At 56.2% G+C, this 57,671-nt stretch carries 52 protein-coding genes, 1 pseudogene and 1 riboswitch (1 of these 54 running past the window's edge); of the genes and pseudogenes, 28 read left to right on the top strand and 25 right to left on the bottom strand.

Annotation, left to right across the window (positions count from 1 at the left end):
* Window positions 1-591: the final stretch of a zinc/cadmium/mercury/lead-transporting ATPase gene (locus tag ABRZ28_RS20910; protein WP_330521412.1), read on the top strand. The gene continues 1,701 nt to the left of window position 1, outside the view; only the last 591 of its 2,292 coding nucleotides appear in the window; its start codon lies off the left edge, out of view; it ends in the stop codon at window positions 589-591.
* 72 nt (window positions 592-663) lie between these two features.
* Here ABRZ28_RS20910 and tusA read toward each other — a convergent pair whose 3' ends face one another.
* Entirely contained in the window at window positions 664-909 is a 246-nt protein-coding gene (gene tusA, locus ABRZ28_RS20905; protein ID WP_319606110.1) for a sulfurtransferase TusA, read from the bottom strand.
* Window positions 910-1,147: 238 nt separating this feature from the next.
* On the opposite strand from tusA, the gene ABRZ28_RS20900 reads away from it, so the two are divergent.
* From ABRZ28_RS20900 to ABRZ28_RS20875, 6 genes are all read left to right on the top strand, one after another.
* Window positions 1,148-1,825 (top strand): 7-cyano-7-deazaguanine/7-aminomethyl-7-deazaguanine transporter, encoded by a 678-nt coding sequence (locus ABRZ28_RS20900; protein WP_319606109.1) that lies wholly within the window; start codon window positions 1,148-1,150, stop codon window positions 1,823-1,825.
* Window positions 1,826-1,980: 155 nt separating this feature from the next.
* Complete coding sequence (locus ABRZ28_RS20895) at window positions 1,981-2,547, top strand: DcrB family lipoprotein (RefSeq protein ID WP_319606108.1); 567 nt, start codon at window positions 1,981-1,983, stop codon at window positions 2,545-2,547.
* Window positions 2,548-2,734: 187 nt separating this feature from the next.
* Entirely contained in the window at window positions 2,735-3,922 is a 1,188-nt protein-coding gene (locus ABRZ28_RS20890) for a sugar transporter (RefSeq protein ID WP_319606107.1), read from the top strand.
* 29 nt (window positions 3,923-3,951) lie between these two features.
* On the top strand, window positions 3,952-4,854 hold the full coding sequence (gene fieF / locus ABRZ28_RS20885) for a CDF family cation-efflux transporter FieF (protein ID WP_319606106.1): 903 nt from the start codon (window positions 3,952-3,954) through the stop codon (window positions 4,852-4,854).
* Window positions 4,855-5,110: 256 nt separating this feature from the next.
* A complete protein-coding gene (gene pfkA, locus ABRZ28_RS20880) occupies window positions 5,111-6,073 on the top strand; it encodes a 6-phosphofructokinase (protein ID WP_319606105.1) in 963 nt (320 codons plus the stop codon).
* A 219-nt stretch (window positions 6,074-6,292) separates the two neighbouring features.
* Window positions 6,293-7,213 carry a LysR family transcriptional regulator gene (locus ABRZ28_RS20875; protein ID WP_319606104.1) on the top strand — a complete coding sequence of 307 codons (921 nt, stop codon included), beginning with the start codon at window positions 6,293-6,295 and terminating at the stop codon, window positions 7,211-7,213.
* Here the strand turns inward: ABRZ28_RS20875 and ABRZ28_RS20870 are convergent.
* From ABRZ28_RS20870 to ABRZ28_RS20855, 4 genes are all read right to left on the bottom strand, one after another.
* A complete protein-coding gene (locus tag ABRZ28_RS20870; protein WP_319606103.1) occupies window positions 7,208-7,921 on the bottom strand; it encodes a DUF6250 domain-containing protein in 714 nt (237 codons plus the stop codon). The genes ABRZ28_RS20875 and ABRZ28_RS20870 overlap by 6 nt on opposite strands.
* Window positions 7,922-7,957: 36 nt before the next feature.
* Window positions 7,958-10,738, bottom strand: coding sequence for an exo-rhamnogalacturonan lyase family protein (locus ABRZ28_RS20865; protein ID WP_319606102.1), 2,781 nt, complete (start codon window positions 10,736-10,738; stop codon window positions 7,958-7,960).
* Between the two features lie 4 nt (window positions 10,739-10,742).
* Window positions 10,743-13,001, bottom strand: coding sequence for a TonB-dependent receptor (locus ABRZ28_RS20860; protein ID WP_442878735.1), 2,259 nt, complete (start codon window positions 12,999-13,001; stop codon window positions 10,743-10,745).
* Window positions 13,002-13,090: 89 nt separating this feature from the next.
* Window positions 13,091-14,098, bottom strand: coding sequence for an ABC transporter substrate-binding protein (locus tag ABRZ28_RS20855; RefSeq protein WP_319606101.1), 1,008 nt, complete (start codon window positions 14,096-14,098; stop codon window positions 13,091-13,093).
* 406 nt (window positions 14,099-14,504) lie between these two features.
* Here ABRZ28_RS20855 and ABRZ28_RS20850 point away from each other — a divergent pair, with 406 nt between their 5' ends.
* The 9 genes from ABRZ28_RS20850 (at window position 14,505) to aguA (ending at window position 22,664) form a co-directional block, all read left to right on the top strand.
* Complete coding sequence (locus ABRZ28_RS20850; protein WP_330521411.1) at window positions 14,505-15,308, top strand: energy transducer TonB; 804 nt, start codon at window positions 14,505-14,507, stop codon at window positions 15,306-15,308.
* A gap of 10 nt (window positions 15,309-15,318) precedes the next feature.
* On the top strand, window positions 15,319-16,017 hold the full coding sequence (locus ABRZ28_RS20845) for a MotA/TolQ/ExbB proton channel family protein (RefSeq protein ID WP_330521410.1): 699 nt from the start codon (window positions 15,319-15,321) through the stop codon (window positions 16,015-16,017).
* A gap of 1 nt (window position 16,018) precedes the next feature.
* Window positions 16,019-16,420: an ExbD/TolR family protein gene (locus tag ABRZ28_RS20840; RefSeq protein WP_319606098.1), complete on the top strand. Its 402-nt coding sequence runs from the start codon at window positions 16,019-16,021 to the stop codon at window positions 16,418-16,420.
* 23 nt (window positions 16,421-16,443) lie between these two features.
* Window positions 16,444-18,015: an ABC transporter permease gene (locus tag ABRZ28_RS20835; protein ID WP_330521409.1), complete on the top strand. Its 1,572-nt coding sequence runs from the start codon at window positions 16,444-16,446 to the stop codon at window positions 18,013-18,015.
* Between the two features lie 17 nt (window positions 18,016-18,032).
* Entirely contained in the window at window positions 18,033-18,800 is a 768-nt protein-coding gene (locus ABRZ28_RS20830) for an ABC transporter ATP-binding protein (protein WP_319606096.1), read from the top strand.
* A gap of 129 nt (window positions 18,801-18,929) precedes the next feature.
* Window positions 18,930-19,418, top strand: coding sequence for a CesT family type III secretion system chaperone (locus tag ABRZ28_RS20825; protein ID WP_319606095.1), 489 nt, complete (start codon window positions 18,930-18,932; stop codon window positions 19,416-19,418).
* A gap of 5 nt (window positions 19,419-19,423) precedes the next feature.
* Window positions 19,424-20,431: a YopT-type cysteine protease domain-containing protein gene (locus ABRZ28_RS20820; protein WP_330521408.1), complete on the top strand. Its 1,008-nt coding sequence runs from the start codon at window positions 19,424-19,426 to the stop codon at window positions 20,429-20,431.
* A gap of 256 nt (window positions 20,432-20,687) precedes the next feature.
* Window positions 20,688-21,572, top strand: coding sequence for an N-carbamoylputrescine amidase (aguB, locus tag ABRZ28_RS20815; protein WP_330521407.1), 885 nt, complete (start codon window positions 20,688-20,690; stop codon window positions 21,570-21,572).
* Window positions 21,573-22,664 carry an agmatine deiminase gene (gene aguA, locus ABRZ28_RS20810; protein WP_413556364.1) on the top strand — a complete coding sequence of 364 codons (1,092 nt, stop codon included), beginning with the start codon at window positions 21,573-21,575 and terminating at the stop codon, window positions 22,662-22,664.
* A gap of 118 nt (window positions 22,665-22,782) precedes the next feature.
* On the opposite strand, the gene tpiA is transcribed toward aguA, so the two are convergent.
* Window positions 22,783-23,550, bottom strand: a complete 768-nt coding sequence (gene tpiA / locus ABRZ28_RS20805) for a triose-phosphate isomerase (RefSeq protein WP_319606092.1) — start codon at window positions 23,548-23,550, stop codon at window positions 22,783-22,785.
* A 127-nt stretch (window positions 23,551-23,677) separates the two neighbouring features.
* Window positions 23,678-24,274: a DUF1454 family protein gene (locus ABRZ28_RS20800; RefSeq protein WP_319606091.1), complete on the bottom strand. Its 597-nt coding sequence runs from the start codon at window positions 24,272-24,274 to the stop codon at window positions 23,678-23,680.
* 174 nt (window positions 24,275-24,448) lie between these two features.
* Here ABRZ28_RS20800 and ABRZ28_RS20795 point away from each other — a divergent pair, with 174 nt between their 5' ends.
* Window positions 24,449-24,874, top strand: coding sequence for a DUF805 domain-containing protein (locus tag ABRZ28_RS20795; RefSeq protein ID WP_330521406.1), 426 nt, complete (start codon window positions 24,449-24,451; stop codon window positions 24,872-24,874).
* A 3-nt stretch (window positions 24,875-24,877) separates the two neighbouring features.
* Here the strand turns inward: ABRZ28_RS20795 and fpr are convergent, their stop codons facing one another.
* Together fpr and glpX are read right to left on the bottom strand one after the other, a co-directional pair.
* A complete protein-coding gene (gene fpr / locus ABRZ28_RS20790) occupies window positions 24,878-25,624 on the bottom strand; it encodes a ferredoxin--NADP(+) reductase (RefSeq protein WP_330521405.1) in 747 nt (248 codons plus the stop codon).
* A gap of 151 nt (window positions 25,625-25,775) precedes the next feature.
* The gene (gene glpX, locus ABRZ28_RS20785; RefSeq protein WP_330521404.1) at window positions 25,776-26,786 is read right to left on the bottom strand and encodes a class II fructose-bisphosphatase; all 1,011 of its coding nucleotides are present in this window, start codon (window positions 26,784-26,786) and stop codon (window positions 25,776-25,778) included.
* A 540-nt stretch (window positions 26,787-27,326) separates the two neighbouring features.
* Here glpX and ABRZ28_RS20780 point away from each other — a divergent pair.
* The gene (locus tag ABRZ28_RS20780) at window positions 27,327-28,637 is read left to right on the top strand and encodes an L-cysteine desulfidase family protein (protein ID WP_330521431.1); all 1,311 of its coding nucleotides are present in this window, start codon (window positions 27,327-27,329) and stop codon (window positions 28,635-28,637) included.
* Window positions 28,638-28,712: 75 nt separating this feature from the next.
* Here the strand turns inward: ABRZ28_RS20780 and glpK are convergent, their stop codons facing one another.
* Both glpK and ABRZ28_RS20770 read right to left on the bottom strand, forming a co-directional pair.
* Entirely contained in the window at window positions 28,713-30,224 is a 1,512-nt protein-coding gene (glpK, locus tag ABRZ28_RS20775) for a glycerol kinase GlpK (RefSeq protein ID WP_319606087.1), read from the bottom strand.
* Between the two features lie 54 nt (window positions 30,225-30,278).
* Window positions 30,279-31,118 (bottom strand): MIP/aquaporin family protein, encoded by an 840-nt coding sequence (locus ABRZ28_RS20770; RefSeq protein ID WP_330521403.1) that lies wholly within the window; start codon window positions 31,116-31,118, stop codon window positions 30,279-30,281.
* A 500-nt stretch (window positions 31,119-31,618) separates the two neighbouring features.
* Here ABRZ28_RS20770 and zapB point away from each other — a divergent pair, with 500 nt between their 5' ends.
* Window positions 31,619-31,858 (top strand): septal ring assembly protein ZapB, encoded by a 240-nt coding sequence (gene zapB, locus ABRZ28_RS20765; protein WP_319606085.1) that lies wholly within the window; start codon window positions 31,619-31,621, stop codon window positions 31,856-31,858.
* A gap of 65 nt (window positions 31,859-31,923) precedes the next feature.
* Here zapB and rraA read toward each other — a convergent pair whose 3' ends face one another.
* From rraA to priA, 7 genes are all read right to left on the bottom strand, one after another.
* Window positions 31,924-32,409: a ribonuclease E activity regulator RraA gene (rraA, locus tag ABRZ28_RS20760; RefSeq protein ID WP_319606084.1), complete on the bottom strand. Its 486-nt coding sequence runs from the start codon at window positions 32,407-32,409 to the stop codon at window positions 31,924-31,926.
* Between the two features lie 138 nt (window positions 32,410-32,547).
* Complete coding sequence (locus ABRZ28_RS20755; protein WP_319606083.1) at window positions 32,548-33,465, bottom strand: 1,4-dihydroxy-2-naphthoate polyprenyltransferase; 918 nt, start codon at window positions 33,463-33,465, stop codon at window positions 32,548-32,550.
* Window positions 33,466-33,608: 143 nt separating this feature from the next.
* Window positions 33,609-34,940 (bottom strand): ATP-dependent protease ATPase subunit HslU, encoded by a 1,332-nt coding sequence (gene hslU, locus ABRZ28_RS20750; protein ID WP_319606082.1) that lies wholly within the window; start codon window positions 34,938-34,940, stop codon window positions 33,609-33,611.
* Between the two features lie 9 nt (window positions 34,941-34,949).
* Window positions 34,950-35,480, bottom strand: a complete 531-nt coding sequence (hslV, locus tag ABRZ28_RS20745; RefSeq protein WP_319606081.1) for an ATP-dependent protease subunit HslV — start codon at window positions 35,478-35,480, stop codon at window positions 34,950-34,952.
* 85 nt (window positions 35,481-35,565) lie between these two features.
* A complete protein-coding gene (gene ftsN / locus ABRZ28_RS20740; RefSeq protein WP_319606080.1) occupies window positions 35,566-36,378 on the bottom strand; it encodes a cell division protein FtsN in 813 nt (270 codons plus the stop codon).
* A gap of 81 nt (window positions 36,379-36,459) precedes the next feature.
* Window positions 36,460-37,503: a DNA-binding transcriptional regulator CytR gene (cytR, locus tag ABRZ28_RS20735; protein ID WP_319606079.1), complete on the bottom strand. Its 1,044-nt coding sequence runs from the start codon at window positions 37,501-37,503 to the stop codon at window positions 36,460-36,462.
* 259 nt (window positions 37,504-37,762) lie between these two features.
* Window positions 37,763-39,958 carry a primosomal protein N' gene (gene priA, locus ABRZ28_RS20730; protein ID WP_330521402.1) on the bottom strand — a complete coding sequence of 732 codons (2,196 nt, stop codon included), beginning with the start codon at window positions 39,956-39,958 and terminating at the stop codon, window positions 37,763-37,765.
* Between the two features lie 257 nt (window positions 39,959-40,215).
* On the opposite strand from priA, the gene rpmE reads away from it, so the two are divergent.
* Window positions 40,216-40,431, top strand: coding sequence for a 50S ribosomal protein L31 (rpmE, locus tag ABRZ28_RS20725; RefSeq protein WP_048636604.1), 216 nt, complete (start codon window positions 40,216-40,218; stop codon window positions 40,429-40,431).
* Window positions 40,432-40,491: 60 nt separating this feature from the next.
* Here the strand turns inward: rpmE and ABRZ28_RS20720 are convergent, their stop codons facing one another.
* The 4 genes from ABRZ28_RS20720 to metJ form a co-directional block, all read right to left on the bottom strand.
* The gene (locus tag ABRZ28_RS20720) at window positions 40,492-41,496 is read right to left on the bottom strand and encodes a FecCD family ABC transporter permease (RefSeq protein WP_319606077.1); all 1,005 of its coding nucleotides are present in this window, start codon (window positions 41,494-41,496) and stop codon (window positions 40,492-40,494) included.
* Complete coding sequence (locus ABRZ28_RS20715; RefSeq protein ID WP_330521401.1) at window positions 41,493-42,449, bottom strand: ABC transporter substrate-binding protein; 957 nt, start codon at window positions 42,447-42,449, stop codon at window positions 41,493-41,495. Before ABRZ28_RS20715 ends, ABRZ28_RS20720 begins: the two co-directional genes overlap by 4 nt.
* Window positions 42,450-42,471: 22 nt before the next feature.
* Entirely contained in the window at window positions 42,472-43,269 is a 798-nt protein-coding gene (locus ABRZ28_RS20710) for an ABC transporter ATP-binding protein (RefSeq protein WP_330521399.1), read from the bottom strand.
* Between the two features lie 331 nt (window positions 43,270-43,600).
* Window positions 43,601-43,918, bottom strand: a complete 318-nt coding sequence (gene metJ, locus ABRZ28_RS20705; RefSeq protein WP_319606074.1) for a met regulon transcriptional regulator MetJ — start codon at window positions 43,916-43,918, stop codon at window positions 43,601-43,603.
* Between the two features lie 185 nt (window positions 43,919-44,103).
* Between metJ and metB the strand changes: the two genes are divergently transcribed.
* From metB to metF, 3 genes are all read left to right on the top strand, one after another.
* Window positions 44,104-45,264, top strand: coding sequence for a cystathionine gamma-synthase (gene metB, locus ABRZ28_RS20700; protein WP_330521398.1), 1,161 nt, complete (start codon window positions 44,104-44,106; stop codon window positions 45,262-45,264).
* Between the two features lie 2 nt (window positions 45,265-45,266).
* On the top strand, window positions 45,267-47,702 hold the full coding sequence (locus tag ABRZ28_RS20695; RefSeq protein WP_330521397.1) for a bifunctional aspartate kinase/homoserine dehydrogenase II: 2,436 nt from the start codon (window positions 45,267-45,269) through the stop codon (window positions 47,700-47,702).
* A 326-nt stretch (window positions 47,703-48,028) separates the two neighbouring features.
* On the top strand, window positions 48,029-48,922 hold the full coding sequence (gene metF / locus ABRZ28_RS20690; RefSeq protein ID WP_319606071.1) for a methylenetetrahydrofolate reductase: 894 nt from the start codon (window positions 48,029-48,031) through the stop codon (window positions 48,920-48,922).
* Between the two features lie 255 nt (window positions 48,923-49,177).
* Here metF and ABRZ28_RS20685 read toward each other — a convergent pair.
* Window positions 49,178-49,422: pseudogene (locus tag ABRZ28_RS20685) on the bottom strand (glutathione peroxidase); the annotation flags it as partial.
* Window positions 49,423-49,580: 158 nt separating this feature from the next.
* Between ABRZ28_RS20685 and oxyR the strand changes: the two are divergent.
* A complete protein-coding gene (gene oxyR, locus ABRZ28_RS20680) occupies window positions 49,581-50,498 on the top strand; it encodes a DNA-binding transcriptional regulator OxyR (protein WP_319606070.1) in 918 nt (305 codons plus the stop codon).
* Here oxyR and sthA read toward each other — a convergent pair.
* Window positions 50,481-51,881, bottom strand: coding sequence for a Si-specific NAD(P)(+) transhydrogenase (sthA, locus tag ABRZ28_RS20675; RefSeq protein ID WP_330521430.1), 1,401 nt, complete (start codon window positions 51,879-51,881; stop codon window positions 50,481-50,483). The genes oxyR and sthA overlap by 18 nt on opposite strands.
* 199 nt (window positions 51,882-52,080) lie before the next feature.
* On the opposite strand from sthA, the gene fabR reads away from it, so the two are divergent.
* Together fabR and ABRZ28_RS20665 are read left to right on the top strand one after the other, a co-directional pair.
* Complete coding sequence (fabR, locus tag ABRZ28_RS20670) at window positions 52,081-52,710, top strand: HTH-type transcriptional repressor FabR (protein WP_330521396.1); 630 nt, start codon at window positions 52,081-52,083, stop codon at window positions 52,708-52,710.
* A 26-nt stretch (window positions 52,711-52,736) separates the two neighbouring features.
* Entirely contained in the window at window positions 52,737-53,123 is a 387-nt protein-coding gene (locus ABRZ28_RS20665; protein WP_330521395.1) for a YijD family membrane protein, read from the top strand.
* Window positions 53,124-53,160: 37 nt separating this feature from the next.
* Here ABRZ28_RS20665 and trmA read toward each other — a convergent pair whose 3' ends face one another.
* Window positions 53,161-54,264 (bottom strand): tRNA (uridine(54)-C5)-methyltransferase TrmA, encoded by a 1,104-nt coding sequence (gene trmA, locus ABRZ28_RS20660; protein WP_330521394.1) that lies wholly within the window; start codon window positions 54,262-54,264, stop codon window positions 53,161-53,163.
* Window positions 54,265-54,394: 130 nt separating this feature from the next.
* Window positions 54,395-54,623: riboswitch (cobalamin riboswitch) on the top strand.
* A gap of 66 nt (window positions 54,624-54,689) precedes the next feature.
* On the opposite strand from trmA, the gene btuB reads away from it, so the two are divergent.
* Window positions 54,690-56,543, top strand: coding sequence for a TonB-dependent vitamin B12 receptor BtuB (btuB, locus tag ABRZ28_RS20655; RefSeq protein WP_330521393.1), 1,854 nt, complete (start codon window positions 54,690-54,692; stop codon window positions 56,541-56,543).
* Window positions 56,488-57,345 carry a glutamate racemase gene (gene murI / locus ABRZ28_RS20650; RefSeq protein ID WP_330521392.1) on the top strand — a complete coding sequence of 286 codons (858 nt, stop codon included), beginning with the start codon at window positions 56,488-56,490 and terminating at the stop codon, window positions 57,343-57,345. Before btuB ends, murI begins: the two co-directional genes overlap by 56 nt.
* Window positions 57,346-57,671 lie beyond the last annotated feature (326 nt).

Genomic DNA, 57,671 nt, shown 5'->3' with positions numbered 1-57,671 from the left:
GAAGGGAAAACGGTGGTGGTCGTGCATGAAGAACGCCTGGTGATTGGCGTGCTGGCGTTGCGCGATACATTACGTCACGACGCCGGCGCCGCGCTGAACGCATTACGGGCGCTGAATATACGCTGCATTATGCTGACCGGCGATAATCCCCGGGCGGCGGCGGCGATAGCGAACGATCTGGGCATCGATTATCGCGCCGGTCTGCTGCCGGCGGATAAAGTGGCGGCGGTCAGCGAGCTTAATCAGCGGCACCCCACGGCGATGGTGGGCGACGGCATTAACGACGCCCCGGCCATGAAAGCGGCCACGATAGGGATTGCGATGGGCAGCGGCACCGACGTCGCGCTGGAGACGGCGGACGCCGCGTTAACCCACAGCCGCCTGAATGGATTGGCCATGATGATCCGGCTATCGCGGGCCACCCATCGTAATATTCGTCAGAATATTACCATTGCGCTTGGGCTGAAGGCTCTGTTTCTGATCACCAGCGTGCTGGGGATCACCGGTCTGTGGTTGGCGGTGCTGGCGGATTCCGGCGCCACGGCATTGGTCACGGCCAACGCCCTGCGGTTGCTGAAAAAGCGGGATTAATCCTCGGGTTGACGCCCGGCTCCACGGGCGTCATGACGCGGGCCGCGTCTGCTGCATCGCGCGGCCAGGGAATCAACCCCCTTTGCGCAGTAAATAGCGATAGGGCAATTGCTCGATTGCCTGCGCCAGCAGGTGATGCTCCATATAACGGCAGAATCCGGGAATATCGCGGGTGGTCGCCGGATCGTCCGCCAGGATCAGCAGCGTTTGTCCGGTTTCCATTTGGCGTACCGCCTTGCGCACCATCATCACGGGCTCGGGGCAGCGCAGTCCCTGTGCGTCAAGGGTTTTATCGGGATTGGCGAAAGGATCGGTCATCAACGTTCTCTGTGATTAGCGGGTAATAAAAAAACCGCCATAGTTTACGCCGTGGATTTTCAGGCGCAAGCGACGACAACGTTTGCGCAAAAAACAACCATTGCATTGCCGGCGTAAATGCGTATCATGCGCCCGCGCCGTAATAAAAAACCGCCGCCCGCGGCGTTCCAGAAGGATGGCGGGCAAGGCAAGACGATTCTTGGGTTCCCTCACCCCAATAACCAAAAAGGTCACATATATGTATCGATTTACTCCCCAACAGCGGCTGACGGCGCTGGTATGGCTTTCGTTATTTCACATCCTGATCATTACTTCCAGTAATTATCTGGTTCAGCTCCCGGTATCGATTTTCGGTTTTCATACCACCTGGGGGGCTTTCACCTTTCCGTTTATTTTTCTGGCGACCGACCTGACCGTACGGATTTTCGGCGCGCCGCTGGCTCGTCGCATCATTCTGACCGTGATGTTGCCCGCGCTGCTGGTTTCGTATCTGGTCTCCGTGCTGTTCTATCAGGGATCATGGCAATCGTTCAGCGCGTTGGGGCAGGTAAACATTGTGGTTGCCCGCATCGCCAGCGCCAGTTTCATGGCGTACGTGCTGGGGCAAATTCTGGATGTACACGTTTTCAACCGGCTGCGGCAGCGCAACGCCTGGTGGGTGGCCCCGGCGGCATCCACCGTCTTCGGCAACTTCAGCGATACGCTGGCCTTTTTCTTTATCGCCTTTTATCGCAGCAGCGATCCTTTTATGGCTGCCAATTGGATTGAAATCGCCCTGGTGGACTACACTTTCAAACTGCTGATAAGCATGCTTTTCTTCCTGCCGATGTATGGCGTGATGCTGAATATGGTGCTCAAGCGTCTGAGTGAGCAACCGCTCGACATGCCAGGCTTATCCGTTGCGAACCGCCGCTAAACGCGGTTTTGCCTTTGCCGCCCGCAGACGGCGGCGAAACACGGCATCGCCAGAGGCCCGGATTTATGGTTTGTGACAACAAACCGCTTGTTTTTACATACAGAATAGCGTGCGATAATGTCTTAATCTGTTCCAACGAAAAGAAAGGGAACCCTATGCCGAATGTGGTGAAATATCTCGGAATGAGTCTGCTGGTCGTCATGCTTGCCGCCTGTGACGGCAAGACGGAAGATAGCGCGGCGGCGCCAGCGCAGGATAAACCGGCGGCGGAAGCCTCGGCGGGCGTGGCTGTCGAGCTGATGGCGGGCAAGATCGCCTTTACCCTGCCTGCGGATATGAGCGATCAAAGCGGTAAACTGGGTACTCAGGCAAACAATATGCACGTTTACGCCAACGAAAGCGGACAAAAAGCGGTGATCGTGATTTTGGGCGACAACACCACGGAAGCGCTGCCGGTGTTGACGAAACGTCTGGAAGATCAGCAACGTGAGCGCGATGCCAACCTTCAGGTGGTGACCAACAAATCCATTGCGGTGGATGGCAAGGAAATGCAGCAGTTGGACAGCATTATCACCAGCAGCGGACAGCAGGCCTATTCATCCGTGGTGCTGGGAAAAGTGGACGATAAGCTGCTGATCCTGCAAATTACGCTGCCGGCCGGCGACCAGCAGCAGGCCCAGAGCGATGCGGAAAACATCATTCGCACTTTGAAGTTGAAATAGTCAGACGACCACGATCCCCGCGCGCTGATGCCGCTGCGGGGTATGGCCCGGCGGGTTGGAAATAATCGGTTATTGATTACAGTTTGACATCAGAGCGTTATAATTTTCCAGCAATCTTAAGGCTTCGCGTAATCCCCTCATTGAGCTGATTTTCGCATTCTTCCATTTTAACTTTTGATATCAACATATGACTCGTTCTCCCCGATCGACCGCATGGTTGCGAGTTGTCAGCCTTGCTCTGGCAGCATTCATTTTCAACACCGCCGAATTTGTCCCTGTCGCTCTCTTATCTGATATCGCCGTCAGCTTTTCGATGAGCGAGGCCCAGGTAGGGCTGATTATTACCATCTATGCCTGGGTGGTCGGTCTGATGTCGCTGCCGTTTATGTTGCTTTCCAGCAAGATGGAGCGGCGCGGGTTATTAATTAAAGTTTTTATTCTGTTCGCCGCCAGTAATTTTTTATCCGGCGTGGCGTGGAATTTTTGGGTATTGGTGATCGCCCGTGTCGGCGTGGCGCTGTCTCATGCGATTTTTTGGTCGATCACCGCCTCGCTGGCCGTGCGTCTGGCGCCTCACGGCAGAAAAGCGCAGGCGCTGAGCTTGCTGGCGACCGGCACCGCGCTGGCGATGGTGCTGGGCCTGCCGTTAGGCCGATTGGTCGGCCAGTATTTAGGCTGGCGCAGCACGTTTTCGATTATCGGGATTGTGGCTTGCGCGGTGATGCTGGTGATGATGAAGCTGCTGCCTGTATTGCCCAGCCTTCACGCCGGCTCGTTAAAAAGCGTACCCGAGCTGTTTAAACGCCCGGCGTTGCTTTGCGTTTACGGATTAACGGTGGTGATCGTCACCGCGCATTTTACCGCTTACAGCTATATCGAACCCTTTGTACAGAAGGTGGCGATGCTGAGCGACGGTTTTATTACCGCGCTGCTGCTGTTATTCGGCGGCGCCGGGATTATCGGCAGCATGCTGTTCAGCCGCTATAGCAGTAAGTATCCAACCGCTTTCCTGACCACGGCTATCGGACTATTGCCCCTGTGCCTGATCCTGTTATTGCCGCTTTCCTTCAATAACATCGCGTTGGCGCTGTTATGTTGTGTCTGGGGGATCGCGATTATGGCGATAGGGCTGAGTATGCAGGTCAAGGTTATGACGCTGGCGCCCGATGCGACCGATGTCGCCATGTCCCTCTTTTCCGGTATTTACAATGTGGGGATCGGCGGCGGCGCGCTGCTGGGTAATCAGGTGATTACGCATATGAGCCTGTCGGATATTGGTTTCATCGGCGCGGCCTTAGGCGTGATCGCGTTGGGATGGTGCGTTTGGATCTTCAAGCGCTATGCTCTAGTTTTAAACAATACCGTCATCAATTAAAGGTGGTTTCGGGTTTGAATAGGAGCGTTATGAATTCGCAATACACGCGTCTTGTCACCCTGGCGGCTATCGGGGCGACGACCGTGGCGTGTCTGTTGTTTGTCATGAAGCTGTTCGCCTGGTGGTATACCGGTTCGGTGAGCCTGCTGGCGTCATTGGTGGATTCTCTGGTTGATATCGGCGCGTCGCTGGTGAATCTTCTGGTGGTGCGCTACTCGCTTCAGCCCGCGGATTCCAAGCATACCTTTGGCCATGGGAAGGCCGAATCGCTGGCCGCGCTGGCGCAAAGTATGTTTATCGCCGGCTCCGCGTTGTTTCTTATTCTGACGGGTTTGCAGCATATGGTGACGCCTCATACGCTAAGTTCGCCGGAGATAGGGATCTGGGTGACGGTTATCGCCCTGGCGTCAACGTTGTTGCTGGTGTCATTCCAGCGTTGGGTGGTTAAGCACACCTATAGCCAGGCCGTGCGGGCGGATATGCTGCACTATCAGTCCGACCTGCTGATGTACGGGGCGATTTTGGCGGCATTGGTATTGAGCTGGTATGGGATGACGCATGCCGATGCCCTTTTTGCGCTGGGCATCGGCGCTTATATTCTGTACAGTGCGCTGCGTATGGGATATGAAGCCGTGCAGTCGCTGCTGGATCGCGCGCTGCCGGATGAAGAGCGCGACGCTATCGTCAGGATTATTGCGGGCTGGCCGGGGATCCGCGGCGCGCACGATTTGCGCACCCGCCGGTCCGGGCCGACCCGGTTCATCCAATTGCATCTGGAAATGGATGATGCGCTGCCGCTGGTGCAGTCACACCAGATTGCCGATGACGTAGAACAGGCATTGCTTAAACAATTTCCGGGTTCTGATGTGCTTATCCATCAGGATCCGGTTTCGTCAGTGCCGGAAGCGCAACGGGGGATGTTGAATGTGTAGTCCGTCCCTGTTCCGGGTGACTGTCGGTCGCTTCCGAGACGGCGGTGAAAAAATTATTGCGTAATTTAGCCTGACCTGAATCAATTCAGCGGCGGGTATTTGTTATAATATGCTTTATTAAAAATTAGAGGGAGGCTGTCGATAACATCCGTAGGTTTTCAAGTGACCAACGCTTGAAAAAACGAACGGAACAATCGGCAGTCAATTTTCGATAGAAGAATCCTGCGAATTTACATCTACAAGTCCAGAGGTTGTCATGATTAAAAAAATCGGAGTATTGACCAGTGGTGGCGATGCACCCGGCATGAATGCGGCAATTCGCGGCGTGGTGCGAGCTGCGCTGACGGAAGGGTTGGAAGTTTTCGGTATTTATGACGGCTATCTGGGGTTGTATGAGAATCGGATGGTGCAGTTGGATCGCTATAGCGTGTCGGACGTCATCAACCGCGGCGGCACTTTCCTCGGATCGGCGCGTTTTCCCGAATTCCGGGAGGATAACATCCGTGAAGTCGCCGTGCAGAATATGCGGGACCAGGGGCTTGACGCGCTGGTGGTTATCGGCGGCGACGGTTCCTACATGGGGGCCAAGCGTCTGACGGAAATGGGTTTCCCCTGTATCGGTCTGCCCGGCACCATTGATAACGACGTCGCCGGCACCGACTACACCATCGGTTATTTCACCGCGCTGGAAACGGTATTGGAAGCGATTGACCGCCTGCGCGACACCTCTTCATCGCACCAGCGTATTTCCATCGTGGAAGTGATGGGGCGCCACTGCGGCGATTTGACCCTGGCGGCGGCGATTGCCGGCGGCTGCGAGTTCATCGTCCTGCCGGAAGTGGAGTTCAGTCCGAAAGATTTGGTGGAAGAGATCAAAGTCGGCATCGACAAGGGTAAAAAACACGCCATCGTCGCCATTACCGAGCACATTTGCAATATTAGCGAACTGGCTAAATATATCGAGAAAGAGACCGGTCGCGAAACGCGTCCCACGGTGCTGGGGCATATTCAGCGCGGCGGTTCTCCGGTGGCTTATGACCGTATTCTGGCTTCCCGTATGGGCGCGTATTCAATCGAACTGCTGCTACAGGGTTATGGCGGCCGCTGCGTGGGTATCCAGAATGAAAAACTGGTGCATCATGATATTATCGATGCCATTGAGAACATGAAGCGTCCCTTCAAGAAAGACTGGCTGGATACGGCTAAGAAACTGTTCTAATCCCACACGACGCTTTTACCTGAATCAAAATCCCGCCGCCATCGGCGGGATTTTTAACGCCTTGATTTTGCTGTTCGTCGGGAAAACACCTCGCCGTCAGGCGGCAATATATAACTGTAAGATATATAAAAAAGGCATTTATTATTTTTTGCCCGCCTCCAAAGCTGTTAGCCTGCAAATTACCCTCTCTCACCTTTATCAGTCTGCCCACTCGCCGCTATGAATATCGATCTTCGCCAGTTGCGCCACTTTATCGCCTTGATTGAGCATCGCAATTTCACGTCGGCGGCGCAGGCGACCAAACTTTCCCAGTCGGCGTTCAGCCGCAGCATCCAGTCGCTGGAACAAACCATCGGCGCTCGTCTGATCGACCGTAATAACCAACTGGAGCCCACCCCCAAGGGGCTGATCGTGCTGGAACATGCGCGCCGTCTGATTAATCAGACTCACGATCTGTTCAACGACGTACAGCAGTTCAATGGCAAAGAGGCCGGAGAGGTACACTTTGGCTGCGGTCCCGCGCCGGCGGCCTGGCTGATGCCGCAGGTGATAGGCGCCTTTTCCCGCCAGTATCCCAAGGTAAGGATGGTGTTTCGCGTCGATAACTGGCAGGCGCTGGGCCACCGGCTGGCGGCGGAAGAGCTGGGGTTTATCGTGGCGGATACGCGCAATTTTGAATTCGACGCCCGCTATCAGGTGAGGCCGTTGAGCCAGCACCGCTGGGGATTCTGCTGTCGCGAAGGACACCCTTTGGCGGCGTTTGACGAGATCACCGTCGACCAGCTGTTCGCCTATCCGCTGGCGGCCACCATTCGCCCGCCCAATCTTCATCGCGCGCTGGTGCAACTCAGCGGCAAGCAGGACATTCGCACCAGCATTGAGTGTGAAAACGGCTATAGCCTGCTGGATGTGGTGCGCCATTCGGACGCCATCGGCACCACAAATCATTTCCACATACCGAAACAGCAGGGTATTCACATGTTGAAAATCGCCGGTCTGGATGATGACGCCGATGAGTTTTATACCCACTACGGCGTCATCTGTCTGGCGGACGCCCGCCTGCCGCTGCTGGCACGCAAACTGATTGACACTTTCACGCAGGTCGATCACGACCTGCATGGCTCTACGGCATCATTATAACGGCGTAACGCTGAAATCACTGATGGCGTGCCGCGAGTACACGGTACGAAAACCGAAATAACCCGGCGCGGGCGCCGTCGGATACGCGGCGCGAAAGTAGAGGACGTCATCCACCAGAAAGCGGGTTTCATGGCGATCGACCTCAATAGCCACCCGATAACGATGATTGGGCCGCAGCAGATGGTCGGCGTCGGTATATTCTCCCAGCAGCGCGCGTTCCCCCTGTCCGTTGTAGTAACGAAAGCGCGTGGTGCTGTTCCAGTTGCCGCCCATGCCGACATAGTATAAATCCAGATTGTCGTACTCACTCAGTTGACCGCGGCGCGTGAAAAGGTTGGCGCGGGCCGGATCGCGCGCCGCCCAGAACTGGTTGAGATCGGACAGGCGATCGTGCGGTCCGTCGGCCACCAGCACTTCGCGTACAAAGGCGATGCGGTAGGCGCCGGCAAGCGGCGCGTCGAGCCAGAGCGTTAGCCCGGCCGCGCTTTCCAGCGTCAGGCGTTCGGCATCGGCCTGGATGACGGTGCGCTGGGGATCTTCCTGTTCCACCCGCCAGAGACAGGGCTGACCACGCTGGTCGGTTGACCAGGCGAGCGCATAACGATGCGGATCCGCCGTTGCTTCGCGTTCGTTATCTCCGCCGGCCTGATGCGTTTCCTGGAGTGAAGACAATAGGGTGGTGCTTTCAGTGCAACCTGAATACGTCATTTTGATGTCCTGTTAATCTCCGCCTGCCCGGCGGAATCAATGTGAGGAAGGGATATCGTCTAATAAGGCCAGCAGGGCGATGGCCGCCAACCCCCACTGCGCCACGGCGTTTGTGGCCAGATTGGACGCGATGGCGCTGTCCGAATGTTTGTCGATCAACGCGTCGACAACGGCCTCATCAACCGGGTAGAGCGTCTCGGGCGGCGCAATGCGCCGCAGCTCGCTGCCCGGATTGGCAATGCCGCCGCTGCCGTCGTTAAACTCCGTCCAGGCCCGCTGCGCCAGCGCCCGATCGCGCAGACGCCAGGCGGCGAAGGCGGTCAGCCGGGCGTGGCCCTGCGCCAGATTCAATTTCTTCACGGGTTTGCCGACAACGGCGCTTAACGCGACGGGGTCATTGTAGAGTCGGCAGTAATCGAGCCAGGCGCGGGTAAAGGCAGGATCCGGCAGCACCTCAAGCAGTTCGCCGGCGATCTCCGCCAGGCCGAAGACGGCGCTCAGGTGGGAGATCGCTACCTGATCCGGCGGCGCGGGGGAAAAGCGGCCGCTGTCCGGATCGAATTCGGCGCCGCCGGTGAAAAAGCCGTGAGGCTGGGCGGCGATGGTTTGCATGCTATTCAGCAGGCGTTCGCGCATCGTCGGATCGCCGTGCCGCTCCCAGGCCGTCAGCCAGGCCGCCGCCACGGCGCCCCAGTCGGTGCCGAAATAGAGGCTGACGTGTTGCGGCGCGGCGGGTAGGGTCTGTCCGATCTTGCGGCCGGGTACCACGTCGCGCAAAGTGCGTACGCCTTCGATCTGCTCATCCATCAGTTCGCCGATACGTTCGTCGGCGGTGAGGTAGTAGAGAAAACGGCGGTTGGCCGCGGTGGAGATCCTAAGCTGTTTGGCGCTGTCTCCCCAGTGACGCACGTTGTGCCGCGAGCCCAAAGGACGGAAGCGCCCCAGATGGTAAACGTCCACCTCGCCGGTATGGCGGGTCATGGCTTCCGCCATGCGAAACGCCTCCGCCCGGCCGCTGTGCAGGAAGTAGTGCCACAGCCACAGGTCGGTGCTGAGCTCCGAGTTATCCCAGGCATAGCCCCCGACGTCATACCGCCAGACGTGACGGTCGCTGTCATAGGTGTGCATCACGTCGCCAAAGTCCCAGAAGCCGTACCATTTGCGCTGTTCCACCTCCTGGCGATAGAAATCGAAATACCAGTCCAACTGGTTTTCCAACTGCGCGCGTTGCGGCGTGGGGGCCGAGGCTGAGGCCGGGGCCCATAGCGGGCCGAACGCCCTGGCGCGGGACAGATCCTGCGCCTGCGCCACCAGCAGCGGGGGATGTTGCATGCGCTGCGCCAGCGCGACGAAACCGGCGTTGTCCGGCGTGGCGGAGAGGATATCGATAAACAGCTCGCTGGTGCGGGCCACGCCGAGCGGCGAGGTAAAGCCGGGTTCGTAATCCTCGTAGGTGATCTCCAGCCCTTCCCGTTGCGCGGCGAAGGTATCCTGCCCCAGACCGTCGTGGTAGAAGCGCATATCCATCGGTTCCGCCGTGGGCGACCACAGCCATAGCGTCACCGTCGCAAGGGCGGTGTGGGCGTTATTAATCTCCAGGCAGGCCGGGTAGCTCTGCCAGAAATTGCGGATGCCGAACGCCACGCCGCCCTGCGGCGTACCCAGATAGCCGACGCCCGCCGCCCGATCGCCGGTGGCGGACAGCAGCCAGCCTTGCCCTTCTTTGGTCCGTTTATGGATCTGAAAACCATCGGGGTGATGTTGCGTCAGCCGATAGCTGCCGAACGCCGGGATATGGTGTAGCCGTTTTCCCACCGTCGGGGGAAATTCCGCTACCGGCGGCGTCGCTTTGCCGCTCAACTGCGCGTCGATAACGGCGGCGCCGGCATCCCGACGCAACCCGGTAAGGCCGCGCACCGCTTCGCGGAACACGCCGCCCCGATCGGAGGCGAAGCGCACATGGCGATCGTGCAGTTCCCCCTGCAAAGGGATGTCGAACGCCAGTCCCAATCCTTTCAGACTTTGGTGTGGGTCATCGTGGTCATAGATCAGGGTATGCACCACGCGTAGCGACGCGGAGTCGGCGTAGCCATACAGCCGAATGACAAATGGTATATGGGTGACGCCCTGCCGCTGACGATGATGATGGGCGCCGCGCAGCGCGATAACCGTGCGTTGCGGCCCGCGCTGCTCCACCGTCACCGTCTCGACCTGGCCCTGATACTCATCCAGCGTCAGCACCGTATCGGTCTCCGCGCCGGCCTGCACGCGTAGTACCAGCCGCCCGTGCGTCAATGCCAACCGCCGGTCCTGCCAGATTTCCTCAATCAGATGGGGGCCGGATTTGGGGATCAGGCAGCGAATACGGCCGGTATCCACCGTCCATCCGCGATCGTTCTCGCCGACCATCTCCGCCGCGCGGACGGACGCGGGCGGGGCGGGCCGCAGCGTCAGCTTTTCACCGGGCGGCTGCTGGCCTCCCAGCGCGTGGGCCGACCACTTGATGGAGCCGTCCGGCCAGCGGGCGAGGGGCCAGCTTTGCAGCGAATAGGCGCGCTGCTGCCCGTCGCTCAGTTGGAAATCGCTGTCGCCGCGCACCTGTCCTTGCGGCCAGGGAACGCCCCAGGTGACGCCGGCGAAAGAATGCGGAGCCTGTCCGTCCAGCCAGCGCAGGCGCACCTGCGGCGCGGTGGCGGCGTGCGTGGTATTGCCCATCGATGCGGCGGGCGCCGCCGCGCTTTTCCACAACGGCGTCGATAGCGCCAGCAATGTGCCGTCGCGCAGGAAACGCCGGCGTGAATAGGAGATCTTGCTCATCAAATCAGCCTTTGAAGTCGTAACCGACGGTCACGCCGAACATACGCGGCTCGCCCAATACGCCGCTTGTCGCGCTGGAACCTCTGACAGAGCGGTAATAGGTTTTATCCAGCGCATTCTTCACCCACAGCGACACGTTCCACCGGTTGTCGCCTTGTTTGCCGCTTAACCCTGTCGACAGGTTAAGTACGCCATAAGATGGAATACGGCTGTACTCGGAGTCATCTAACGTTCCATAAGCCCAACTGCGCCATGACCATTGGCCAGATACCGATGCCTGTAGGTTATTAGGCGTATCCCATTGGTAGCGTACGCGTGCGTTGTAGCTCAGTTTTGGTGATTTAAACACCCGTTGCCCCGACATATCGCACGTTGTGGCGGTGATTTCAGCCGGGCATCTGGCATTGGGGAAATTCAGGTAACGGGCGTCCAGCAGCGTACCCGCCAGACTGATGCTGAGTCCGTCAAGCGGGCGTAACGTCAGCTGTGATTCGCCGCCGCGTGAACGGAATTTTCCTGCGTTAATCAGGTAGCTGGTATCCGTTTCTTCGTCATAGGCGTTATTCTGAAAGTCTTCGACCACGCTCCAGAACAGCGCGGTATTCCACTCCACTTTACGTTGCAGCCAGTGGGTTTTCACGCCCAGCTCCGCCGAGCGGGTTTTCTCCGGGTCGACATACAGCGAATCTATTCCCAATTGTCTCGCCGCGCCGGACGATACATTCAATCCCCCGGATTTTTCTCCGTAACCCAACGTGGCATAAGGCGTGATATTCGGGGCGGCAAACCAGTTCACGCTGATCATGCCGGACGGCAGACGGTTTTTTTGCGACAGCGGGCCGGAATCAAAAGTAGCCCGGTTTTTACGAACGAATGTTCCTTCTTTTTTCTCGTAGGTCTGGCGTAGTCCGATGATAACGTCCAGCGTATCGGTGGCATGCCAGGTACCGCGGCCATAGAGGGAGTACACGGTGTCGTCCAATGTGCCGAATCGCTGCACGTTGATACCCCGATAGCCGTTGCCTACATAGATGGGTACCCTGCTATCGTCGTAGTAATAGGTGTTCGCTGTGGTATCAAGATTTTCGCCCCAGTAATCGACGCCGAGCGAATAATCGATTTTATTTCCTTTAGGGGAGTCTAGCCAGAGGCTTTGCGACCAGACGCGGTCACGCACATCGGCGCCGCTGTCGTGATATAACGGGATACTCCAGTTATCGGCGGTACGGGGTCGAACCCGGAAATAACGCAGGGACGACAGCGAGTTCACGCTGAAACCATTCTTCAGTTTCCAGTTAGCTTCCACCGAGCCGCCACCTTGCGCCACACGGACGATATTTTCGTCATCTATTGCGACCTGGCGGCCGTTCACGATCTTGAGGCCGTTCTGCTCCGCACGCGCGCGGAACGATTCCATACTATCCAGCAGGACTGACACCGGGCGTTGCGTGGCATCGCTGTAGTCCCCGGTGATTCTCAGGCTAAAGTTATCGTTTGGTTGATAGAGCAATTGACCACGAATGCCATTATTGGTGCTTCCCCCGAGTTTATGACCGTTCTCAATGTTAGTGACATACCCGCCTCGTTCAGTACGGGAAAGGTTAATACGCCCGGCCCAGTGGTCGCTCAACGCCCCTGACGCCATCACTTTGGATTGCAGATAACCGCGCTGCCCGAATGATTGCTCCAGCGAATATTCTGGCGTGAAGGTGGGTTTGCGGGTACGAATATCAATGGCGCCGCCGGTGGTATTAAATCCGAACGCCGCTCCCTGCGCGCCTTTTAATACGCGGATATTCTCAATATCCAGCAAATCGTTGGAAACCATCCCTGGGCGGGATAAATAGACGCCGTCCAGAAACACCCCGACGCTGCCCGGCATACCGATATTGGTTCCACTTTCGCCACCATCACCAATCCCGCGGATAGTCACGGTGGTGTCCATCACATCGACAGTCTCAATATCAAGACCGGTCACCGCCTGGGACAAATCCTCAAAACGATACAGGCGCTCTTCTTCCAGCGTTTTGCCATCGATGATTGAAGCCAGCGTGGTCTGTGGCTGTGCCTGAACACGCTGGGCATTCACCTTCACCCGCTTGAGTTGCACCGCGGAACCGGGCGTTGATTGCGTGCCGTTTTTATCCTCGGCGACGTTTGCGGCCACGGTTGACGTTTCCGCCGATTGCGCGTTCGCCGATAGCGTTAAGGCGCAACTCATTAAGGCTGGATGCAGCCATAAATTACGTTTTTTAAAATTCATGTGTCGTTCCGCATTTAATTAAAAAAGGCCCGCCTGTTGCCGTGAAATTCACGGCAATAATAGGTAAAAATAATATCGGGAGGAGAAGATCAGCGTGTGGCTTTCAGATAGGAATCATCCAGCCATTGGTCTACATCGAAAGGCTGCCGAATCAGGCGAGCCTCGTAGGCCAGTTTTACCGCCTGTTTTAATTTCGCCACATAGTCGGCGTCCAATTCCGGCGTCAGACGCTCTGATAATGGCGTCAGGGTATCCCATTCGACGCGTAATATGTTTTCCGGGTAACCGGATTGGCTCGCCAATAATTGAATAAAGGCGTCCTTGTTTTTTTCCGCGCTGCCCCAGGCCGCCGCTTCACGCTGAACTTTGACCAAGCGACGGAGAATATCCTCATTACCCCGGGCGAATTTCTCATCCACCAGCAAAAAGCCGCTTAGCTGCCCCGCGCCCTGTAAATCGCGGCTGGAAAGCGGGATCTCCGCCAAGCCTTTATCGCGCAGCGCGAGGGTATTGCTGCCGCCCCAGGTGGCGTCAATTTGTCCGGCGGCCAACGCCGCGCTGGCCGCCGCGAAGTCGAGATTGATGATTTTGAGGTCGGACGCCTTCAGTCCCTGGGAATTCAGGGCGTTAACGAAGGAAAGCTCGGCCGCCGTACCGCGAAAAAGCCCCACTCGTTTACCTTTTAAATCGGTCAACTGATGGATGCCGGAATCGCGGGCGACCCCCAGATAGTGGTCGATGCCGCGCGCCGCCACGGCGATGACCCGCGTGTCCAACCCGCGGGAGCGGCCGATAATGCTGGCCAGATCGCCGAGGTACGCCACATCCACCTGATGGTTGCCGAACGCCTCGTTGATCACCGGACCCGCGCCTTTGATAAAGGTCCAGCGAATGCTGATGCCATCTTTGCCGAACTCGCGCTCCAGCAGCTTCTGGCTATAAATCACGTCAATCAGCCCGCCGCCGCTGGGTTGCGTACCCGCGCCGATATCCGGCGCGGCGATACGAATTTCACTGATGGCCGCCGCCATGCCTGACCACAATATGCTGACGGCCAGCAGCCCGGTGAACAATTTTTTCCGTCCTAAAGTCATCATGGTGTTGTTTACCCGTTCGCTTGTGTGTTTTTCGAATATATTTATTTTTAAAATCGCGCTATTTTCGAACTGCGTGATGTTGTTGCGTCATAATATTTAAACGGTGAGAAATAAACTAACTAATACAAAAAAAGCATTATCATTTTTGTTAATTAGCTAAGCCAGCTTTCATCGTTATATTTTGCTGGTATGCAGTAAACGAAAAAAAATTATTCCAACTATGCATTAGCCTGAATAGAATTATTCCCCGTAAGCTGATTGCACCATAAATATTATCGGACGAGAGACTTTCCCATCGCGGTCAAATAAATAAAGGTATATCGATATGCATATACATAATTTGACTTTATTGGATGGGACAGAAAAATCGGATAAACGAATTAATGCTGTCAGGAGTAATAACATCATGACGGAATTACTGTATGCGGGAAACGCCGCGGAGTCCCGGCCCCGTTCCCCGCAGGCGACTCAGGTTGTCCGCTCCCTTGGCGATTTTGCTCTACAGCGATTAAATGCGATACGTCCGTCCCGGCCGCAGTATTGGCTGGCGGCGATATTGACCCTGACGCTGCATGCCGCCGCGCTTTCTCTGCTCAATCGTCCGGCGACGCTCCCCGTGACGGCGCCGCCGCGTCCGCAGCCTGTCAGCGTGGAACTGGTCTCCGCCGTTCCGGAAGAGGCGGTACCCGAGGTCGTCGAACCGGCGGCGCCAAGCGAACCGGAACCGCCGCCGCCGGAAACCAAAACGGTGGATGAGAACGCCTTGCTTTCTCCGGTCGTGGAGAAAAAGCCGCCGCCCGTGGCGAAAAAAAAGGTACCGGTGAAAAAGCGCCAGCCGACGCCAAAACCGCTGGCGGAAGCCAAACCGGCATTGGCCTCGGCGCCGTCGGCGACGACGCCTTCTCCGGCCGCGGCGCCAGCACCGCTCACGCCGCCGCTGGCGAATGCCGACTACCTGCATAACCCTACGCCGTCTTATCCGGATGTGGCGATCAGCCGGGGCTATGAGGGAACCGTGCTGCTCAATGTGCAGGTACGTGCAGACGGCAAGGTGCAAACCATTCGTATTCAAAAATCAAGCGGCTATTCGGCGCTGGACGATGCGGCCAGAGACACGGTGCTGCGCTGGTCTTTCGTTCCGGCTCGCCGCGGTAATCAGGCCGTCAGCGGCTGGGTGATCGTCCCTATCGATTTTTCGCTTAATTCATGAGGTACTTGTTATGACGCTCGGACACATTGAACTGGTCTCCCCGGAGGGAGCGGTTATTCTGCTTTTGCTGCTTTTCTCCGTGGCGACCTGGATGCTTGGGTTGTTGAAGTGGGGACAATACCGACGTTTGCAGCGCCGCGACCAACGCTTCCGCGCCGCTTTCTGGCGGCAGGAAGATTTGAGTCAGACGTTATCCAACACCGCCAGCCTGCCCGGCTCTCTCGCCAATCTGGCGCAGGCGGCGCTCAAGGCCCCGGAGCGTATCCGCGGTAATCTGGCTGCCGCCATCCATCTGCCCGATCGGGTGGAGCGGGCGCTGCAACAACAAATCCAGCGCGAACGTCGTTCGCTGGAAAGCGGGCTGGCGATTCTGGCCAGCATCGGCAGCACCTCGCCGTTTATCGGTCTTTTCGGCACCGTCTGGGGTATTATGGCGGCCTTGCAGGAGATTGGTCTGACGGGCTCCGCCAGCCTTGATACGGTGGCCGGCCCCATCGGCAATGCGTTGATCGCCACCGGGATCGGCATCGCCGTCGCCGTACCGGCGGTGCTGATTTACAACTATTTTCTGCGCCGTCTCAAGCTCGCCATGGCGGAAATGGATGATTTCGCCCACGATATTTACAGCGTGATGCAGGCGCATGATTTTCAAATCAACGACGAGCAGCCAGCGGCGTTCGCGGTGAAAAACATTCGGGAGGTAGTGTGATATGGCTTTCACTTCCCGTAACGATGACGATGTGATGAGCGAGATGAACATCACGCCGCTGGTGGATGTCATGCTGGTGCTGCTGGTGGTGTTTATCGTCACGGCGCCGATGCTCACCAACGCCATTCCGATCCAGTTACCTAAAACCGCAGCGGTGGCGCCGGCCGATCGCAGCGATCCCCTCGTTGTCAGCATCGACGGCGAACAGCAGATATTTATCAATAAAGAGCGCCTTGATCGTGAACAGTTGATCCCCCGTCTGCAACAGGCCAGGGCTGCCGACGAGAGCCTGGCGGTGCAGGTGCAGGCGGATAAAGAGGCCAGTTACGGCACGGTCGCGGCGTTGCTGGCCGATATGGAGCAGGCGGGCATTACGCGCCTGTCTCTGCTGACGCAGAAATAATGTTGCCGGGTAAGTCTGAAACCATGATGCCCAAATCCGTTTCGCGCAGCACAGCGCCGTTTCTGTCCGCCGCCGCCGCGGGGTATGTTGCGTTGGTGGTGCCGCTGTTGCTGCTGGCATGGTGGTGGCTTGCCAGCCGACTCGGGTGGATGTCGGAGCAAATTCTGCCTTCGCCGGCGGCGGTGGCGGCAAGCGCGCGGGCATTTATCCCCGAAGAGCTGATTCATCAATTGCCCATCAGCCTGATGCGGCTGGCGCTCGGTTTGGGCGGAGGGATCGCGCTCGGGCTGCTGCTTGGTTGCCTGTTGGGTCTGAGCCGTCGTCTGCATGCGCTGTGTATGCCGTTATTCACCGTTATTGCGCAGATCCCCACTCTGGCCTGGATCCCGTTATTTATGCTGGCGTTGGGCATTGGCGAGGCGCTGAAGCTGGTGATTTTGGTGAAATCCGTCACCGTACCCATCACGCTGTACAGCTGCGCGGGTATTCAGCAGACGCCGCAGAAGCTGCATGAAATGGCGCGCAGTCTGCGCCTGCCGCCGACGGCATTCCTGCGCCTGCTGATTATCCCGGCGATGTTGCCCTACGTGATGACCGGCATCCGGCTCGCCTTCTCGCAGGGCTGGGTGTCGCTGATTGCGGTGGAACTGCTGGCCTCCAGCGAAGGGTTGGGCTACCTGCTGGTGCAAAGCCGCCAACTGTTTATGCTGGATCTGGTGTTCGTCTGTATTCTGATCATCGGCCTTTTCGGTTTTGCCGGCGAGCGCTTGCTGCTGTGGCTGGAACGACGCTGGGTACACTGGCCCGCGCCGGTGCTGGGCCGCGACGCGATGACTTCTCCGCTTTCCAGCCTGTCGGTGACGCCGTGGCTCTTGCCGCTGTTGCTGATCGTTTGCTGGCAGATAAGCGGCGATCGCGCTTGGATCAACGCCGCCTTCCTCCCGGCGCCGGATCGCGTCGTCGAGACGCTATTTATCGGGCTGGCCAACGGAGACCTGCTGACCGATCTGACCGCCAGTCTGATACGCTCCCTGCAAGGGTTTGCGTTGGGCAGCGCGGCGGGTGTGCTGGCGGGCGCCTGGCTTGGCGGCTGGCGCATGGCCGACAGGCTGTTCAATCCGCTATTGTCCGCGCTGCGCAGCGTGGCGATTTTTGCCTGGCTACCGCTTATCACCGCCTGGTTTGGCCTGGATGATGCGGCCAAAGTGGTGTTTATCGCCATCGCCGCTTTCTTTCCGGTGTTGCTGGCGACCCGACAGGGCATCGCGCAACTGCCGCCTACGCTACAGGAGGTGGCGCGCATGCTGCGGTTGCGGCCGCTGCAAAAGCTGCGAATGCTGGTGCTGCCCAGCGTGCTGCCTTCCCTCTTTTCCGGTTTGCGTCTGGCGCTGATGCACGCCTGGACCGGCGCCATCGGCGCGGAATATTTTATTCCTTCGGGCGCAGGACTCGGCGGCATGATGATCCGCGCCCAACAACTGCTGGAATCCGAGCGGATTATCGCCGGCGTGGTGCTGATTGCCGTCGTCGCCGCGATTTTTTCCCGTGTGATCACCTTGTCTGAACGCCATCTGACCGGCTGGCGTTTTAAGTAACCGCGAATGGAGAACCCATGTCCCTGCAATTTCAGCACATTAGCAAACGGTTTACGGTGAATGGTACGTCCCTGACGGTGTTGCAAGAGATTAATCTGGCGCTGCGCGTCGGCGAACTGGTCGCCATTATTGGCGCAAGCGGTTGCGGCAAATCGACGATTTTGCGTTTGGCGGCGGGTCTGGAGGACGCGGAGCAGGGGACGATCCTGCTGGGCGATCGCCCCGTGCAGGGCATTCCCGCCGACGTCAGCCTGGTGTTTCAGGAACCGCGATTGTTTCCCTGGCTCACCGTGGCGGACAATATCCGGCTCGGCATGCTCAATCTCGATCTCTCTGCGGCGGAGACGGCGGGGCAGATCGCCCACTATTTGCAGATGATGGGGCTGGAAAGGTTTGCCGACGCCTTGCCGCACCAGCTTTCGGGCGGGATGGCGCAGCGCGTCGCCATTGCCCGCGGGCTGGCCTCGCGCCCGAAAATCCTGTTGCTGGACGAACCCTTCGGCGCGTTGGATGCGCTGACCAAACAGCAGTTGCAGCAGCGGCTGGCCGATATTCGCCGGCAAACCGACCTGACTATTCTGCTGGTTACGCACGATGTGGAAGAAGCGGTCTTTCTGGCCGACCGCGTGGTGGTGATGTCTCCCCGCCCGGGGCGGATCAGCGCTATCCTGCCGGTGGAGCTCCCTTATCCGCGAATGCGTACCAGCCAGACGCTGCTGACGCAGCGCCAGCGCCTGAGCGAAGCATTGAGTCGGGCGGATCCGCAGGTCGCGGCCTCTTTCTGAACTGAACGACCGCGCATAGGGAACCGCCCGCCGTTTATCGACACTTACCCTCTATAGGCGTTTACGGCGTTTACGGCGTTTACGGCGCGTCCGGCGTATCGGGACGGGTTGTGTTTAAGGGGGGAGCGCATGTCTGAAGCGAACTATGCCAGGGCATTATTGTTACGCTGGATGGAGAAACAGACGGCGGTGGACGGCATGCCCAATCTCGATACGGGCGTTACGGCGATGCTTAACGGGCAGGAACTGTTGTTAAGGCTGCCGGAAACGCGGGAAACCCTGTTTATTTTTACGCCGGTTTATACGTTGGATTTCGCGCGCGACGGCGAACTGCTGGCGCTGGGTCTGATGCTGAATTTGGAACCCGGCCTGATGTGCGGCGCGGCCATCGGGCTGGAAACCCAGCGCCGCCAGTTGATGCTGACGGCGCATCAGGACATCCGCGCTTTTGATGATCGGATGCTGAGCGCATGGCTGGAAAGCGCGGTCGCGCTCGCTCTGCGCATCCGGGAAGAGTTTTCCTCGCTGGCGGGCGGACGCAAGACGTCGACCGCCGCCCATGCCTCGCCATTCTCCGCGGTTTTCCGCACGATGCGTTCCTTCGACGCGGCGAGATAGCGGCCATGCGTATCCACCATACCGTCGCGCCGGCGACGACAACGCCGCCTTCCCGAACGCAAAGCCCTACGACGCAGGCCTCCGGGTTTGACGTAATGCAACGACAGCCGACGTTTACGCCATTGCTCCAGAAAGCGGGGCATGGCGATTTCTCGTTGCGCGGGTTGCTTAACAAACTGCCTTCCATGCCGCATTCCATCTCGCTGCCCGTAACGAGTCATCTTTATTCGGCTGGCAAGGATATGGAGACGCTGGGGAAGAAACCGAGAATTTATGAGTCGAATCTGGAAATCGCCTGCCATGAGTACTCGGGGCAAGCCATTCTGATGGACCAGTTTGACTATACGCAGACGCTGAAAACGCAATTGCCCGCGATGCGGGACAAGGTGGCAGGCGTGGAAAGCGGCGCCTGCCTGGGGTTATCGATGCTCTGGCTGTTGGGGCGTCACAGCAGTCTGGATGATAAAACGGTAATCGATAATTTGCTGGGATACGATGTGGACGACGACAAAGTGATATCGGAGGCCAGAGCGAAAAGCGGATTAGAAAAAGTCCATATCGTGCAGGACACCTTTCAAATCAGAGCGCAGATTAACAGTCAGTTGAAAGACCGGCGGTTTAATAACGTCAGCCCGGTCATTCAACGTTATAATTTGATGCAGCATATTGGCAATATGGCGAGGATGACCGTCGTGCCGGTGAGCGGGGAAACGCCGTTTGTATTGCTCAATCGCCGGGTAAATCTGGGGGACGGGCTGGCGCGGGATGTGCTGCGCGAAGGGCGGGAACAACTGTTGACGGTGCAGTCCGACGGCCACGCCATGGCGATTTACACCAATGGTCACGATCAATACGCGTTTTACGACCCCAATCACGGGATGTTCAATTTTCAGCATAAAGAAAATTTTACCGCCTTTATGAACCGGATAGGAAAAATGCTGGATGTATCGTCCCAGATGCTGGGAAAAGGCGATCCGAACCAATTGATGCTGATGGAACTCTGCGTTCTTTGAGATACGCAGTAAACCTGGTAATCCCGCTCGCAAGGCGGGATTTCTTATTATTGCCGTCGGTCGATTAACTGGCATAATGCGCCGATCGTTTTCGGTGAATACCTGACTCCGGTATTTCAGTTCAGGCATCGGATGCCTTGTTGACCTAAACTCGTTATGGTCGCTCCCTCCAGGAGCCGACGCGTGACAGTGCTCACTATCGATATCCGCCTGACGCAAGCGGGCGGGTATAATTAGCTATTATTGAGGTTTTCGCATGACAAAAGTTACCGTTGCCGCAACGCAAATGGCGTGCTCCTGGGATCTGTCCAGGAATATTGAGAATGCCGAAAAGCTGGTGCGACAAGCGCATGCCAAAGGGGCGCAGGTGATCCTGATTCAGGAGCTGTTCGCCGCGCCCTATTTCTGTATCGATCAGAGCCCGGAACACTACGCTCTGGCGCAGGCGCTGGAAACCAGCCCGCTGATTAAACATTTCTCCGCGCTGGCGGCCGAGCTGGAAGTGGTGCTGCCGCTGAGCTTCTTCGAACGCGCCAATAATGCTTACTACAACTCGCTGGTGGTGATCGACGCCGACGGCTCGGTGCTCGATCTGTATCGCAAGACCCATATCCCCAACGGTCCGGCGTATCAGGAGAAGCAGTTCTTTATCCCCGGCGATAGCGGTTTTAAAGTCTGGCAGACGCGCTATGCGAAAATCGGCGTCGGCATCTGCTGGGATCAGTGGTTCCCGGAAACCGCGCGTTGTCTGGCGTTGCAGGGGGCGGAGCTGATTTTTTATCCGACCGCGATCGGCTCCGAGCCGGCGTATCCGGAAATCGACAGCCAGCCGCACTGGACCCGGGTTCAGCAGGGCCATGCGGCGGCGAATCTGGTGCCGGTGATTGCCTCCAACCGCATCGGCACCGAAGCCAGTAAATATATCGACGGTCTGGAAATGACCTTTTACGGCTCCTCTTTTATCGCCGACCAAACCGGCGCGCTGGTGGAGCAGGCCAACAAAACCGACGAAACCGTCCTGGTGCATACCTTCGATCTGGACGCCATCGCCGCCCAGCGCGCGTCCTGGGGGCTGTTCCGCGATCGCCGTCCGGATATGTACGGCGCGATCGCCAGCTCTGACGGCAAGACGCGGAGATAAATGATGTCACAATTGACCACGCCGTATCAGGATGGCTTTACGATGCCGGCCGAGTGGGCGCCGCAGGAAGCCGTGTGGATGCTGTGGCCCTATCGCCGGGATAACTGGCGCGATGATGCGCTGCCGGCGCAGCGAACCTTTGCCGCGGTGGCCGACGCTATCGGGCGGCAAACGCCGGTGATCATGGGCGTCCCCGCCCGTTATCTGGATGACGCCAAACGCATCATGCCCGGCAGCGTCACGCTGGTCGCGATGGAGAGCGACGATGCCTGGATGCGCGATACCGGCCCGACGATGGTGCTGAATCCGGCGGGCGAGCGCCGCGGCATTGACTGGCGATTTAACGCCTGGGGCGGCGAACTCGGCGGTCTGTATGAAGACTGGCGCCAGGATGAAAAGGTCGCCGCGCAGGTGCTTTCCTATCATGGCGATGCACGCTATGCCGCGCCGTTGGTGCTGGAAGGCGGTTCAATCCATACCGATGGCGAAGGAACGTTGCTGACCACGGCGGAGTGTCTGCTGAATCCCAATCGCAACCCGCAGTTGAGCAAAGCGCAGATCGAGCAGCTGATGCGTGATTATCTGGGCGTCTCGACGGTTATCTGGCTGGCGGAGGGGGTTTATAACGACGAAACCGACGGGCATATCGATAACATGTGCTGTTTTGTTCGCCCCGGCGAAGTGGCGCTGCACTGGACCGATGATGAAAACGACCCGCAATACTCCCGGTCTGCGGCGGCTTATGAGGCGTTGTCCGCCGCGCGCGATGCGCAGGGGCGTCAGTTGAAAATCTGGAAACTGCCGGCGCCGGGGCCGTTATACGCTACGCCGGAAGAGGCGCGCGGCGTGGATGCGGGGAATGCGATTGAGCGTAATGCCGGATCGCGGTTGGCGGGGTCGTACGTGAACTTCCTGATCAGCAACCGGCAGATTATTTTCCCGCTGCTGGACGAACGTACCGATGATATTGCCCGCGACCTGCTACAGCAGATGTTCCCTGACTATACGATAAGCGGCGTATCGGCCCGCGAGATCCTGCTGGGGGGCGGTAATATTCACTGTATTACCCAGCAAATTCCGGCGGTGAGATAAAGCGGCAAGCGTTATTGATAACCCCCTCCCGGCCTCCCCTTCGCAGGGGGCGGAGCATTCTCCCTCCCCTGCGAAGGGGAGGGCCGGGGTGGGGTAAGAACCCAGGAAGATAGCGGGCTTAACCGCGTTTGGCTTCCGCCGCGGCTTTAACGATCACCGCGAAAGCGTCGGCTTTCAGCGATGCGCCGCCGACCAGTGCGCCGTCGATATCCGGCTGAGTGAACAGTTCCGCCGCGTTGCCCGCATTTACGGAACCGCCGTACTGAATGGTGACTTGTTCGGCAACGGCCTTATCCTGCTTGGCGATATGATCGCGGATGAATTTGTGAACCGCCTGCGCCTGCGCCGGGGTCGCGGACTTGCCGGTGCCGATAGCCCAGATAGGTTCGTAGGCGATGACCGCGTTTTCAAACGCTTTGGCGCCCAGCGTATTCAGCACCGCGTCCAACTGACGTGCGCAAACGGCTTCCGTTTGACCCGCTTCGTTTTCCGCTTCGGTTTCACCGATGCACAGTACAGGGATCAGACCGGCTTCTTTCAGCACACCGAATTTTTTAGCGATGAACTCATCGCTTTCTTTGTGATAGGTACGGCGTTCTGAGTGACCGATGATGATGTATTTTGCACCGACGTCTTTCAGCATGGCGGCGGAAGTTTCACCGGTAAAAGCGCCGGAAAGATTCACGTCCACGTTTTGCGCGCCCAGCGCGATACGGCTGCCGGCCAGCAGATGGTTAGCCATATCCAGATAGATTGCCGGCGGAGCGATGGCGATGCCGCAGCCGTCCACGTCGCTCAATTCTTTGCGCAGGCCAGCGATCAGGCTATTGACCATATCGGTGCTGCCGTTCAGTTTCCAGTTACCCATAACTAATGGATGTCGCATTTTTTTTCCTCCAGACGGAATAGCGAATGAATCAAAATTTTACTGCCTGCCGGCAGTCTGAGCTGCCAACAGTATAAAGATGAAATGTGATCGTGGCTCGGTTTTTCGTCATTAATTACCGTATTGATCACGGTTCAGATAGCGTCAGCTTAATCGGTTCAACAGCAAAAGTTAGCCCCTTTTCGCCGTTATCCGCCACCACATAGCGCAAAGCGCCTTCGGTTTGCTGGTAAAAATGTTGTCCTTTGCCTTTTGCCAGTAATTCGGTGATTTTATGGATGCTCTGTTCCTCGGTCAGCGAAGGCGCGAAAGCCCGCGACAGCGCCGCCATATAGCTGATGGCCTGCGTACGGCGCGCTTCGGTTTCCGTATCCTCCGGCTGTGGGAGCCAGGTAATTTGCAGCGTTTTAATTTTGCCGGTTCCTTTCTCCAGCGCCGTCGAAGCATACAGCCGATCGTTGATGCGGCTGGCGGCGCGGGTCAGCAGGCTGGAGTTATGACCGGCGTCGACGACCCGGAACTCGCCGATCGGCAAGGTTGGGTTACTCAGATTATAGCGTGTGCGAAACTGCACGATCGTCTGGTCGAATGTGGGCGCGCCGGCCAGCAGATAAGGGGCGGCGGACGATGTTTTCGGCGGAAAAACCGGATCGGACCATGCGCCGGGAAGATACAGCGCCAGTGTAGACAGAGCCAACAGGGACACAAGGTATTTTTTTATCATGGGTACATTATCGGATGAATTTTACATTGCGCCAAGCGTGGCGATAACGACGGTACGTTTGATTAAAGCGGTATTTGCCGGCGCTTGTCAAAATTCGCATAAAGATTGCCGGCGGCGCGCGCGCTTAGGGTAAACTCAGCCGCAATCAGACAATAATTCAGGGTGCTGTGCGTAATGACGTTGCAACAATGGTTTTTTTCGTTTAAAGGCCGGGTTGGCCGCCGCGATTTCTGGATCTGGATGGGCATCTGGCTGGCGCTGATGATCGTGTTATTCTCGCTGGCCGGTCAGGACTGGCTGGATACGCAATCCGCCGCTTTTGCTCTGGTGGCGTTGCTGTGGCCGACGTCGGCGATGTTGGTAAAACGGCTGCATGATCGTGATAAAAGCGGCTGGTGGGCCTTACTGTTGATCGTGGCGTGGATACTTGCCGCCGGCAACTGGTCTATGTTGTCGGGCATTTGGCAGTGGGGGATCGGCCGTTTTATTCCGTCGTTAATTTGTATGATGGTGTTTCTCGACTGCGGCGTTTTCGCCGGTACGTCCGGGAATAATCGATTCGGGGCGCAAGCGGAATCGGTTAAATTCCGCTCCAGATAACGGTTACCAGTAGTGTTCGCTGGTGATATGACCGGGCCTGCGGCGCAGATGCTTGGTCATTTGCCGTTCTTCTTTCAGTATTTGCTGAGTATCGCGCACCATCTGCGGATTACCGCACAGCATGACATGACTGGTCGCGGCATCCATTGGCAGGCCGACGGCGGATTCCAGCGCGCCGTCGGCGATCAGCGCCGGAATACGGCCCGTCAATGAACCGGGTTGCGCTTCACGGCTGATCACCGTTTGAATATGCAACTGGTCGGGATAGCGCTGTTGCAACTGCTGCATCAGCGGCAGATAACTCAGGTCGCGCGCAAAGCGGGCGGCGTGTACCAGCACGATATGTTTAAAACGCGCCAGATCCCGGCCTTCCTGCAAGATGGAAAGATAAGGCCCAATCGCCGTACCGGTCGCCAGCATCCACAAGGTTTCGCATGCCGGAACCTCCTCCAGCACGAAAAAGCCGGCGGCGTCTTTGGTCACCATGACTTCATCATCGGGGCGCAGCGCATGGAGCCGGGGGCTCAATTTCCCCTCTGGCACGTTAACCAGATAGAATTCGAGATTATGGTCGCTGGGCGCGTTGACATAGGAATAGGCCCGTTGAATCCGTTCACCGTTCACATCCAGCGCCAGTTTGGCGTACTGTCCGGCGGTAAAAGGGGCGGTAGCGGCATGAATTCGAATGCTGAACAGACTCTCCGTCCAGTTTTCCACCTGAACCACCTTGCCTGTCACCCATTCAGCCATCGTTGTGTGCTCCCGTATTAGTTTGATCTATGCCTGGCGATGTTCATGCATATTGCCAGAGCGGCCGTTAAATCGGCCGCCCTTAAGATACGCTAATTATTAACAATTGTGAAACAACCAATCGATGGACACGCCATCGGCAACCGGCGGATTACAGCAGAAACTCATGCAACGCCCGATCCTTACGGTCGAGGTAGTGCGTGGACTGGATACGGCGGATAGTGCGTGACTTACCGCGAATCAACAGGGTTTCCGTGGTGGCGATATTGCCTTTGCGGGCGATCCCTTCCAGCAGGTCGCCTTTGGTAATGCCGGTGGCGGAAAAGATCACGTTGTCATTGCGCGCCATATCGCTGAGTTGCAGCACGTTTCCGGCTTCAATCCCCATCTGCCGGCAGCGCGCCAGTTCATCTTCGCCGATCCGGCGGTTCTCTTCGCTATCGCCCTTAACCTGATGACGGGCCAGCAGACGCCCCTGCATATCGCCGTCGAGCGCCCGGATCACCGCCGCGGAGATAACGCCTTCCGGCGCGCCGCCGATGCCGTACAGCACATCGACTTCACTGTCCGGCATACAGGTAAGAATCGAGGCGGCGACGTCGCCGTCGGGAATGGCGAACACCTTCACGCCGAGCTGCTGCATCTCTGCGATGATGGCGTCATGGCGCGGTTTAGCCAGGGTAATCACCGTTAGCTGGCTGAGCGGTTTATTCATCTTGCGGGCGACATTGCGCAGGTTTTCCGCCAGCGGGAGCTGTAGGTCGATAATGCCTTTGGCTTGCGGGCCGACGATCAGTTTTTCCATATACATATCGGGCGCGTGCAGAAAAGCCCCTTTTTCGGCGACAGCCAGCACCGCCAGCGCATTGGCCTGACCCATGGCGGTCATGCGGGTGCCTTCGATCGGGTCGACGGCGATATCCACCATATCGCCCTGACCGGTGCCGACCTGTTCGCCGATAAACAGCATCGGCGCCTCATCAATTTCGCCTTCGCCGATGACGATCTGACCATTGATATCGACCTGATTAAGCATAATGCGCATGGCCTGCACCGCCGCATTGTCGGCGGCGTTTTTGTCGCCGCGGCCTAACCATTTATAACCTGCCAGCGCCGCCGCTTCGGTGACGCGCGAGAATTCGATGGCTAATTCACGTTTCATGGATACCTGTCTGTTATTAAACCGGGGAAGGGAATGTGTGGGCGAGGATTTTATCATACCCGACGGCGTGGCTCGTTGATGTCAGGTGGAAAATTAACGAAAACGGTTGACCCCGCGGGGTGAGCGGCGGTGGTGAATCCTGCTTCAACGCGTTGCGCCAAATGACGATCAATAGTGAAGTTCAACGGATTTCATGATGGCTAGTTGATTGATTTTTTTAATGAAAACCCTTCTGGTCACTTTACTCATCTCAACGTACGGCCTGCTGAAATGAAAAGCCTGTCGCCAATGGAAGCCGCTGACCGCTGGCGGTATTGATCGCCGTTTTCGTCCGGGCGGGCGGCGGGGTGATTTTATTATATAAATTGGCTTGCGGTTAGATATAAACCAATGCAATTAACGTAAAAGGAGGAAATTTTTCTAATAATTCCTTTATCGACGATGAAAGTTGAAAAAACATTCTCTCCAACCTGGCATATGATTATTCATAGCGAAAGCCGGCAACTATCGAACAATCACGTTGGGCTGAAGGTATGAATGATGAATAAGCACCAGGACAATCCGTTGTGGGACGCCTTTATCCGCGTCGTACGGCAAGAGGTCAAACCGGCGGTGGGATGTACGGAGCCGATTTCAGTGGCGTTGGCCGCCGCGCTGGCGGCGTCCTATCTGTCAGGAAGGGTGGAGCGGGTGACGGTCAGGGTATCGCCGAACCTGATGAAAAACGGGATGGGCGTCGCGGTTCCCGGCACCGGGATGGTGGGGTTGCCGATTGCCGCCGCGGTCGGCGCCTTCGGCGGCGATGCGCAGGCCGGGCTGGAAGTGCTCCGCTATGCGACGTCTCAGGCGATTGAGGCCGGGAAAGCCCTGCTGGCGCAAGGCGGCGTTCACGTCAGTATGATGCAACCCTGCGAGGATATTCTTTACTCGCAGGTTACCGTCTACAGTCAGGACGCGTCGGCGACGGTGACTATCGCCGGCAGCCACACCCATGTCATCCGCATCGAGAAAAATGGCGCGGTGCTGTTCGATGAGCGGCTGAGCGGCGGCGCTCAGAGCGATGAACCCGTTGCTGGCGGCTTCGACACTGTGACGATGCGTGACGTTTACGATTTCGCCACGCAGGTCGAGTTTGAGCGTATTGGCTTTATTCTGGATTCGGCTGAATTGAACGCGGCGCTTTCCAACGAAGGGCTGAGGAAACATTACGGCTTGCATATCGGCGCGACGCTGGCGCGCCAGCGTGAGCAAGGATTGTTGTCGCATGATTTGCTCTCCGACATCATGATCAGAACGGCTGCGGCCTCCGACGCGCGTATGGGCGGCGCGCTATTGCCGGCCATGAGCAATTCCGGTTCGGGCAATCAGGGGATCGCGGCGACCATGCCGGTGGTGGTGGTGGCGGAGTATACGGATTGCGGCGAAGAGCAACTGGCGCGTGCGCTGATGCTTTCTCATCTAACGGCGATTTATATCCATAGCCAGCTCCCCAGGCTTTCGGCATTGTGCGCCGCGACGACGGCTTCAATGGGGGCGGCGGCCGGTATCGCCTGGCTGATCGCCGGTCGTTATGAACCCGTGGCGATGGCTATCAGCAGCATGATCGGCGATGTGAGCGGCATGATCTGCGACGGCGCATCCAATAGTTGCGCGATGAAAGTCTCGACCAGCGTCTCCGCCGCTTATAAAGCGGTACTGATGGCGCTGGATGACAGCGCGGTCACCGGTAACGAGGGCATTGTCGCCCATGATGTGGATCAGTCGATCGCCAACCTGTGCGCGCTGGCCTGCGGTTCAATGCGGCAGACGGATACGCAGATTATCGAAATTATGGCGAGCAAGGCGCGATGAACGACTGATTCGATATCGCCTGCTCGCATTTGATTCAAGGGCGCAGCGATGCGCCCTTCCTGCATTTGAGCGGGGTTACTCCTCGTGTTCTTCCCATGCGCGGGCGCGGGCGACGGCTTTTTGCCAGCCTTTGTAACGAAAGTTGCGTTCAACCGTTTCGATACTGGGGCGGAATTCACGTTCAATCGTCGCTTTGCTTTTCACTTCATCCAGATCGTTCCAGAATCCGGTCGCCAGACCCGCCAGGAAGGCGGCGCCCAGCGCGGTGACTTCACGCACTTCCGGACGCTCGACGCGGGTGCCGAGAATATCGGACTGGAATTGCATCAGGAAGTTGTTGGCGACCGCGCCGCCATCCACGCGCAGGGCTTTCAGACGGGTGTCCGCATCCGCCTGCATGGCATCCAGTACGTCACGCGTCTGGTAGGCGATGGATTCCAGCGTAGCGCGGATGATGTGGTTGGCGTTGACGCCGCGGGTCAGGCCGAAGATCGCGCCGCGGGCGTACGGATCCCAGTAGGGCGCGCCAAGCCCGGTAAAGGCCGGGACGACATACACGCCGTTGGTGTCTTTGACCTTGGTGGCGAAGTATTCCGAGTCCATCGACTCGCCGATCAGCTTCAATTCGTCGCGCAACCACTGAATGGACGCGCCGCCGACGAAAACGGAACCCTCCAGCGCGTAATTGACCTCGCCGCGCGGCCCGCAGGCGATGGTGGTCAACAGACCATGTTTCGACAGTACGGCTTCCGTACCGGTATTCATCAGCAGGAAGCAGCCGGTGCCGTAGGTATTTTTCGCCATACCGGCGTGTACGCAAAGCTGACCGTACAGTGCCGCCTGTTGGTCGCCGGCGATACCGGCAATCGGAATGCGCGTGCCGCCTTTACCGCCGATATTGGTCTGTCCGTAGACTTCTGAAGAGGCGTGGACTTCCGGCAACATGGCGCGTGGAATATCCAGCGCCTGCAACAGACGCTCATCCCACTCCAGCGTATGGATATTGAACAGCATGGTGCGGGAGGCGTTGGTGTAATCCGTAACGTGAACGCGTCCCTGGGTCATTTTCCAAATCAGCCAGGTATCGACGGTGCCGAACAGCAGTTCGCCGCGTTGAGCGCGCTCGCGCGAGCCTTCAACGTGATCGAGGATCCACTTTACCTTGGTGCCGGAAAAATAGGGATCGACCACCAGACCGGTGGTGTCGCGGATATACTGTTCCAGGCCGTCTTTCTTCAATTGCTCGCAGATTTCCGCCGTGCGGCGACACTGCCAGACAATGGCGTTGTAAATCGGTTTGCCGGTGTCTTTCTCCCACACGATGGCGGTTTCGCGCTGGTTGGTGATGCCGATACCCGCCACCTCATCGGAATTGATATCGGCTTTGGCCAGCACTTCCACCAGCGTGGAGCTTTGCGAGGCCCAGATTTCCATCGGGTCGTGTTCCACCCAACCCGCTTTCGGATAAATTTGGCTGAACTCGCGCTGTGAAACGCTGACGATGTTGGCGTCATGATCCAGCACGACGGCACGGGAGCTGGTGGTTCCCTGATCGAGAGCGACTATGTATTTTTTTTCCGGGGTCATAAATTCAATCCTGTCATTGTTAACCGTAAAAGAACGATCGCCGTGGCGTTAAGTTTAACGGCTCTCGGTGCCTACTGTCGTTTCGCCGTCGGCTTCGCAAACATCGCAAGGCAGATGGCGGCCAATCAAGGCGCGGTAGCCGAAGGCCCCCAGGCAGGCGCCGACGATGGGGCCGAAAATCGGCACCAGGAAATAAGGTATGTCGCGCGCGCCGGTGAAGGCGACTTCCCCCCAGCCCGCCAGGAAGGTGAACAGCTTGGGACCGAAGTCACGCGCCGGATTCAGCGCAAAGCCGGTGAGCGGCCCCATGGAGGCGCCAATCACGGCGATCAAAATACCGATCAGCAACGGCGCCAGCGGCCCGCGCGGGATACCGTTGCCATCGTCGGTCAGCGCCAGAATCAGACACATCAGGATAGCGGTAATCACCGTTTCGACCAGGAATGCCTGGATGACGGAAATCTGCGGGTGCGGATAGGTGGAGAAGGTACTGGCGAGATTCAGGCTTTCCACGCTGCCGCGCACCATATGATGCGCCTGCTCGAAATCCACGAACAGATTGTAATACAGGCCGTAGACCAGCGCGGCGGCGCAGAAGGCGCCCGCTATCTGGGATAGAATGTAGGGGATGACTTTTCGGCGTTCAAAACAGGCGAACAGCCACAGGGCGATGGTGACGGCCGGGTTGAGATGGGCGCCGGAGATCGCGGCGGTCAGGTAGATGGCCATCGCCACGCCCAAGCCCCAGATGATGCTGATTTCCCATTGCCCGAAGCTGGCGCCCGCCAATTTTAATGCGGCGACGCAACCGACGCCGAAAAAAATCAGTAGACCGGTACCCAGAAACTCGGCGATACACTGGCCTTTAAGCGTTGAATTTTCTGATTGACTCATAATTATTATCCTGCTGATTGTAGGGTACGGCTGGGTGGAAAAGGTGCCTGAACGGCGGCACTCTCTGCTTTAAATGTATTTATGATGTGAATTTATCGTTAATGTTCGAAAACGAGAAATATCGAAATCAAAATGTGTGTTGTTCGTCAAAAAAATGAGCGTATTCGCTTAGGGGATTGCGCGTTGAGGATGAATACGCCTATCTTATGTTAACCATTGGGTTAAATTTATTAACATAAAAAATAGACCGACAGGCGGTTAACTCGCTTTTTCAGGTTGTGCTGATAGAGCTCGGCGGGAAAAGATGTCACACTCGACGTTGTATGGGATGTTTGCTAGACAGGGATACATTGGCTACATACAATTCTGTTATGGTCGGTCCCGCTCAGTTTACGTCTCTGGGCGTATCAAACGGACGCTGTATCAGTATGTCGATGAGCGGATGCTTTGGGCTAGTGTTAACCGGTTTTTATGCCTTGCGATTAAAAGGGGTTTGAAGAATGTCATTTGAAGTATTTGAGAAGCTGGAAGCGAAAGTTCAGCAAGCGATTGATACCATTACGCTATTGCAAATGGAGATTGAAGAGCTGAAAGAGAAAAACAATGCCTTGTCGCAAGATGTGCAGGCTGCGTCGGGCGATCGTGAAGCGCTGGTGCGTGAAAACGAGCAATTGAAAGAAGAACAAACCCAGTGGCAGGAGCGTCTGCGCGCCCTGTTAGGGAAGATGGAAGAAGTCTGACTCTTTCAGAAAAGGGCGAGGCTTCGCCCTTTTCGCACCGGGAGATTGACGGTTACCGAGCCGGGTTATTCGATATCCAGCGCGTCTTCCGCCAGAATGATTCCCGTGTTGTCCGCGTAGAGATGATCGCCTGAGAAAAAGGTGACACCGCCAAAATTAACGCGAATATCGCTCTCGCCGATCCCTTCGCTGGCCGCGCCGACCGGGATCGCCGCCATCGCCTGAATACCGATATCCAGTTCAGCCAACTCGTCCACCTGACGCACCGCGCCGTAGATGACGATGCCTTCCCATTCGTTCTGGGTCGCCAGCCTTGCCAGTTCCGCGTTGATTAACGCCCGGCGTACCGAGCCGCCGCCGTCGACCAACAGTACGCGTCCGCTGCCGTTTTCTTCCAGCAGGTCATAAAGCAGGCCGTTATCCTCAAAACATTTCACCGTGGTGATTTGTCCACCAAATGAAGTACGCCCGCCAAAATTAGAGAACAGAGGCTCAACAACATTCACCTCTTCGTGATAAATATCGCACAGTTCGGAAGTATCGTATTTCATAGGATTTACGTCAGTTTGCCGCTGGGATAGTGAGTATATCCCTTTCTGGCGGATGTTGGCAAAATCATCAAATGTTAACTTGATGCGTATCAGTAAAGCATCGCATCAGGCTGCGGATACCGTCGGGCTTTACCGTCGTTAGCTGAGTATCACGCCCACGGCGAACAGAATGTTGGTCAGCAGCGCGCACTTGACGGTTTTTTCCAGCATCGGACGCATGCTAAAGGCGCTGGTTTCACGTAATACGTAAATCGCCTGCTTGAGCAACAAAGGCAGCGCCAGGATGAACAACCAGCCGGCCAGGCTATGCAGGTAGAGAATGGCGAACAGGCCGAGGCATACCGGCGCCAATAGCAGCAGCATGGTGTGGTAGCAGCGGGCCTTTTGCGCGCCGAGGCGAACCGCCAGCGTATTTTTCCCGCTGATGCGGTCGTTATCGATATCGCGCAAGTTGTTGATGTTCAACACGGCGGTAGCCAGCAGACCGCAGGCGGTGGCCGGCAGCATGACGATAGTGTCGAAGTGGCCGGTTTGCAGATAGTAGGAGCCGGCGACGCTTAGCCAGCCGAAGAATATCAGCACCGAGATGTCGCCCAGCCCGATATAGCCGTAAGGCTTGTTGCCGACGGTATAGGTAATGGCGGCCAGAATCGCCAGTAATCCCAGGATCAGAAAGCCGATGATATCGGTTGGTTTTTCGCAGGCGACGATAACCAGCGAGACGCCGGAAATAATGGTCAGCGCAACGGTGACGATCAGCGCGTTTCTGAGCTGCGTCAGATTAATCGCTCCCGTCTGGATACCACGCAACGGGCCGATGCGGTCTTCGGTATCGCTGCCTTTTATCGCATCCCCATAGTCATTTGCCAGATTGGAAAGAATTTGCAATAACCCGGCGGTAAGCAAAGCCAAGAGTGCGACGCCCGGTTTAAAACTGCTATGCCAGCCTGCAATCGCCGAGCCGGTGACGATGGAAGCGAAAGCCAGCGGCAAGGTTTTTGGACGCAAGCTGTCCAGCCAGGCTTGGGTTTTGCTTTTATGGGTTGATAAGGTCATGGTGCGCTTCAATTTTATTGACGATCCCTATAGGAATACATCTATTGTTTATGAATAAAAAGTTTTAACGACATTGCCATAAACACAAGTGGGAGGCCTTGGCCTCCCACTTGATAGTTAACAGGACGATCCGTGTGAACGGATTATAAGATAAATCGGCTCAGATCTTCATCTGCTACTAATTCATCCAGGTGACTACGTACGTAATCTGCGTCAATGGTAACATTTTGACCGCTCATTTCGCTGGCATCGTAAGAGATATCTTCAATCAAACGCTCCAGAACGGTATGCAGACGACGCGCGCCGATATTCTCGGTACGTTCGTTGACCTGCCACGCCGCTTCCGCAATGCGGCGGATACCGTCGGCCGAGAATTCAATGTTGACGCCCTCGGTTGCCATCAATGCTTTGTATTGCTCGGTCAGTGATGCGCTTGGCTCCGTCAGAATACGCTCAAAATCTTCCGTCGTCAGCGCCTGTAATTCAACACGGATCGGCAGACGCCCCTGTAGCTCGGGGATCAGATCCGACGGGCTGGCGACCTGGAATGCGCCGGAAGCGATGAACAGGATGTGGTCGGTTTTAACCATGCCGTGTTTGGTTGACACGGTGCAGCCTTCCACCAGCGGCAGCAGGTCGCGCTGTACCCCTTCACGGGATACATCCGGGCCGGAGCTTTCTCCGCGTTTACAGATTTTATCGATCTCATCGATAAACACGATACCGTGCTGCTCGACCGACTCAATCGCCTGTTGTTTCAGCTCTTCCGGGTTCACCAGTTTGGCCGCTTCTTCTTCCACCAGCAGCTTAAAGGCTTCCTTGATTTTTACCTTACGCGCCTTCTGCTTCTGACCGGCCAGATTCTGAAACATGGATTGCAGCTGATTGGTCATCTCTTCCATGCCCGGCGGCGCCATGATCTCAACGCCGACCGGCGCGGCGGCCAGATCGATTTCAATTTCTTTATCGTCTAGCTGACCTTCGCGCAGTTTCTTGCGAAACGTCTGACGCGTGGGCGAGGGTTCCTGATTATCTTCCGGCTGCCCCCAGTTATTTTTCGCCGGCGGGATCAGCACGTCGAGAATACGTTCTTCCGCCAGTTCTTCCGCCCGATGGCGGTTCTTCTCGATGGATTGCTGGCGCACCATTTTTATCGCCGAATCGGTCAAATCGCGGATGATCGAGTCGACTTCCTTACCGACATAACCGACTTCGGTGAATTTGGTGGCTTCAACCTTGATAAACGGCGCGTTCGCCAGCTTGGCCAGACGACGGGCGATTTCGGTTTTACCCACCCCGGTCGGACCAATCATCAGAATATTTTTCGGCGTGACTTCATGACGCAGCGTTTCTTCCAACTGCATTCTCCGCCAGCGGTTACGCAGCGCGATGGCTACCGCGCGTTTGGCGTTGTGCTGACCGATGATATAGCTATCAAGTTCGCTGACTATCTCGCGCGGGGTCATTTCAGACATAGTTGATCCTTACGCCTTTGAGGCTAATTCTTCAATCGTGTGGAATTGGTTGGTATAGATGCAGATATCGCCAGCAATACCTAACGATTTCTCGACAATCTCCCGCGCGCTGAGTTCGGTATTTTCCAGCAAAGCGCGAGCGGCCGCCTGTGCATAGGGACCCCCGGAGCCTATCGCGATCAAATCATTTTCCGGCTGAACGACATCGCCGTTGCCGGTAATAATTAATGATGCGTTTTCATCCGCTACGGCAAGCAAGGCTTCCAGGCGGCGCAGCATCCGGTCCGTACGCCAGTCTTTCGCCAGCTCTACCGCGGCCTTCACTAAATGCCCCTGATGCAATTCCAGCTTGCGTTCAAAGAGTTCGAACAGGGTAAAGGCATCTGCCGTACCGCCGGCGAAACCGGCAATAACGCGATCGTTATACAGGCGGCGTACTTTACGCACATTGCCTTTCATGACGGTATTTCCCAGCGTCGCCTGTCCATCACCGCCGATGACCACGTGGCCGTTGCGGCGTACACTTACAATTGTTGTCACGAGTCAGTCCCCGTTACCGAATAAAAAGACCCCCGCTGACCGCGGGGCATACTTGATTTTATAGATGGGGATGACGTGGCGTTTTTCAACCCCCGCTGGCGAGCGGAATGCAACTGGATGTCCCTATCTCCTTGAGACGCTGTAGCATTTTGTCGGCGGCCGCCCGATTATTATAGGGGCCGAGGATGATCCGGTTCCATCCGCCATTGGAGGTAATCCGGCTTTCGATACCGGCAAACGCCAACTGCGCCCTGACCGATTCGGCCGGATCCATACTTTTGAATGACCCGCACTGCACCATCCAGCGCTGCGGTTTTTCTTTCGCGGGTTCAGGCTGCTTCACCGCTTCCTGCTTCGGCGTCTCGGGTTTTGGCGCGACGGCGACCGGCGTCCGGGTCGCCGGCGGCGGCGTGATTGTCCTGGTTTGTTCCGGCGGCTTGATGGTGACCTGCGAACGCGGTATCTGCGTTTGATCGTTATAGGGTACTTCAGAGAGTTGCGTCGGCTGGCGACGCATGTCGGACTGCATCTGCTCCAGCAACTGGCGTTGTTCATCGGTCAACTGCGCCGGCGACTGGATCCCGCCGCCGGAGGACGGTTCCGTGGGGGCAGATACGCCCAACTGACGGTTTTCCAGTTCCTTGATATAGCGCCAGCGTTCTTCCGGCTTGGGCGGCAAGCCGTTGCCTTTGCCTGTATTCTGATGTGGCAATACCGGCGATTCCGCCGGTTTGTTGTGGGCGATGAAGTAGAGTCCGCCCGCAAAGGTGACCAAAACAGCGACAGCCAGCGCTATCATGGTTTTGGACATGCCTGACGCGTTGCTTTTTCTCCGGCTGTTTGTCTTTTTCCGACGCGTATTGGAACGCCCCCGGCTGACGTAGTCTCTTTGTGCCACTGTCGTTTCGCTGTGAATTGAATAAATTAATTAGGATGCCATGTTACTGAACACTAAAATATTTGACCAGCTCCTGAAGTCTTAAAGCCGGTTGCGGGAATAATTTAGCGCCGCCGTGCTTTCCCGTATGACCAATTCGCTGGCCAGCAGTCGGGAGCCGCTGTGTACCCGATGCCCGTGCAGTTGCTCTAATAGCAGCAACATCGCTTCGTGTCCGAGCTGGTAACGCGGCTGCGCCACGGTGGTTAATGATGGCGAACAGTACTGAGCCTGCAAGATATCATCAAAACCGACTATTGAGATATCGCGCGGTATATCCAACCCCATTTTTTTTGCCTGTGAAAGCACGCCGATCGCCATGATATCGCTATGGCAGAAAATGGCGCTGGGAGGGGAAGGGTGTTTCATCAGGGCGATCAGACCATTGACCCCGGTTTCATAGGTAAAGTCGCCCCGAATAATATATTGGTTATCGACGGCGACGCCACTGCGGCGCAGCGCCTGAATATAACCCTGTAGACGATATTGGCTCAGGTGCATATGCTCGGGGCCGGCAATGCAGGCGATACGCTGATGGCCTAACTGTTGCAAATAGTGGACGGCCTCAAAGGACGCCGTCAGATTATCAATATGGACGGTCGGTAATTCCAGTTCCGGCGCGAACTCATTGATCATCACCATCGCCGGCAGATTTCGCTGCTCTTCTTTGCTCGCGTCAAACGGCAGATTTGAGCCAAGCAGCAGCATGCCGTCGATCTGTTTGGTAATAATTAAATCGACAAACGTTTTCTTTTTCTGATGCTGATGAGCGCAATCGCCAATCAGCACCAGGTATCCATGTTCAGCCGCGGCTTCTTCGATCCCCCGGAAAATATCGGCAAAGAAGGGATCGCAGATATCGGGAACAATAGCCAGGATGGTTCGTGACTCATTGCGTTTCAGGCTTCGGGCCGAGGCGTGGTGCGAGTATCCTACAGCAATGACCGCCTGTTCGATTTTTTGTCGTGTTGTCGCGGACACTTTTTCCGGATTCATCAACGCGCGGGATACGGTGGCCGTCGATACGCCGGCCTTATCCGCCACGTCTTTCATCGTTGCTGTGGTGATGCCTTTCTTCTGCTCCAACGCTATTCTCCTTGCGTCAGCCTGAACTGGCGCTGTCGAGCGGCAGCGCTATCAGCCTTCAGACTGTGGTTACAGACTGTCATTATCAATGACAGCATTCATGGGTATTATTCGGTTTGTTTAACGCCGTCCTTCAGAATACTGCTTTTCGCGCGTAGTCTTAACAGATTGCGCGCAAATTTTGCTGCTTAATTTGCATAACAAGTGTGATTGATGTCGGTTTCTGGACGCGTTTCGCAATAGCGACGCGCCGAACGCGTTAACTGTCGGTTGGATCGACATCCAATACCCACTTCACTTTGCGCGCTTGCGGCAGCGTGCCGATTAGCGGTATCGAACTTCTGACCAACCGTTGCAATAAAGCCCGAGAGGGATGTTGCAGCAGCAACTGCCAGCGAAAACGTCCCGCCCGTTTAGGCTGTAGCGCCGGCACCGGACCCAGCAACCAGAGCGATTCGTCCCGCAACGGACTGCTCTCCAACAGATTTTTGAGCTGTTGCAGAAATAACGCCGCCTGCTGATTATCATGATCGTCGGCGCGAAATAAAATGTGATTGGTATAGGGCGGCAGAAAAACGCTCTTTCTCTCTTTCAACGTCTGGCTGGCGAAGGCGTCATAGCCTTGTTGCAGCAGGATTTGCAGCAACGGGTGTTCGGGATGATGCGTCTGCAACACCACTTCGCCCGCCTTGCCCGCGCGTCCGGCGCGCCCTGACACCTGGGTGTAGAGTTGGGCGAAACGCTCGGCGGCGCGAAAATCGGCGGAAAACAGCGAACTGTCGACATCCAGCAGCGCCACCAGCGTCACGTTGGGAAAGTGGTGGCCTTTGGCCAGCATTTGCGTGCCGATCAGAATACGGGCGCCGCCTTGCCTTACCTGCGAAAGCTGCTGTTCGAGCGCGCCTTTGCGGCTGGTGGTATCGCGGTCAATGCGCGTAATCGGTATGTCCGGGAATATCGGCGTCAGCACCTGTTCCAGTCGCTCGGTTCCCATGCCGACCGGCAGCAGATTGGTCGATCCGCATTGCGGGCATTGATCCGGCACCGGGCGATGGCTGTCGCAATGATGGCAGCTCAGAATGTGCTGCTGCTGATGCAGCGTGTAATAATGGTCGCAGCGCGGACACTCGGCGATCCAACCGCATTCGTGACACATCACCACCGGGGCGAAGCCGCGTCGGTTGAGGAATAAAATGACCTGATTATCCTGCGCCAGATGGCGGCGGATACGGCTAATTAACGGTTGAGACAGTCCGGCGGTAAGCGGTTGCCCCTTTAAATCCAGAATGTGCTGGCTGGCTAAGCGGGCGTTGCCCGGCCGTTTGCTGAGCGTCAACTGCCGATATTTACCAATCTGGACGTTATAGAGCGTTTCCAGCGCCGGCGTCGCCGTCCCCATCACGATCGGGATATCTTCTTCTCTGGCGCGAAAGACCGCCAGATCGCGCGCATGATAGCGCCAGCCGTCCTGCTGCTTGTAAGAACCGTCGTGTTCTTCATCAATGACGATCAGGCCCAGCCGCGCAAATGGCGTGAACAGCGCCGAGCGGGTGCCGATGACGATCGCCGCTTCGCCGCTGCGGGCGCGGAGCCAGACGGCGAGCCGTTCGCTGTCGTTTAAACCGGAATGCAGCACGTCGACCGGCGCATTGAAGCGTTCACGGAAGCGGGCGATGGTCTGCGGCGTCAGACCAATCTCAGGCACCAGCACCAACGCCTGTTTCCCCTCGGCCAATACGTTTTCCAGTACGCTGAGGTAAACCTCGGTTTTCCCGGAGCCGGTGATCCCCGCCAGCAGCCAGGCGGAGAAATGTTGATCTTCACTGCGGATAGCCCCGACGGCGGTCGCCTGTTCGGTGTTGAGCCGTAGCCGGTCGCCCGACACGCTGAAATCCTTGCGCCAGTCGCGAACGGCTTGCTCGGCGGCCTTTAAATCGCACAGTCCTTTTTTACGCAGCGCTTGCAATGCGGTTTCCGTCAGTCCGGTTTCGCCGACCTGATGGCGATAAAGCGGCGCCTGAAGCAAGGCGGCCAGCGCCTGTTGCTGTTTGGGCGCGCGCTTCAGCGAGTCCAACGGCGTGGCTTTACCCTGTTCGGTGGCGAACCATTGCCAAAGCGGCGCCCGGTGCGCGGGTTTCCCCTGACGCAGCAATATCGGCAGGGCATGGAACAACACCTCCCCGATCGGATAGTGATAATAGTCCACCGCCCAGATTAAAATGCGCCACAGGCTGGGCGGGAATAGCGGCCGATCGTCCAGTATGGCGTGTATCGGTTTGAGCTGTTCGACGGGCAATTCGCTGGATTCGCTGATGGCGGCAATCAGGCCGATGGCCTTGCGGTTGCCGAACGGCACGCTGACCCGCACGCCGGCCTGGGGTTCGACGCCCGCAGGCAGGATATAATCGAATGTACGTGCCAATGGCACGGGGAATGCGACCTGAGCGACAGACATGACCTCTCCGACTGGGTTCAGAATATGGCGATTTTAACCAACCGCGGCATAGGCGTGAATTACGGCAAGGCGCTAGTGTACATGTTGCGCATGATAATGTGTTGCTGCGATTGCATCGGGTGGTGAGTTTCTGTATGATTCGCCGCCATTATACTGCGTTGTATAATGGTTGATTGACTCAACTTCTTAACTCAACTTTCGTGTGGTGTCTGGCGGAACAGGGCTGGATAGCGACACGGCCTTAACAGAGGTTTCCCATGAAACAAGGTATTCACCCGAATTATGTTGAAGTTACTGCAACTTGCTCTTGCGGTAATGTTATCAAAACCCATTCTACCGTGGGCCACGACCTGAACCTGGACGTTTGCAGCGCTTGCCACCCGTTCTACACGGGCAAACAGCGTGTCGTTGATACCGGTGGTCGTGTTGAGCGCTTCAACAAGCGTTTCAGCGTACCGGGCGCGAAAAAATAAGTTTTGCCCGCTCGGCAGTAACAAAGGCACCTTCGGGTGCCTTTGTTGTTTCTTAAACCTCTACTGACGTTTAAGCAGTAACCCCAGCACAAAAACGCCGCCGAGGCCCGCGGTAATGATCCCGATAGGCAACTCTTGCGGCGCTAGCAATCGACGGCTGAGTACGTCGCCGCCGCACATCAACATCGCCCCCAGAATGGCCGTTAGCGGTAATAGCCGACGGTGGAGCACGCCGCTCAGCGGCCGCGCCAGATGCGGCACCATGAGCCCGACAAATCCAATCACGCCGGTAAGCGCCACCAGCAGCGAGGTGGCGAAAGCGCAGCAGATAAACACTTCGATGCGCAGGCGAGCGGTGTTGATGCCCAGGGAAGCCGCGGTTTGTCCGCCGGCCAGCAGGCCATCAAGCGAGCGCCAGCGCAAAATCGTCAGAGCAAACAACAGCAACACGCTGACCAGGGCAAAAGGCAGGTTGTCCCAACGGGCCAGACCCAGCCCGCCAAGTGACCAAAAGAGGATGGAGCTGGCCGCCCGCTGATCGCCGGAAAACACCAGATAGTTGGTCAGCGCGCCGAACAGGAATGAAATCGCCAGTCCGCAGATAATCAGGCGTTCCGCGCCGCGCGCCTGTTGCAGTAAAAACAGCGCGATAACGGCGATGGCCGACAGGATCCCGCCGCTGAACGCCGCTGTCGGCAGCGCCCAATCCCCCAGACGTTCGCCAAAACGGGTAATGACGGCCACCGCGCCGGCGGAAGCCCCCGCGGACAGGCCGAACAGAAAGGGGTCGGCCAGATCGTTGCGAGAGACCGTTTGTAAAAACGCGCCGACCATCGCCAGCCCGGCGCCGGTCAGCGCCGCCAGCAGGCTGCGGGGAACGCGCAGCTCCAGTATGATGCGTGAAATCATCGGGGAGACCTCGCCTGAGGAGAGCCCCAGCGCCGCCAATACCTGCGATAGCGGAATCGCCGTGCTGCCGGCGGCGATGCTGAACAGCATCAGTCCCGCCAGCAACAGCAGGGCGCAGAATAGCGTTAACGCATAGCGCGATCCGACGGGTATCACTTAAAGGCGTCCGGATACATGGCATGCGCCAGTTTGACGATCGCCGCGATATTGGCCGGTCCCGGCGTAAGCTCCGCGTATTGCAGTTTCAGGTAGCGATGATTTTGTACCGCCGGGGTATATTTCATCAGCGGATGCGATTCCAGGAACTGCCGTAGCGCCGATGCGCCGCTGCCGGTTTGGTAATCCAGCAGAATGATAAAATCCGGTTCGGCGGCGGCCACGCTTTCCCATGAGGTGGTCGCCCAACTGGTTTCCATGCCGTCCATCACATTTTTGCCGCCCGCCGCTTCAATCATGGCGGTCGGGATGGCGAATTTGCCGCTGGTGAAGGGTTTATCCTCGCCGGAGTCATACAGGAACACCTTCAGTCTGGGCCGCTGACCGATTTGCGCCTGGAGGTCGGCAACCTGCTTTTTCCAGTCGTCGACCAGCGTCTGCGCCTGTTCCTGTTTACCAAACACCTGACCTAACTTCAGCATGTCGCCATAAAGCAGGTCCATGCTGGAGCGCGGACGGTTTTGCGTGGTGAACACACAGCTTTCGCTCAGCACCAGCGTTTGAATATCGTATTTTTTCAGCGTTTGCGGCGTGACTTCGCCGCCGACTTTCATTCCGTAATTCCAGCCGGCAAAAAAGAAATCCGGCTGCGCCGCCAGCAGGTTTTCCAGCGTTGGATATTTCGCCGCCAGTTCAGGGATCTTCCCCTGCCGTCGGGTAAATTCGGGGGGCGCCTTGTACCAGCCGGTAATGCCGGTCAGGCCGACGATATTCTTTTGCAGGTCTAGGGCGAACGCCATTTCCGCCATATTGAGGTCATGGATCACCGCGCGTTGCGGCGCCTGGGTAAACGTCAACGGCTGGCCGCAGCTGTCCACGGTGACCGGAAAACCGGAAGCCTGCGTCCAGAAGGACGCTAGCGCCAGTAATCCCAATAACCTGTTTTTTTTCATTATGATTCCTCTGGAGTCGTGATCAGATGGTTTTCGGTGCTTCAAAAATACGTAACGGCGATCCGGTCACCGGGTGGGTAACGGTAAAACTTTCCATACCAAAAACGCGGCGAATACAGTCTGCCGCCAGGGCGTGTTCCGGCGTACCCCAACGCACCAGTTCGCCCTGCTGGAGTACGGCCACCCGGTCGGCGAAAGGCGCGACCAGCGGCAGATCGTGCAGTACGGCCACGGTGGCGATCCCCCGGCTGCGCACCAGCGAAAGCAGTTGGGCGCGGGCTAACGGATCGAGGTGGTTGGTCGGCTCATCCAGCAGCAGCAATTGAGGCGTCTGGGCGAACGCGCGCGCCAGATACGCGCGCTGCCGTTCGCCGCCGGATAAGGTACCCAGCGGACGACGGCGCAGGGAGATCAGACCGGTATCCGTCAGGGATTGCTCAATAATGTGATGATGCTGTTCCGGCGCGCCGTCGCCATGATGAGGAAGACGGCCTAGCGCGACATACTCCTCAACCCGCAGGCGTAAATCCGGCGTGTCGTTTTGCGCCAGAATGGCGATGCGTTTGGCGCGTTCCTGACGGCTGAACGCGTGAAGCGCTTTACCGTTAAGATAAACGTTTCCCGTTTCGGGAGTCAGTTCGCTGGTCAGCGTGCGCAACAGCGTCGACTTGCCGCTGCCGTTGGGGCCGATAAGCGCCAGGCATTCACCGCGGTGGATGGAGAGTGAAATATCGTTGAGCCGGGGGGGATGATACGCACCCGCTACCGTCACATTCTTAAGCTGCAACAGCACATTGCGGTCTTGAATAGAGAGAGTCATTGCGTGGTGCTACCGTAAAATAATATCGTTATGTTATAACATACCAATGCAGTATCGTCATTACTAACTGGTCAGCGGGAATTATTATCAAAACTAACGCGTAGCTTCTTGATCCAGGCACCATTTCACACGGTTTTTCCTGGAAAAAGCGCATCGGCGACGCTGCTTACAAGCGCGAACCCTGCCATGAATATCGGCGCTATATCAGAAATGGCCTGATGTCGCGGGCGATGTTGGATTTGGCGGCGGAGATAGGCTGGCGATATGTCAAACACTAGGCTGGAACGGCGGTTAAACCGTTGCCAGCTAATCTTGTGAAAAGAACGTGGATTCAGTAGTCCCACGTATCAGGATCGATCCCCATCTCGCGCATGATGATTTTGGCGGCTTCGGGAATTTCATCACTGCGCTCTTTGCGTAAATCTTCATCGTTTGGCAGCGGCTGGCCGGTGAACGCGTGCAAAAAGGCTTCGCACAGCAGCTCGCTGTTGGTTGCGTGACGCAGATTGTTAACCTGACGGCGGGTTCGCTCATCGGTTAATATTTTCAATACCTTAAGAGGAATAGAAACAGTAATTTTCTTAACCTGTTCGCTCTTTTTTCCGTGTTCAGCGTAGGGGCTGACATACTCGCCGTTCCACTCAGCCATGGGATACCTTAAAAATAGTCGTAAGAAGACAGCAATCTGTCATGAAATAGCACGATTCTAGCGGTTATTATGCTTATGCTCAATCTATACGCAAAGAAGTTTAGAAGTCTAGATGTATTGACGTCCAAGTCAACTGGGTTTACTCTTTATTCCCTACTTTCAGCTTCCAGCCAGGAAAAGAGCAGATGACGCGTAAACAGGCTACCATCGCAGTTCGCAGCGGGTTAAATAATGACGAGCAATACGGCTGCGTTGTCCCCCCTATTCATCTTTCCAGCACGTATAACTTTACCGGATTCAATCAGCCAAGGGCGCACGACTACTCCCGCCGGGGTAATCCAAGCCGCGATGTGGTTCAGCGCGCGCTGGCCGAACTGGAAGGCGGCGCGGACGCGGTGATGACCAGCAGCGGCATGTCGGCCATTATGCTGGTGTGTACGGTCTTTCTGCGCCCCGGCGACCTGCTGGTCGCGCCGCATGATTGCTATGGCGGCAGCTATCGTCTGTTCGACAGCTTAAGCAAACGCGGCGCGTTTCGCGTCAAGTTTGTCGATCAGGGCGATGAAGCCGCGCTGAAGACGGCGCTGGAAGAGAAGCCGAAACTGGTGTTGGTGGAAAGCCCGAGCAATCCTTTGCTGCGCGTGGTGGATATCGCCGCGATCTGTCAGGCGGTGCGTGAAGCGGGCGCCGTCAGCGTGGTGGACAACACTTTCCTGAGCCCTGCCTTACAGCAGCCGCTGGCGCTGGGCGCGGATTTGGTGCTGCACTCCTGCACCAAATACCTGAACGGCCATTCCGATGTGGTCGCCGGGGCGGTGATCGCCCGCGATGCGGAAACCGCTACCGAACTGGCCTGGTGGGCGAACAATATCGGCGTAACCGGCGGCGCGTTTGACAGCTATCTGCTGCTGCGCGGTCTGCGTACGCTGGGGCCGCGCATGGCCGCGGCGCAACGCAATGCCTTACAGCTGGTTGAGTATTTACAGCAACAGCCGCTGGTGAAAAAATTATATCATCCTTCGTTGCCGCAAAATCCCGGTCACGAGATTGCCCGTCGCCAGCAAACCGGTTTTGGCGCGATGCTGAGCTTTGAGCTGGACGGCGACGAAGATACCCTGCGCCGCTTCCTGGCATCGCTGGAGCTGTTTACGCTGGCGGAGTCGCTGGGCGGGGTGGAAAGCCTGATTTCCCACGCGGCGACGATGACGCACGCGGGAATGGCGCCGGAAGCGCGCGCCGCCGCCGGGATTTCAGAAACATTGTTACGTATATCAACCGGGATTGAGGACGGCGACGATCTGGTCGCCGATCTGGCGCGTGCATTTCAGGCCGCAGCGAAGGGGTAAGCATGAGTGCATCAGGAGTAGCGGAAACAGTAACCGGCCGGCAACTGCACAAATTCGGCGGCAGCAGCCTGGCCGATGTGAAGTGTTACCAGCGCGTCGCCGGTATTATGGCCGAACACAGCCAGCCGGGCGATTTAATGGTGGTTTCCGCCGCCGGCGGCACCACCAACCAGCTCATCAGTTGGTTAAAGCTGAGCCAAAACGATCGTCTTTCCGCGCATCAGGTTCAGCAGGCGTTGCGCCGTTATCAGAGCGAGCTGATCGCCGGATTATTACCTCCTGAAGCGGCGGATCCGCTGACCAGCCTGTTTATACGCGATCTGGAGCGTTTGGCCGGGCTGCTGGACGGTAAGATCAGCGATGCCGTGTATGCCGAAGTCGTCGGCTACGGCGAAATTTGGTCGGCGCGTCTGATGGCCGCGCTGCTTAACCAGATGGATATTCACTCTTCCTGGCTGGATGCGCGTGATTTTCTGCGCGCCGAGCGCGCCGCGCAGCCCCAGGTGGACGAGGCGCGCTCCAGACCGCTGCTGCAACAGCGCCTGGAACAACATAGCGGACAACGTCTGGTGGTTACCGGGTTTATCTGCCGCAACGAAGCGGGGGAATCGGTGTTGCTGGGGCGCAACGGCAGCGACTATTCCGCCACCCAAATCGGCGCGCTGGCGGGCGTTGAGCGGGTGACCATCTGGAGCGATGTCGCCGGGGTTTACAGCGCGGATCCGCGTAAAGTCAAAGATGCCTGCCTGCTGCCGCTGCTGCGGCTGGATGAAGCCAGCGAACTGGCGCGCCTGGCTGCGCCAGTGCTGCATACCCGGACATTGCAACCGGTATCCGGCAGCGATATTGATTTGCAACTGCGTTGCAGCTACCAGCCCGAGCAAGGTTCTACGCGTATTGAACGCGTACTGGCGTCGGGTACCGGCGCCAAAATCGTCACCAGCCATGACGATGTTTGTCTGATTGAAATTCAGGCGGCCGCGGGACAGGATTTCCCACAGATGCAAAAAGACGTCGAGCAGTTACTGAATCGTTCGCAGATTAAACCGCTGGCGACGGGAATTCATCACGACCGTAACCTACTGCAACTGTGTTACACCACGGAAGTGGTCGACAGCGCCTGGCAACGACTGAGTCAGGCCGGGTTATCGGCACAGCTGACCCAGCGTGACGGTCTGGCGCTGGTGGCGATGGTGGGGGCCGGCGTTTGCAATAATCCTTTGCATAGCCACCGTTTTTACCAACAGTTGAAAGATCAGCCGACAGAGTTTATCTGGCAATCGGAAGACGGCATCAGCCTGGTGGCGGTGCTGCGCGTCGGGCCGACGGAACATCTGGTTCGCGGGCTGCATCACTCGTTGTTCCGCGCGGAAAAACGCATCGGTCTGGTGCTGTTCGGCAAGGGAAACATCGGTTCTCGCTGGCTGGAGCTGTTCGCCCGCGAACAGTCGCACCTTTCCGCCCGTACCGGGTTTGAGTTTGTACTCGCCGGCGTGGTGGACAGTACCCGAAGCTTGCTGAACTATGACGGACTGGACGTCAGCCGGGTGTTGGCGTTTTTCGACAGTGAAGCGCAGGAGCGTGATGGCGAAGACCTGTTTCTGTGGATGCGCGCGCACCCCTATGATGATTTAGTCGTACTGGATGTGACGGCCAGCGAATCCGTGGCGGATTTGTATCTCGATTTCGCCAGCTACGGTTTTCATGTGATCAGCGCGAACAAGCTGGCAGGGGCGTCCGGCGGTAATAATTACCGTCAGATTCGCGACGCTTTTGCCAAAACCGATCGTCATTGGCTATACAACGCCACGGTCGGGGCGGGGTTGCCGGTGAACTTCGCCGTGCGCGACCTGAGGGAAAGCGGCGACAGCATTCTGGCGATCAGCGGTATTTTTTCGGGAACGCTGTCGTGGCTGTTTCTGCAATTCGATGGTTCAGTGCCTTTTATGGATCTGGTGGATCAGGCTTGTCAGCAGGGACTGACGGAGCCGGATCCGCGCGTTGACCTCTCGGGGCAGGATGTGATGCGTAAGCTGGTGATCCTGGCGCGTGAGGCGGGATATGAGATTGAGCCCAGTCAGGTACGGGTTGAATCGCTGGTGCCGGCGGGTTGCGAGGAAGGTTCCGTCGATCAGTTCTTTGAGAATGGGGAATCGCTGAACGAGCAGATGTTGCAGCGGCTGGAGGCGGCTCAGGAGATGGGCATGGTTCTGCGCCATGTCGCGCGCTTTGACGCCAATGGCAAGGCTCGCGTTGGCGTCGAGGCGGTCAGGCCCGATCATCCGCTGGCTTCCCTGTTGCCGGGCGACAATGTGTTTTCGATTGAAAGCCGCTGGTATCGGGATAACTCATTGGTGATCCGTGGTCCGGGCGCCGGACGGGATGTCACAGCCGGCGCGATTCAGTCGGATTTGAACCGCCTGGCGCAGCTGCTTTGATCGAAAAATAGCGATTCTTAACCGTCGTTTTGGCAAATCGTGCGCGCAGTTGTCGGCGCACACGATAGCTTGCGTTACTCAGCTTCACATTGCTCCGCGTTCATCTGTTTTCGTCCGCTCTGCCTTGCAAGTCGGTTTCCATCAGCGCATACGCCGTTCATCGACGATGATGAGCTTTTTTCATATACGATGAATAATCATCAGCATGCTGGCGGGTAAAAAGATTGACTCTTTGGGTGGATTGCGTCATTTTTTATATAGACGTCTAAACGTATAGACGGTTATGAGAACGATAACAATAGCACTGGTTAATAGGATAGGCAGGTATGAGTTTTTTTCACGCAAATCAGCGGGAAGCGCTGAATCAGAGTCTGGCGGAATTGCAGGGACAGATTAATGTGTCATTTGAATTTTTCCCTCCGCGCACCAGCGAGATGGAAGAAACGCTCTGGAACTCCATTGACCGGCTGAGCAGCCTTAAGCCGAAGTTTGTTTCCGTGACCTACGGCGCCAATTCGGGTGAACGCGACCGAACCCATAGCATCATCAAAACCATTAAAGAACGCACCGGGTTGGAAGCGGCGCCGCACCTTACCTGCATCGACGCCTCTCATGAACATTTACGCGAGATCGCGCAGGATTACTGGCAAAGCGGTATTCGCCACATTGTGGCATTGCGTGGTGATTTGCCCCCTGGCGGCGGCAAACCGGAAATGTATGCCGCCGATCTGGTCGCGTTGCTGAAAGACGTGGGTGATTTTGATATTTCCGTCGCCGCCTATCCGGAAGTTCATCCCGAAGCCAAAAGCGCTCAGGCGGACCTGATTAATCTGAAGCGTAAGATTGACGCCGGCGCCAATCGGGCGATCACCCAGTTCTTTTTTGATGTGGAGAGCTATCTTCGCTTCCGCGATCGCTGCGTGTCCACCGGTATTGATGTTGAGATCGTACCCGGAATTCTGCCGGTTTCCAACTTCAAGCAGCTACAGCGTTTCGCCACTATGACCAATGTACGCGTACCGAACTGGATGACGTCGATGTTTGAGGGGCTGGATAACGACCCTGAAACCCGCAAAATGGTCGGGGCGTCTATTGCCATGGATATGGTGAAAATTCTGAGCCGCGAAGGCGTAAAGGATTTTCATTTTTACACCCTCAATCGCGCCGAATTGAGCTATGCGATTTGCCATACGCTGGGGGTACGCCCGGCGGTCGGCTGAACGAAGAGATGCTGCGACAAAACGTTGGAAATGTGCAAAACGTCGTTATTAACTTTAAAACCCTGCCGGCGCAGGGTTTTTTTGTGGTTATCTCTCTGCAAAAATCTTTGCGGCGGTTTGTTTTCTTATTCTTAAAAAATGATGCCATTCAGTTTTATACACCGATATTTCCCAACAATTATTTAATTATCCTCTTTTATTGTGGTTAATTGCGATATTTTCCTTGTTATAAAAAATTCCTTAAACATCCGCCTTAAATGTGTCGTTAATAGCAGTACACAAAATGCGATTAGTGCCAAATTGCTTGAATACGCCCGCTAACTCGTTATAGCGTGGCAGATGGCCGGAGGATCTGGCCGCTAAAAGCCTCTGGTGAAGAAAAAGTAATGGCCGTTTTATCATTGAACAACGCGTTTGTCGTAACCCCAATTCGTTGGTCGTCCTTGCGCGTATGGGGAAGTCATCTGTGGATTTTGCTTACCTTTCCGGCTGGGCGGCATCAAGCCGACTGATTAAGAGTAAAAGTGTGGTGTTATCTGGGTAAAAATAAACTGATACGCTTCGATGGAAAGCATGATTCATTTGAATATTGATAGGGAAAACCATCTGTTGCTAATCTTTCTATCGTTAATTGCTATCATGATAAGGAGAATAATAAATGAATATTCGGGATTTAGAGTATCTGGTGGCGCTAGCAGAACATCGTCATTTTCGGCGTGCCGCAGACTCTTGCCACGTTAGTCAGCCGACGCTCAGCGGACAAATCCGTAAGCTGGAGGATGAGTTGGGCGTGATGTTGCTGGAAAGGACCAGTAGAAAAGTATTGTTTACCCAGGCGGGTTTATTGCTGGTTGAACAGGCGCGCACGGTATTACGCGAAGTTAAAGTATTGAAAGAGATGGCCAGTCAGCAGGGTGAAACGATGTCAGGGCCGTTGCATATCGGCTTGATCCCGACCGTCGGCCCCTACCTGTTGCCGCAGATCATTCCGATGCTGCACCGCACATTCCCCAAACTTGAAATGTACCTGCATGAGGCGCAAACCCATCAGCTTCTGGCCCAGTTGGACAGCGGTAAGCTCGATTGCGCTATCCTGGCTCTGGTGAAGGAGTCTGAAGCCTTTATTGAAGTGCCTTTGTTCGATGAACCGATGAAACTGGCGATTTATCAGGATCACCCCTGGGCAAACCGGGAACGCGTGGCGATGGCCGACCTGGCCGGCGAAAAATTACTGATGCTGGAAGATGGGCATTGTCTGCGCGATCAGGCGATGGGATTCTGTTTCCAGGCCGGCGCGGACGAAGATACGCATTTCCGCGCCACCAGTCTGGAAACGCTGCGAAATATGGTGGCGGCGGGCAGCGGCATTACGCTGTTGCCGTCGCTGGCGGTGCCTCATGAACGCGAACGGGATGGCGTGTGCTATTTGCCGTGTCATAAACCCGAGCCGAAACGCACCATTGCGCTGGTCTATCGCCCCGGCTCGCCGCTGCGCGGACGCTATGAGCAACTGGCCGACACCATCCGCGAGCATATGCAGGGCTACATGGAAAACGCGTCAAAACAGGCGGTTTAGTCCATTCAGCGCCGCAACCCGATAGGCTTCCGCCATGGTCGGGTAATTGAAGGTGGTATTAACGAAGTATTCGATAGTATTGCCTTCACCCTTTTGTTCCATAATCGCCTGGCCGATATGAATAATCTCCGCCGCCCGCTCGCCGAAACAATGAATCCCCAGTATCTGTTTCGTTTCGCGGTGGAATAGGATCTTCAGACTGCCCACGTTCATACCGACAATCTGCGCGCGCGCCAGATGTTTGAACTGCGCGCGGCCTACCTCATAGGGAACCTTCATCGCCGTGAGCTGCTGTTCGGTTTTCCCCACGGAACTGATTTCAGGAATGGTGTAAATCCCAGTGGGAATATCCTCAATCAGATGGGCGGCGGCATCCCCTTTGACGATCGCCTGCGCGGCAAGACGCCCCTGGTCGTAGGCGGCGGAGGCCAGACTGGGATAACCGATGACGTCGCCGACGGCGTAAATATGCGCCAGTCCGGTCTGGTACAGGCTGTTGACTTTTATCTGCCCGCGACTGTCGGTGCTTAGGCCGATATTTTCCAAACCGAGCGTTTCCGTGTTGCCGGTGCGTCCGTTGGCGTACAGCAGGCAATCCGCCTTCATTTTTTTGCCGGACTTGAGATTAACGATAACGCCATCCTCCACCCCTTCAATACTGTCGAACTCTTCGTTATGACGGATCACCACGCCATTGTTCCAGAAGTGGTAAGAGAGCGCGTCCGACATCTCCTGATCGAGGAAGGCCAGCAGGCGATCGCGGGTGTTTATGAGATCGACCTTGACGTTGAGGCCGCGAAAGATCGACGCGTATTCACAACCAATCACGCCCGCGCCATAAATAATGACGTGCCGTGGTTCGTGGTCGAGCTGCAAAATGGAATCGCTGTCGTAGATCCGGGAGTGGCTGAAATCGACTTCGCCGGGGCGATAGGGCCGAGAGCCTGTGGCGATGATGATATTGGCCGCCGTCAGCGTGTCGTGAGTGTTGTCCGGATAGTGAACGGCAAGGGTATGTTCATCAATAAAACGGGCTTCGCCAGAGAGCAGAGCGCATTGGTTACGTTCATAAAAACCCTGGCGCATTTGGGTTTGCTGGCCGATAACGCTGTCGGCGTGGCGCAGAATATCGGAGAAAGAAGAGCTGATGATGCGCGCGTTGTCGCTGTAGAGCGGGTTCTGGTTAAACTCGATAATACGGCTGACGGCATGGCGAAGCGCCTTCGAGGGGATGGTTCCCCAATGGGTGCAACCGCCGCCGACATTGTAATGCCGCTCAATCACCGCAATTTTCGCCCCTTGTTTGGCTAATCCCATGGCGGCGCCTTCACCGCCGGGGCCGGAACCGATAACGATGGCGTCATAATCGAACTGTTTTGGTATGGTCATTGTAGGGTAACCTGTTCTATACAAAACAATAACGTGATTGTAACATCCGCCGGGGCGGAACCCAATAATTCTTATGTTGGTGATGGAAACCTATGATCACATTTTTAATATGACAAACTTTGTCTCAGTATGCTGACAATAAAGTTTGCTATAGTGATTTTTTGGCAAGGAAACGGATGATTTGGGCAGGATAATGGGTGTCAGAGCACAACAAAAAGAACGGACGCGTCGTTCCCTCATTGAGGCGGCATTCAGCCAATTGAGCGCGGAGCGCAGCTTTGCCAGCCTGAGTTTGCGTGAGGTCGCGCGTGAGGCCGGTATCGCGCCGACGTCTTTCTATCGCCACTTTCGTGATGTGGACGAACTTGGGCTGACGATGGTCGATGAAAGCGGGCTGATGTTGCGTCAGTTGATGCGCCAGGCGCGCCAGCGGATTGCCAAAAGCGGCAGCGTGATCAAAACGTCTGTCTCGACCTTTATGGAATTCATCGGCAACAACCCTAATGCCTTTCGACTGTTATTGCGTGAACGTTCAGGGACTTCCGCCGCGTTTCGTGCGGCTGTCGCGCGTGAGATTCAGCATTTCATTGCTGAACTGGCCGACTATCTGGAGGTCGAAAATCATATTCCACGCAGCTTTGCGGAGGCGCAGTCGGAAGCGATGGTCACTATTGTTTTCAGCGCCGGCGCGGAAGCGTTGGATGTCGGTCTGGAACAGCGCAAGCAACTGGAAGAGCGGCTGGTATTGCAACTGCGCATGATTTCCAAAGGCGCTTATTACTGGTACCGGAGAGAACAGGATAGTGGAGCAAGCACGTCGTAAATCACAGGCACGAGAAGAGAAAAGCTATGACAGAACAATCCCAGTATCATTATCGACAAAAAGGAACGCTGATTTTGGCGTTGGTCGCAGGTTTATCCGTTAACGGTTCATTTTCGGCGTTATTCAGCGCACTGGTTCCGTTTTCGATATTTCCTCTGATTGCGCTGGTGTTATCCATATATTGCCTGCATCAGCGTTATATGAACCACAGCATGTCTGAAAGCGCGCCGTTGCTGGTGGCCGCCAGCTTCCTGCTGGGATTGTTGCTTTACAGCGCCATCGTTCGGGTTGAATACCCTGCCATTGGCTCAAATTTCATTCCTTCGATTCTTTGCGTGGCGCTGGTGTTGTGGATTGGCTTCAAGCTGAAATCCCGGGCATCGGCCAATGAGGGCGATACCTCGGAAGTATGAGACGCAGGCAGGCGGTTAAGCCTGCCGGAGCATGCGCTTACGGCTGTTTCTCCAACAGTACGCCGCATTCCATGTGGTGGGTGTAAGGAAACTGGTCGAACAGCGCCAGTCGGCTTATGCGATGGGTTTTCGTCAGCGTTTGCAGGTTATGGCACAACGTTTCCGGGTTGCAGGAAATGTAAAGAATGCGCGGATAAGCCTGCACCATGTTAAGCGTTTCCGGATCCAGCCCGCTACGCGGCGGATCGACGAAAATGGTTTCGCAGCGATAATCCGTTAACTCAATGCCTTGTAATCGCTTAAACTGACGAACGCCGTTCATGGCCTGGGTGAACTCTTCCGCCGACATGCGAATAATCTGCACGTTATCAATGTGATTGGCGGCAATATTATATTGCGCGGCCGCGACGGACGGCTTGGCGATTTCGGTCGCCAGCACGCGGTCAAAATTGCGCGCCAGCGCCAGCGAAAAATTCCCATTGCCGCAGTACAGCTCCAGCAAATCCCCGGTTGCATCTTGCGTTGCGTCCAGCGCCCATTCCAGCATCTGAATGTTCATGGTGGCGTTGGGTTGGGTGAAGCTGTTTTCCACCTGCCGATAAATCATCTCGCGGCCGGCGATGGGCAGACGCTCGTCAACATAATCCCGATCCAGGCAAATCTTGGTTTTGGTCGCCCGGCCAATCAGTTGGATCTGGAAACCCTGCGCGCGCAATGCGTCCCGCAGCGTAATGGCATGCTGTCGCCATTCATCATCCAATGCCCGGTGATACAACAGGGAAACCACTATCTCGCCGCTCAGTGTGGAAAGGTAGTCAATCTGGAACAATTTGCGCCGCAAAACGGGGTTGGGGCGCAGGGCGGCAATCAGCACTGGCATCAGTTGGTTTATTAACTCACTGGCGGCCGGAAAGCTATCGACGCGAATACGCTGCTTGGTCTGTTGATCAAACATGATGTGGTAAAGGTCGTCGTCGTCATGCCAGACGCGAAACTCGGCGCGCATGCGATAGTGGCTGGCGGGAGAACGAAATACCGCGGGTTTTGGCGCATTGAATGATGCCATCATGTTGCTAAGACGTTCTGTTTTCTGTGCTAGTTGGTTGTCGTATTGTTCAACGGGCAGGTTCTCTGGCGTCATGGTTTTCTCATCTGAATGGCATCAAAAAGGGCTTTGTTAGCCGGAAAATCCAGGCGATCCGGCTGGGAAGTCCAGTTTCGTAATGTTATTACTCTGTAATGAAATAAGAGACTAGACCTCCGGATAGCGCGATCGTAGCATGAAAATTCGGCCTTTTATTACAAGTTAAAAGGGAATCCAGTGTGAATCTGGAGCTGACGCGCAGCGGTAAGGGAAGTCCGAGCGATAGCATGATGCAGACACTGTCTTGTTAAAGATGGGAAGTCATCGCTCTGTGTTGCTACGAATGGTTGTGACCAACCGTCAGAGACGTAGCGACGGCCCCAAGCCCGAAGACCTGCCGGTATACGTCGCAGTAACCACGATCGCGTGCTATTTATCGTGGTAATGCGGCATCCTGATATATGATTTTGGATGCTCGACTCATGTTTAATAAAACCTTGCTGCTGGCAGCGCTCCCTGTCACAGCTTTTTCCGCCTGGGCGCAAGACAGTGCTTCACCGCAAAAGAATACCGATGAGCTGGTCGTTACGGCGAGCCGGTTCCCTCAACCCGTTTCCTCCGTTCTCGCCCCCATCGATATCGTTACCCGTGATGATATCGACCGTTGGCAGGCGAAAAATGTATTAGAAGCCATGCGTCGGTTGCCGGGCGTGGATATTGTGCAAAATGGGGGCATAGGGCAGTCAAGTTCAACCTTTATCCGCGGAACCAATTCAAGCCATGTACTGGTGTTGATTGACGGCGTCCGTCTTAATCAAGCAGGCGTATCCGGTACTTCAGATCTGAACCAGATCCCCATTTCCCTTGTGCAGCGCGTTGAATATATCCGTGGAGCGCGCTCCGCAGTTTATGGCTCAGACGCCATCGGCGGCGTCATCAATATCATCACAAGCCGTGATAAGGCAGGCTCGACGATTTCCGCCGGCATAGGATCCCATGGATATCAATCTTATGACGGCGCGACGCAACAGACGCTGGGGCAGAACACGGTCATTACGGCAGCAGGCAATTACACCTATACCAAAGGTTTCGATGTGGTTGCCGGCTTGCCGTCGGGCTCCACCGCTCGCCAGCCAGATACCGATGGTTTTATGAGTAAATCGCTCTGGCTGGATATTGCTCACCAATTTAGTGAGCAACTGGGCGGCTTCGCCCGCGTATACGGCTTTGACAATCGTAGCGACTACGATGGTTATAGTGACTGGAGTCACCCAGGCGTGGTTGCGGATACGCGTCAAGTTTATGGTCGTAGTTATTACACCGGCCTGCGTTTTCATGAAGGGATTTACGCCTCGCAGCTAACCGCCAGTTACAGTCGAAGCAAAGATTATAATTATGACCCCGCCTATGGGCCGTATTCGGCGTCAGCCACGCTGGATGATTCCGATCAGTACAACGTGCAGTGGGGAAATACGTTTGCTGTCGGAACGGGAAATCTCAGTACCGGCGTCGACTGGATGAAGCAATCGATTGAGCCCGGCACCGCCTCTATTTCTCAAAGCAAGGATATACGCAATACGGGCCTTTACTTAACGTCTCAACAGCAGATTAAGTCTGTCATTGTAGAAGGCGCAGTCCGTAGCGATAACAACTCGCAGTTTGGATGGCATACGACCTGGCAAGCCAGCGCTGGCTGGGAGTTTATTGATGGTTATCGTTTGATCGGATCCTATGCGACGGCCTTCAAGGCGCCCACTCTGGGACAGCTTTATGCCGCCTCTACTTATTATTCAGGAAATGCTGACTTGAAACCTGAAGAATCACAGCAGTGGGAGGGCGGCATTGAGGGATTAACGGGGCCGCTTTCCTGGCGGTTATCTGCATATCGTAATGAAATTGATAACCTGATTAATTTTTCAAACAACAGTTATTACAATATTGGTAAAGCAAAAATCAAAGGCGTTGAATGGACGGGGACTTTTGTCACTGGGCCACTGGAACATGAATTAACGCTGGAATACCTTGACCCGCGCAACGCCAAAACCAACGAGGTGCTGGTGCGGCGAGCCAAACAGAAAGCTAAGTATCAGCTTGGATGGAATGTTTATGATGTCGATGTTGATATGATTTACCAATATAGCGGCAAACGGTTCGACACGGGCAATAGCCGTCTGCCCAGCTACAGCACGGTCGATCTCGCCGCTTCATATCCCGTCACCCCGCAGTTAACCGTTCGTGGTAGAATCGCCAACCTGTTTGATAAAGATTACGAGACGGCATATGGCTACCGTACGGCAGGGCGAGAATACTATCTCACCGGAAGCTATACCTTCTGACCTGCCAGCCCGACCTACCGTGCTGGTGTTTGATTCCGGCGTAGGCGGGTTGTCTGTTTATGATGAGATCCGGCAGCTATTGCCGGATCTGCACTATATCTATGCTTTCGATAATGAAGCATTTCCTTATGGCGAAAAGCCGCAGCAGTTTATTATCGATCGCGTCCTTAACGTTGTTACGGCGATTCAGCAACGTCACCGGCTGGCGCTGGTGGTGATTGCCTGCAATACCGCCAGCACCATCTCTCTTCCCGCTTTGCGCGAGCGTTTCGCTTTTCCGGTGGTCGGCGTTGTGCCTGCGGTTAAGCCTGCCGCCAAGCTGACGCGTAATGGAGTTGTCGGCTTGTTGGCCACGCGCGCGACCGTACAGCGGCCCTATACGCATGAGCTTATCGCCCGCTTTGCCAATGACTGCCGGATATTGTCGTTGGGATCTGCTGAATTGGTAGAGTTGGCGGAAGCCAAACTTCAGGGAAACAGTATCGCCACGAAAGACCTGCAAAAAATCTTGCGCCCGTGGCTACGACTGCCGGAACCGCCAGATACCGTCGTACTCGGATGTACGCATTTTCCGTTATTGTCGGAGGAGCTGCATTTAGCGTTGCCAAACGGTACTCGTTTGGTGGATTCGGGGTCGGCCATTGCCAGAAGAACGGCGTGGCTGATCGCCAATCTTGAGCAGGCGCCGGTTTCAGCGGAAAAGAATCTGGTTTATTGTCTGGCGATCACGCCTAAAGTGGCTACGCTTTGGCCGGTATTACAGCGTTATGGCTTTGCATCGCTGGAAAAACTACCGCTTTAATAGCCTTATGGGTAAATAATAAGCGCTTGATGATTTTTTTGCATTTAGCGCTTGTAAGCCGGCGGGAAGTCCCTATAATGCGCTCCCACTGACACGGCAACGGCGATTACGCGGTTGTGACGACAGTAAGAAGTCAGGCAATAATCACTTGACTTCACAGCGGAATTGCATAATATATGCGGCCCGCGCCACGGGATATCGTGGCACTGCTCTTTAACAATTTAATCAGACAATCTGTGTGGGCACTCACAAGACCTATCGGCTGACGATATAAAAAAGTCTTGAAGAGTGACTAGCAGTAAATTCATTACGAATGAACAGTTACT

The organism is Brenneria sp. g21c3, from assembly GCF_040240345.1.
In the GTDB taxonomy this organism is placed as follows: Bacteria; Pseudomonadota; Gammaproteobacteria; order Enterobacterales; family Enterobacteriaceae; genus Brenneria.
This window is presented reverse-complemented; position numbering and strand designations above follow the sequence as displayed.

Bases quoted from the DNA above. Each gene is read 5' to 3' on its own strand.
- tusA (WP_319606110.1), bottom strand. From the start codon at position 909: ATGACCGATCCTTTCGCCAATCCCGATAAAACCCTTGACGCACAGGGA.
- ABRZ28_RS20900 (WP_319606109.1), top strand. From the start codon at position 1,148: ATGTATCGATTTACTCCCCAACAGCGGCTGACGGCGCTGGTATGGCTT.
- ABRZ28_RS20895 (WP_319606108.1), top strand. From the start codon at position 1,981: ATGCCGAATGTGGTGAAATATCTCGGAATGAGTCTGCTGGTCGTCATG.
- ABRZ28_RS20890 (WP_319606107.1), top strand. From the start codon at position 2,735: ATGACTCGTTCTCCCCGATCGACCGCATGGTTGCGAGTTGTCAGCCTT.
- fieF (WP_319606106.1), top strand. From the start codon at position 3,952: ATGAATTCGCAATACACGCGTCTTGTCACCCTGGCGGCTATCGGGGCG.
- pfkA (WP_319606105.1), top strand. From the start codon at position 5,111: ATGATTAAAAAAATCGGAGTATTGACCAGTGGTGGCGATGCACCCGGC.
- ABRZ28_RS20875 (WP_319606104.1), top strand. From the start codon at position 6,293: ATGAATATCGATCTTCGCCAGTTGCGCCACTTTATCGCCTTGATTGAG.
- ABRZ28_RS20870 (WP_319606103.1), bottom strand. From the start codon at position 7,921: ATGACGTATTCAGGTTGCACTGAAAGCACCACCCTATTGTCTTCACTC.
- ABRZ28_RS20865 (WP_319606102.1), bottom strand. From the start codon at position 10,738: ATGAGCAAGATCTCCTATTCACGCCGGCGTTTCCTGCGCGACGGCACA.
- ABRZ28_RS20860 (WP_442878735.1), bottom strand. From the start codon at position 13,001: ATGAATTTTAAAAAACGTAATTTATGGCTGCATCCAGCCTTAATGAGT.
- ABRZ28_RS20855 (WP_319606101.1), bottom strand. From the start codon at position 14,098: ATGATGACTTTAGGACGGAAAAAATTGTTCACCGGGCTGCTGGCCGTC.
- ABRZ28_RS20850 (WP_330521411.1), top strand. From the start codon at position 14,505: ATGACGGAATTACTGTATGCGGGAAACGCCGCGGAGTCCCGGCCCCGT.
- ABRZ28_RS20845 (WP_330521410.1), top strand. From the start codon at position 15,319: ATGACGCTCGGACACATTGAACTGGTCTCCCCGGAGGGAGCGGTTATT.
- ABRZ28_RS20840 (WP_319606098.1), top strand. From the start codon at position 16,019: ATGGCTTTCACTTCCCGTAACGATGACGATGTGATGAGCGAGATGAAC.
- ABRZ28_RS20835 (WP_330521409.1), top strand. From the start codon at position 16,444: ATGATGCCCAAATCCGTTTCGCGCAGCACAGCGCCGTTTCTGTCCGCC.
- ABRZ28_RS20830 (WP_319606096.1), top strand. From the start codon at position 18,033: ATGTCCCTGCAATTTCAGCACATTAGCAAACGGTTTACGGTGAATGGT.
- ABRZ28_RS20825 (WP_319606095.1), top strand. From the start codon at position 18,930: ATGTCTGAAGCGAACTATGCCAGGGCATTATTGTTACGCTGGATGGAG.
- ABRZ28_RS20820 (WP_330521408.1), top strand. From the start codon at position 19,424: ATGCGTATCCACCATACCGTCGCGCCGGCGACGACAACGCCGCCTTCC.
- aguB (WP_330521407.1), top strand. From the start codon at position 20,688: ATGACAAAAGTTACCGTTGCCGCAACGCAAATGGCGTGCTCCTGGGAT.
- aguA (WP_413556364.1), top strand. From the start codon at position 21,573: ATGATGTCACAATTGACCACGCCGTATCAGGATGGCTTTACGATGCCG.
- tpiA (WP_319606092.1), bottom strand. From the start codon at position 23,550: ATGCGACATCCATTAGTTATGGGTAACTGGAAACTGAACGGCAGCACC.
- ABRZ28_RS20800 (WP_319606091.1), bottom strand. From the start codon at position 24,274: ATGATAAAAAAATACCTTGTGTCCCTGTTGGCTCTGTCTACACTGGCG.
- ABRZ28_RS20795 (WP_330521406.1), top strand. From the start codon at position 24,449: ATGACGTTGCAACAATGGTTTTTTTCGTTTAAAGGCCGGGTTGGCCGC.
- fpr (WP_330521405.1), bottom strand. From the start codon at position 25,624: ATGGCTGAATGGGTGACAGGCAAGGTGGTTCAGGTGGAAAACTGGACG.
- glpX (WP_330521404.1), bottom strand. From the start codon at position 26,786: ATGAAACGTGAATTAGCCATCGAATTCTCGCGCGTCACCGAAGCGGCG.
- ABRZ28_RS20780 (WP_330521431.1), top strand. From the start codon at position 27,327: ATGAATAAGCACCAGGACAATCCGTTGTGGGACGCCTTTATCCGCGTC.
- glpK (WP_319606087.1), bottom strand. From the start codon at position 30,224: ATGACCCCGGAAAAAAAATACATAGTCGCTCTCGATCAGGGAACCACC.
- ABRZ28_RS20770 (WP_330521403.1), bottom strand. From the start codon at position 31,118: ATGAGTCAATCAGAAAATTCAACGCTTAAAGGCCAGTGTATCGCCGAG.
- zapB (WP_319606085.1), top strand. From the start codon at position 31,619: ATGTCATTTGAAGTATTTGAGAAGCTGGAAGCGAAAGTTCAGCAAGCG.
- rraA (WP_319606084.1), bottom strand. From the start codon at position 32,409: ATGAAATACGATACTTCCGAACTGTGCGATATTTATCACGAAGAGGTG.
- ABRZ28_RS20755 (WP_319606083.1), bottom strand. From the start codon at position 33,465: ATGACCTTATCAACCCATAAAAGCAAAACCCAAGCCTGGCTGGACAGC.
- hslU (WP_319606082.1), bottom strand. From the start codon at position 34,940: ATGTCTGAAATGACCCCGCGCGAGATAGTCAGCGAACTTGATAGCTAT.
- priA (WP_330521402.1), bottom strand. From the start codon at position 39,958: ATGTCTGTCGCTCAGGTCGCATTCCCCGTGCCATTGGCACGTACATTC.
- rpmE (WP_048636604.1), top strand. From the start codon at position 40,216: ATGAAACAAGGTATTCACCCGAATTATGTTGAAGTTACTGCAACTTGC.
- ABRZ28_RS20715 (WP_330521401.1), bottom strand. From the start codon at position 42,449: ATGAAAAAAAACAGGTTATTGGGATTACTGGCGCTAGCGTCCTTCTGG.
- ABRZ28_RS20710 (WP_330521399.1), bottom strand. From the start codon at position 43,269: ATGACTCTCTCTATTCAAGACCGCAATGTGCTGTTGCAGCTTAAGAAT.
- metJ (WP_319606074.1), bottom strand. From the start codon at position 43,918: ATGGCTGAGTGGAACGGCGAGTATGTCAGCCCCTACGCTGAACACGGA.
- metB (WP_330521398.1), top strand. From the start codon at position 44,104: ATGACGCGTAAACAGGCTACCATCGCAGTTCGCAGCGGGTTAAATAAT.
- ABRZ28_RS20695 (WP_330521397.1), top strand. From the start codon at position 45,267: ATGAGTGCATCAGGAGTAGCGGAAACAGTAACCGGCCGGCAACTGCAC.
- metF (WP_319606071.1), top strand. From the start codon at position 48,029: ATGAGTTTTTTTCACGCAAATCAGCGGGAAGCGCTGAATCAGAGTCTG.
- oxyR (WP_319606070.1), top strand. From the start codon at position 49,581: ATGAATATTCGGGATTTAGAGTATCTGGTGGCGCTAGCAGAACATCGT.
- fabR (WP_330521396.1), top strand. From the start codon at position 52,081: ATGGGTGTCAGAGCACAACAAAAAGAACGGACGCGTCGTTCCCTCATT.
- ABRZ28_RS20665 (WP_330521395.1), top strand. From the start codon at position 52,737: ATGACAGAACAATCCCAGTATCATTATCGACAAAAAGGAACGCTGATT.
- trmA (WP_330521394.1), bottom strand. From the start codon at position 54,264: ATGACGCCAGAGAACCTGCCCGTTGAACAATACGACAACCAACTAGCA.
- btuB (WP_330521393.1), top strand. From the start codon at position 54,690: ATGTTTAATAAAACCTTGCTGCTGGCAGCGCTCCCTGTCACAGCTTTT.
- murI (WP_330521392.1), top strand. From the start codon at position 56,488: ATGGCTACCGTACGGCAGGGCGAGAATACTATCTCACCGGAAGCTATA.